Source organism: Trebonia kvetii, assembly GCF_007827045.1.
Taxonomy (GTDB): Bacteria; Actinomycetota; Actinomycetes; order Streptosporangiales; family Streptosporangiaceae; genus Trebonia; species Trebonia kvetii.
Map to the genome: position 1 here is coordinate 1 of NZ_RPFW01000014.1, position 48,372 is coordinate 48,372.

The window sequence follows — 48,372 nt, forward strand, 5'->3', positions numbered from 1 at the left end:
CATCTCTCGCAGAACGGTGCAAACCGGGCGATCCTGGCAGGGGTGGTCCATCAACTGGCAACCGGGGTGGTCCCATCCCCGTGGCAATAACCCTCGGCAGGTGGTCCCATGCTCATGGCAGATGACACACGTTCGGAGCGGTACGCCTTCCCCACTGACGGCGCGGCCTGGACGATGAACGACGCAGTCAGCGCGGTACCGAGCTCGGCGCGGCCGAACACACCGCCTGCCAGGGCAAGCAGAGCCGCCCACCCGGTAATGCCCAGTGCGGCGCGGCGCGGAAGCTCACCCTGGCGGGCGAGCCAGACGGCCAGGATCCCGGCGAGAAGCGTTGCCGATATAGACGGCGCAAGCGCGGTCCATAGTCGGGACAGGGCGAAGTAGGCGGTCCACGCGCCGTTGTTCACGCTGGTCAGCGCGGCCCAGGCACAGGACACCCCGGCGGTGTCCCCGGTGCGCCTGAGCCGGGCCAACTGCGGTAGGAACTGCGGTACCGCGAACAGTGCGGCGATGAGGGGCAGGAGGCTCATGGTCACGAAATTTACTTCCAACAAGCCAAAATATCTTTACCTGTTCTTGCTCACTTTCCGATATCTGTGAAAGAAATATCTGTATGGACTCGATTGATAGGAAGATCCTTGCTGAGCTAGAGCATGACGGACGACTCACGGTCACCGAACTGGGCGACCGCGTGGGGCTGAGCATCGCTCCCTGCCATCGTCGGCTTCGCGAGCTTGAGCGCAGCGGAGTCATCGTCGGGTACCGCGCCGTGGTAAATCCGGCGTCGGTCGGCCTCGGCGTCGAGGTCCTGGCCAACGTGACGATGGATCGGGGTGACTTCGACACGATCGCGGCGTTCGAGGAAGGAATCGCCGCGGTGCCTGAGGTGCGACACGCGGAGCGCCTGTTCGGCGTACCGGACTACCTGCTGCGCGTCGTCGCCCCGAGCCTGGAGGACTACGGGACGCTGCGCGACCAGAAGCTGGCCACCCTGCCCGGGGTCCGGCAGATCACGTCGACCATCGTGATGAAGACGGTTGTCGACAACCGCCCGTTGCCGATTATGGCTAAAGCCGTATCAGGCTAATGTGCCGCTCGAAGCGGGCGAAGTCCGCCAGGTTCATGGTGACGATCGCGCCCACGCCGTGCACGAGCATCGTCGCGACCAGGTTCGCGCCGTGGACCTGCTTGCCCAGGCATTCGACGTCGGCGAGGAGACCGAGCAGGCGGTCGGCGACCCTGGCGTCCTCGGCGAGCAATGTGGTCCGCTCGCGGATGGCGCGCACATTCCCCAGCGCGTCCGGCAGCTTCAGTCCCAGCCCGTTCCTCTCGGCGGGCCGCGTCGCCACAGTCAGGTACTCGCGCAGGACCTGACCGCTGGCGCATAGGCCGGTATTCGCGGCCGCCCAGTCGTTGAGCACTGTTAGCGCGTCGTGGTGCTCTGGCCTGCCCTCGTCGGTCGCCGCGAGGAGCACGTTGGTGTCGAGCATTACCCTGTCGGGAATGGCGGCCAGGTCAGCGACCCTCGTCGCCATAGATTTCCTCCCTGGACCACACCGAAGTCCCTGCCGTGCGCACCGTGGTAAGCCGGATCGGCGGCAGTGGGTCTCTCCCTGGATCGTTCTCGGCCGCGGCAAGGATGACGCGTAGTTCCTGCTGCAGCGAGCGGCCGTTCCGCCTGGCCCGTTCCCGCAAGATCGTCACCAGTTCCTGTGTGTCGTCCGATGGTGCCGCACCTGCGGGCCGGCTCCAGACAATGTCAGGCCTGACCACCACGGCGATCGGGCTGCCATGGCGGGTGATCGTGATCTCCTCGCCAGCTTCGACCCGGGTCAGCACTTCCGGCAGCGCCACCCTAGCTTCGCTGATTGTCATCACTGCCATAGGTGAATTGTACATCGTTGTACAACATGACGATGACAGCCTCGCAGCCTAGTGGAGCGAACAATGACACTGGCTGAACCCTCCGCGCGCAATCCATTAAGTATGGTCGGTGGGCCGTCGCGCTTATCATCGGTCCTGTGGCCATTTCGCAGGGGATTAACGCGAAAGTCCCGCATCCGGCACGCGTTTACGATTGCTGGCTGGGCGGTAAGGACAACTTCGCGGCCGACCGACTGGCCGCGGCTGAAGCCATCGAGATCTTTCCGAAAACGGTCGAGTCCGCCCAGTCGTGCCGGGCCTTCTTGTCCCGGGTCGTTCCCTACCTGACCGAAGGGGCCGGAATCAGGCAGTTCCTGGACATCGGCTCCGGCCTGCCGTCTGCGCAGAACGTGCATGAGGTCGCGCAGGGGATCGCGCCGGAGAGCCGCGTCGTCTACGTAGACAACGATCCCATCGTGATGCTGCATGCCCGGGCGCTGCTTGCGAGTTGCCCCGAGGGAGCAACCGGCTATATTCAGGCTGATATCAGGGACCCGGAAGGGATCCTTGCCAAGGCAGCGGAGACGCTGGACTTCAGCCGGCCCGTCGCGATCATGCTGCTTGCGATGCTGCACTTCGTCTCCGACGCCCAGGACCCGGCCGGGATCATCCGGACGCTCATGGACGCGGTGCCCCGCGGAAGCTACCTGGCGACCGGCCATCACACAGCGGACATCTACCCGGAAATGCTCGAATTCGCCAGGCGGATGTCCGAACTGAACCCGGATTTCACCGCGACGCTCCGCGACAAGAAACAGGTCACGGGGCTGTTCGCGGGCCTTGACCTTGTCACGCCTGGCGTCGTGCAGATCTCGAAGTGGCGGCCCGAGTCCGAGGCGGACGCACTCGCCGCGGCGGCGCTGTGGGGCGGGGTCGCAAGGAAGCTGCGCCAATAAAATCGGCGGCAGAGTCAGCGATCGAGGGACTGAATTGAACAGGATTGGACGCATCCGTCCTGCATAAGAGATCAAAAATAATCAACCGGAACGGATGCGCGCTTCGCCTCTCGGGGGATGGCGGCTGGTTCTAATGTGTGCCCTGCGACGGAATGACCGTTACGCGTCTTTTGGGATCAGAGGGTAGGCATGATGGGCCTGGTATCAATGCCGCGCTGGGTAGTGCGCTTGCTTTCCGCGTCGATTATCGCGGCGTTCGCGGTCGGCGGCGCCGGGATGGCTGGCGGGGCGGCCGCGGCATCGGTCGCAGGGCGGGCGGCCGTTGCGGCGCCGGCGGCGGTTTCCGCGCCAGCGGCGGGGTCCGCTTCGGCTGCTGGCCGTGCGGCGGCGCCGCAGACGACGCCGGCGTTTATCTGGCATACGCTGCCGCTGGTCAACGGGTGGAAGTCGGCTAGCAAGCCCGCCCTGGTGACTGGGACTCCTGCCTGGGCGCTGAGCAAGGGCGTGCTTTACCTGCGCGGCGCCATCATGCAGACGGTCACGGACGGGAATGCCACGTTCGCGCAGCTGCCGCAGGCGGCCTGGCCGGCCAGCAACCTGTACTTCGACGTGTGGACGAACGGGGACGTCGCCGGGATCGTGTACGTGAGCAAGACCGGGCAGATGGAGGCGTATGCCGGCAACTCAGCCGTGATGACCTCACTCGCGGCGGTCTCCTATCCGGCGACGACCATGAAGTCGCACAAGCTCGCGTTGGAGAACGGGTGGGTCTCCTCGCAGTCAGTCTGGGGAACCGGAAACCCTTCGTACGAGGTGAGCGGCGGCGTGGTGTACCTGTCCGGCTCGATGGAAGCCGACGGTCAGCATCTGGCCGCGGTGCTTCCCACGGTGGCCAGGCCCAAGCACGTGCTGTACGTGCAGGTCTACAACTACGGTGGCACCCCGGGCTGGCTGGAGATCTTCCCGAACGGGAACCTTGAGGCGTTCGGCCCGGCCGCCAAGTCCTACACCTCGCTGGCCGGCGTCTCATTCCCGACGGCAACCGCCGCGTGGAAGGCGTTCAAGCTGGAGGACGGCTGGACCTCGGCGGCAGGCAAGTTCCACACTTACGGCCCCGCGTGGACGGTGATCAACGGAATCGTCTACTTCACCGGCTCGATCTACCAGGCCAGCGGCTCCATCGGCCTGTGGACCACGCTGCCTGCTGGGGTGAAGACCACGGCCGACGTGCTCGAGATCGAGACGGACGCGTCCGGCGGCAACCCCGGGATCGTCAGCGTCACCGACAGCCTCGGACTGGTGGGCAGCGCGCCCTACAGCAACGCGCAGGCGTTCACCTCGCTGGCCGGCATCGCCTACCCGCAAAGCTACTAAGCAGGATGCTGCGGACCGATCCGGTCCCGGTCACGCTGACCGGATCGGTCCGCCGCGGGACTTGATCTTGCCTTATGCGCCGGCCCCGCTTACGAGAATGCTTGAGGACATGACACGCGCACTGATCCTCATCGACATCCAGGAATCGTTCCGTCAGCGGCCGAACTGGCAGGTCATCTCCAACCCCCAGGTCGCCGACCGCGCGGCGCAGCTCGTGGACAACGCGCGGGCACACGGCGACCTCGTCGTGTGGGTCCTGCACACCGAGCCAGGCACGGGTGGGGCTTTCGACCCGGCGAACGGGCACGTCCGGTTGATTCCGCCACTCGAACCGCAGGGCGGCGAGCCGGTGCTCACCAAGACCGCGCACAACGCCTTCACCACGACAAGGCTGCAGCAGCTGCTCACCCAGCACGGCATCACCGAGCTGATCGTCTGCGGCATCAGGACCGAGCAGTGCTGCGAGACCACGGCCAGGGTCGCCTTCGACCTGGGCTACCAGGTCACGTTCGTCACTGAGGCGACCGCGACGGGACCGATACCGCACCGCGACGCCCCCGCCGACCAGACCGCCGCCGAGTTGCTCGCCGACCCGCGGACGCTGCCCGCAAGCGCGGTCATCGAGCGGACGGAGTACGCGCTCGCCGGGCGGTTCGCGACGATCGCCACCATCGCCGATGTCATCGCCGCGGGGGCAGGCAGTGTCGCCGCGGAAGTGACCGGCGCCCGGTGACGTTGACCAGATCGTGAGTAAGGTCGTCTTCCTGCTCGTGCCCCGAGTTCACCTGCTCGACCTCGCAGGACCCGCGCAGGCGTTCGGGACCGCCGCCGATATCGGCCGCGGTTACGAGCTGAGCTACGTGGCCGAGCGGGAGGACGTGCCGACGGCGCAGGGCCTGACCGTCCGCGCCTCGACGGACTTGCCCGCGCTCACCGCCGGGGACTTGGTCGTGGTGCCGGGCTGGCGCTCCCCCATGGCCGATGGCACCGCATCGCTGAGCCCGGCCACGCTGTCGTGGCTGGCCGGCCACCACGCCGCGGGCGCTACCGTCGTCAGCGTCTGCGCCGGCGCGGACGCTCTCGGCATGGCCGGGCTGCTCGACGGCCGCCGGTGCACCACCCATCACGACGTGCAAGACGAACTCGCCCGCCGCTACCCGCGGGCGGTGGTCATCCGCGACGTGCTGTATGTCGTGGACGGGCGGATAGCCACCTCGGCGGGCATCGCGAGCGGCATCGACCTGGCGCTGCACCTGATCGCGGTCCGCGACGGGCCAGACGTGGCGGCGCGGGTGGCGCGGGAGATGGTGGTCTACGCCCGCCGCAACGGCGACGAACTGCAGGCAAACGCCATGCTTAGGCATCGCAATCACCTCAGTGACCTGTCACACCGCGCGCAGGACCACATCGAGGCGCGGTTCGCCGGGCCGCTGCCGCTCGCCGACCTCGCGCAGGACTGCGGCGTCAGCGAGCGCACGCTGACCAGGCGGTTCGCGGACGCGACCGGCATGACGCCGCTCCGCTACCAGCAGGTCCTTCGCGTGGAACGCGCCGAGCACCTGATCGGGCACGGCGCGACAGTCGAGGCCGCGGCGCACGCGGTCGGCTTCGCCGACGCCCGGATGCTGCGGCGCCTGCGCAGCCGGGGATGACCCAACTGGGGGCCGGGGATGAGCTGACGGCCAGAGTTCAGCGGGCTGGCGGATGGTCCAGGCAGGCAGCGAGGGAGTTCGCGGCGAGCACGGCGAGGGTGTCGTGGCCGAGGCCGAGTTCCGCGGCGAGGGCCAGGTAGTTGTCCGCGACGTAGCCGCCGAAGTAGGCCGGGTCGTCGGAGTTGACCGTGACGTTCACGCCCGCCTCGAGCAACGTGGCGATCGGGTGGCTGGCGATCGCCTCGACGCAGCGCAGCCGGACGTTGGACAGCGGGCAGACCGTCAGCGGTGTGCGGTCGGCGGCGAGCCGCCACAGCAGCGCCGGGTCCTCGACGCTGCGGATGCCGTGGTCGACGCGCTCCACGCCGAGCACGTCGAGCGCCTCCCACACGTACTCGGGCGGTCCCTCCTCACCGGCATGCGCGACTGTGTGCAGTCCCAGCCCGCGGGCGTCGGAGAAGACCCGGGCGAAGTCGCCCGGCGGATAGCCCACCTCGGCCGAGTCGAGCCCGACGCCGAGCAGGTCGCCGGCGTGCTCCGCCAGCGCGTCAAGTGTCGCGGCCGCGGCGGCGGGACCGAGGTCGCGCAGGAAGCACGCGATCAGCCCGGCCTGCGGTCCGCCGCTTGCCGCGCTGCGGGCGGCGGCGGCACGCAGCCCGCCGATGACCTCGCTCAGCGGCACGCCGCGTGACATATGCATCTGCGGGTCGAAGAACATCTCCACCCTGGTCACCCCGTCGGCGCGGGCGCGGTCCAGGTAGGCGGTGGCCAGGTCGTCGAAGTCCCGCTCGGTGCGCAGCACGGCCATGCACTCGTAGTACAGGGCGAGGAACGAGCTCAGGTCGCTGAACGCGTAGGCGCGGCGCAGCGACTCCGTGTCCGGATAACGCAGCGTGACGCCGTTGCGCGCGGCTAGGGCGAACGCCAGCTCCGGTTCGAGCGTGCCCTCAATGTGCAGGTGCAGCTCGGCCTTGGGCAGCGCGCTGACCTGGGCAAGTGTCACCGGTCCGCCGATTGTCATGGGATTCGTGCCTACTCGCTGCGCTCGTCACGGAAGATCGCCATGAGGCACAGTACCTGCTGGTCGCTGCGTCCCGTGGCCGACGGCCGGCGGTTGCCTTACAGTGTTTGCCATGTCGGATCAGGAACCGGAGAGCACCTCGGTCGTCCCCGCGAACGGGCGCGGGGCGCTGCGTGCGTCAGACGCGGACCGTGAGCAGATCGTGGGGGTGCTCCAGACGGCGGCGGGAGACGGGCGCCTGACGCCGGAAGAGCTGGACGAGCGGCTCGGGCTCGCGCTGACGGCGCGGACCTATGACGAGCTGGCGACCGTCATCACCGACCTGCCCACGGCGCGGGCCGCCGGGCTCGAGGTCACGCCGCCGCCCGCGCCGAAGGACCTGATCAGGATCCAGTGCTCAAGCGGAAGTGCCGAGCGGCACGGCCGCTGGGTGGTGCCCGTCCGGATGGAACTGAAGGTGACCAGCGGCAGCATCAGGCTGGACTTCACCGAGGCGATCATCGGCGGCCATGACCTGCACGTGGACGCCGAGGTACGCAGCGGAAGCATCACGTTCGTCACCAAGCCCGGCATCGTCGTGGACATGGACGACGTGTCCGTGCGCAGCGGCTCCGTCAAGGTCCGCGCACCCTGGTCCCCCGACACCCCGGCGATCTTGCGGATCACCGTCACCGGCCGCTGCGGCAGTGGCAGCATCAAGGCCCGGCCGCCGCGGCGTTCGTTCTGGCAGTGGCTGCGCCGCGCGCCGCGCCCGTACGCCATCGCCGCCTAAGCTTCATCAGACGCCCGGCCTGGGCTCAGGGCAGTTTCAGCACTTCGGCACGGACTCCGGTGAGCTGATCGAAGCCAGCACTGGCATCAGTGGTGAGCAGGATCCGGCTGGTACTGGCAGCGGTGGCAGCGATCATCATGTCATTGGCAGACCTTGCCCGTCCCTTTGCCATGGCTTCCACAGCCAGGCGAGCATGTACCCGAGCAATTCCGACGTTGTAGGGCTCGACCGGAAGGCTGGACAAGATCGCCTCTACCCGGATTGCCCGTGCCTGGCGGTGCGCTTCGTCGGCGCGTTCCACGCCAACCAGAAGGTCCATCGCGGTGATTGCCGCGATGACGGCGTCGTCAACGCCGAGTACGCCATCCACGTCGAGCGTGCCGCGCTCAAAGGCGATGAGGACGCCGGTGTCGAGGATAACTCGCCTGGCCACGCGTGAACCTCATCACCGAACGTGGATCGCAGGTCATCATGCACGCGCTCAAGGTCGTCCGCGAAGCCGACGTCCGCTGGATTATCGCGCAAGGCGGCCTTGAGCAGGTCAGCGGACGTCCGCCGCTCCGGGACGAGCCGACCAACGGGTACCCCGTCACGCGTGATGACGACAGTCTCGCCATGCTCGACCGCATCGAGGATGTTGGCAAAGCTTCGTGCCGCTTGCGTGGCTGTCACCGCAATCATGAATACATACTATCAGATCTAGTTTGTTTATGCGTATGAGTGGCCTGGCGGGCTAGGTGGCGGTCGCGTCGCTGATGGCCTGGCGAAGGGCGGCTCGGAAGGCGCGGATCGCCGGGTGCCCGGCGGCGCCGGCCCGGACGCCGGTGGTGAGCGGCGATGCGGGCGGCCGGGCAGCGGCATGATCCTGGCGGCCGGGCGGGGAACCGCGGCGAGCAGCAGGCCGGGTATTACCGCGGCGGCGTGCCCGGTCTCCGCCAGATGAATCTGGAGCAGCAGGTCTGAGGCCACGTAGCGGACATCGGGCTCGAAGCCCGCCTCACGGCAGGCGTTGCGCGCCCACTGGCCAGGTGCGGTGTCCGTCCGGCGTCGCGAACCGGTCGAGGAACATCCGCGGCGTGCCCGGGTGGTCCGGCGCTGGGCACGGCCAGAACACGCCGTCCTCGGCGGCGATCCGTTCGTAGCTGATCCCCGTTTAGTCGGCGGGGCCGCCCGCGCTCGCCAGGCGCAGTTCGCCGAAGACCCGCTCCGGATCCGGGTCCCACTCCCCCGGCGCGCCGAGCCGACGCGCGAGCGCGGCGATCACTTCCAGGTCGGTTCGCACCCCGGCGGGCGGCGGGGCCGCCCGGCGGCGCAGCAGCACCCGGCCCTCCAGGTTCGTCATCGTCCCCGTTTCCTCCGCCCATTGCGCGACTGGCAGGACCACGTCCGCGAGCGCGGCCGTTTCTGAAAGCAGCGGGTCGCAGACGGCGAGAAAGTCGAGCGCCGCGAGCCGCCCGGCGATGCGGCCCGCGGCAGGGGAGGACACCGCGACGTTGGAACCCGCGACGAGCAGCGCGCGTACCCCGTCGGGCGTGCCGAGCGAGTCGAGCAGCTCGAACGCCGAGCGGCCGGGCCCGGGGATGAGCGCGGGGTCGACACCCCAGACGGCCGCGACGTGCGCGCGGGCCCCCTGATCGTCGATGCGCCGGTAGCCGGGGAGCTGATCGGCCTTCTGCCCGTGCTCACGCCCGCCCTGCCCGTTGCCCTGGCCGGTCAGGCAGCCGTAACCGCTGCCTCGCGTGCCGGGCAGGCCGAGCGCCAAGGCGAGGTTGATGAACGCGGACACCGTGTCGGTGCCCTTGCTGTGCTGCTCCGCGCCGCGGGCGGTCAGCACGACCGCGCGTTCGGCCTCGGCGAGCATGCGTGCCGCCGCCCGCTGCTCCGCCACCGTGACGCCGGTGATCCGTTCCACGCGCTCCGGCCAGTAGGCCGCCGCCAGCTGGCTGGTCTCTTCGAAGCCCGAGGTGCGCGACTCTCTTCGAAGCCCGAGGTGCGCGACGCGATGTAATCCTTGTCGACGAGGCCCTCGGCGATCGCGATGTGCAGCAGGCCGTTGGCCAGCGCCAGGTCGGTCCCCGGCGTCACCTGCAGGTGCAGCGTCGCGCGGCGGGCGGTCGGCGTCCGCCGCGGATCGATGACGATCAGGGCGCCGCCGCCTTCCTGCTGGTCGGACAGCCAGCGGGTGAACGGCGGCATCGTCTCCGCCGCGTTGCCGCCTGCCAGCATGATCACGTCCGCGCCTGCCAGGTCGGGCAGCGGGAACGGCAGCCCGCGGTCGATGCCGAACGCCCGGGCGGACGCCGCCGCGGCCGACGACATGCAGAACCGGCCGTTGTAGTCGATGCTCGCGGTGCGCAGCCCCACCCGGGCGAACTTGCCCAGCCAGTAGGGCTTCTCGTTGGTGAGGCCGCCGCCGCCGAACACCCCGGCGCTGTCCCTGCCGTGCGCCGCCTGCGCCCGGCGGAACTCGGCGGCGACCCGGTCGAGCGCCTCGTCCCAGCCGACGGGGCGCAGCGGCGCGTCACGGCGTTCGCGCATCAGCGGGCTGGTCAACCGCTCGCCCGGGGACAGGAGGTGCGCGGCGGTCCAGCCCTTCTGGCACAGGCCGCCGCGGTTGGTCGGGAAGTCGCGAGTGCCGACCTCCAGCGTGCCGTTAGCCGGGCGCAACGACATGCCGCACTGGAGTGAGCAGTACGGCCCCCGTTACCCAGGGCCTTCGGCCCCGTTACCGCGGCGAAACGGTTACCTCACCGGTGCGGTATGCATGCCGTGATCCTCACGGCAGCCTGCCGAGCATTGTCGTAGCCCCGCTCTACCGTGCTACCTATGGCAAAGGCGGCACGAGTGCTGGCGGCACTGAAACGGGACGGGTGGACCGAGACCAGGCGGTCGGGGTCACACCGGGTGCTCGCCAAGGGCGACCAGCAGCGCATTTGGGCCTACCATGATGGTGTGGACTTCGGCAGCCCGGCGATGGCCAGGATCGCCCGTGACTACGGTTACACCCTTGCTGAACTGCGGGAGCTATAGGAGGGTCTGGTGATGAGTGTGCTGCGGGTTGAGCTGTTTCTCGATGAAGAAGCCGGCAACTGGCACTACCGAGTGCCGGCCCTGCACATCAACGGCGGCGGAACCTCGACTCGTGAGGACGCTGAGCAGGATTGCCTGGCTGCCATCGCGTTCGCCCTAGAGGGTGACCCTCGAGACTACGATTCAGAGGCTGAGACTCTCAACCTCGATGTGAGCGTGCAGCCAGCAGCCTGAAGATCATTACCGAAATGCCCTTGCCATTGCCGGGACCAGGACCCCGGTAATGAAAAAGGCATTTGCGTTGGACCGCGGTTGCGCGGGCGGGCTAGAGGATGCCTAGGGTTGATAGGCGGGCGGCGACGGCAGCGGCTTCCTCGTCGGTCAGGGAGCGCCGGGGCGGGACCAGGGCGCGGCCGGGAACGACGCCCAGGGTGGCCATCGCCGACTTGAGGGCGGCGGGGCTGGTGCCGGCCGTTAGGGCCGACTGGACGGCGCGGAGTTTTGCCTCGTGGCGGAGGGCGTCGTCTACCTTGCCTGCCAGGACGGCCTCGTAGGTCGCGACTACCGTCTCTGGGACCAGGTTCGCGCTCGCGCAAATGGTGCCGCGGGCGCCGGCCAGCAGGTAGGAGACGAGCAGCGTGTCGGTGCCGGTGAGGACGGAGAAGTGGGCCGCCTCGTCGCCGACGGCGGCCAGCGCGTCGAGCAGTGCGGTGGCGTAGTTGAGGTCCCTGCCCGAGTCCTTCAGGCCGGCCACGTTGGGGTGTGCGGCTAGCACGGCGGCGGCCGGCGGGGCGATCTGGATCTTGGTGTAGACGGGGATGTTGTACAGGACCAGGGGCAGCGCGGTCTCGTCGGCCAGCCGGGAGAAGTAGGCCAGCTGCTCGGCCGGCTCAAGCGGGTAGTAGGCCGGGGGTGCGGCTAGCACGGCGGTGGCGCCGTGAGCGGAGTAGGCGGCTATCTCGGCGACGGCCTGTTCGTGGTTGTGGGCGAAGACGCCGGGGATGACCGGCATGCCCGCGGGCACCGAACTGGCGACGGTGTCCGTCACGGCGAGCCGCTGCTCCAGGCCGAGGCTGAACCCCTCGCCCGTCGAGCCGACCGGGCTGATGCCGGTCACGCCCCGCGCGACGAGGCACTCAGTCAGGGCGCGGAGCGCTCCGTGGTCTACCTGGCCGCCGGAGTCGACGGGGGTAAGCAGGGCAACGATGACACCCGCAAGAACTGGCACCGGGTCATATTACTTCTTGGCGGTCTTCGCCCCGCGCCGCGCCCGCTTGGCGGCCGCGGTTTCCGTCTCGGCGCCGGCGGTGCTCAGTACCCCGTCCGCGGACTCCAGGTGAGCACGGACGAACCACTGGAACTGCTCGAGCTGGCCTGTCTGCTCGATCAGCATCTCCTGCGAGATCAGGTCGAGGTTCTCCGTCTCGTCGATCGCGCCGCGGTACGCCTCGATGATCCCGCGGTAGACCAGGTCCAGGGCGCCGAGGTGCGCGATCGCGTCGGCGCGGCCGATGGAGTAGTCATCCCAGTCGCGCTGCTTGACCAGCGCCCCCGGGGTGCCCACGGGCGACCCGCCGAGCGCCGCCATCCGCTCCGCGGTCACGTCGGCCATCGTGCGGACCGCGTCGACCTGCGGGTCGAGCATCGTGTGGACGGCGATGAAGTGCGGCCCCGTCACGTTCCAGTGCACGTGCTTGAGGGTCAGCGCGAGGTCGTTCAGCGAGTTGAGCCGGTCCTGCAGCAGGTCGATCACCCGCTCGGCGGTTTCGGTCTTCAGCCCTGGCACGGTGTACGTCACCATTCGCGATCACCCTTCTCTGTGCGCGTCGTTGTCGATCACCTGCAGCTACCAAGAACCGGCCGGGCTAACCATCTCCCCGGCGGAGACGCGTGAGCGGGCGTGACAAGCTGGGCAGGGACAGAGCAGTAACAGCAGGCAAGTGGCGAGGAGAGTGAGATGACGGCAGGAAACGACGACGAGTTCCCCGCGGAGTTCCACCGGGAGCGCCGCGAGCACGGCGGGGCGTCGCAGCGTCTGAACGACGACCAACTCGCCGAGCTCACCGAGGAGGAGCGGGTCGCGGCCGGCCTTGACGATTACGACCCCGATCAGGTGCCGCCGGCCACCGACACGCCACCCGAGGGCGAGGACATCAGGCAGACGGAGGAATACCAGGAAGAGCGCGCCGAACTCCGCCGGGAGATCGACGACGGCGAAATCCGCGACCCTGGACCCTCCGACCCGTTCCCGCCTACCCGCTACAAGGACTAATGGCAGGCACCGCACTCGCTAAGAATGTACCGCTGGGCCGGAGCCGGCCCAGCGGTACATTCTTGCTGGCAGTGGGCCTGCGGAGCGGTTGCCGGAGGGGCGGCAGAGGCCGTGGGGACTTGCGTGGCTGGTGAGTGGCGGGTCGGGGAGCCGCGACGCAAGGCCACTGTTCCCGTACCCGACCGAGGTCAAGTACGCGGGGCACGGCAGCGTCAAGACGGCATCCAGCTACACGCCGTACACGCCGGGCTCCGCCGTCCACAAGGACGACTACAAGTGGGCGGGTTACCCGTTCACTTCCGGCTACGAACAGTGGTGCACGCTGACGACGACAGCAAGTCGCTCGTCTGCCGCCGCTAACGGCGTGGCCAGCACAATCGCCCTGGCGGGCGCCATTCGGTAGCGCCGCCAGGACCCGCCGGCGACGATGTGACCATGAGGATCATCGTCACCGGCGGCGCGGGGTTCGTCGGGACGCTGCTCGCCAGGCGGCTGCTCGCTGGACCGGTCGCGATCGGCGGCGCGGCGCCCGTCTCGGTCGACGAGCTCTACCTCGTCGATCTTGCCGCGCTGCCGCCCGACGTGGCCGCCGACCCACGGGTCCGCCCGGTCACCGGCGACCTGCCGCTGCTGCTCGGCGATAGCGCCTCCCCCCATCTTCCGGGCGACGCCGACGCCATCTTCCACCTCGCCGCGGTGCCGAGCGCCGGCGCCGAGGCCGACTTCGAGCTGGGGATGCACACCAATCTGCACGGGACGCTCGCGGTGCTTGACCGCGCCAGGCGGCAGGTGCGCACGCCGGTGCTCGTCTTCTCCAGCACGCTCGCCGTGTTCGGCACTGACCCGGCGACTGGCCCGGCGGCCGGGCCGCCGAGTCCCCTCAGCGACGGCACCCTGCCAACGCCGCAGTCCAGCTACGGCAGCCAGAAGTTCGCCGCCGAGCAGTTCGTGGCCGACTACACCCGGCGTGGCTTCGTGCGCGGGCGCTGCGTGCGGCTGATGACGGTGGTGGTGCGCCCGGGCAAGCCCAACGCCGCGGCGTCCAGCTTCATGTCCGGCATCATCCGCGAGCCGCTGGCCGGCGTCAGGGCGGCCTGCCCGGTGCCGGACGACACGCCGATCGCGCTGTCCTCGCCGAGCCGCACCCTGGAGGGGATCCTGCGCGCCGCCGCCGTCGGTGACGGCGACTGGGGCAGCAGGACCGCGATGAACCTGCCCGCGCTGACCACCACGCCCCGCGAGATGGCCGCGGCCATGGACCGGGTGGCGGGAAGGGCCGTCAGCGACCTGATCGACTGGACCGACGACCCCGCGATCGGCGCCATCGTCCGCAGTTGGCCGGCCGTGGTCGACACGCCGCGGGCCAGGACGCTCGGGCTGCTGCCGGTCGAATCGTTCGACGACGTCGTGCGCGAGTACCTGGGCGGCGCAGGCTAGTCCCACGACCGGTTTAGCAAGATCCGCCGATGCCGTCGGGCGTATGCGTTCCGCTGGGGACCCACGACGCTACCTGGCCGCGAACGCCTCCACGCCGCCGGACTTGGTGCCGATGTAGAGGATGCCGCTGGCGATGACCGGGGCGGTTCGCCGCTGCCGCGCCTGTCGCCAGCAACAGGACAGCGCCGACGGCGCCTGCCGCGCGATCCGCCCGTTCAGCGCGACCGCCTCCGATTCTCTGGAGTTCCCAGTGGCCGGTAACGGGATCATCTTGCCGCAGGCCTCATCATTCCCGCCGTTGTTGTAGACGCCCGATCGTCCCGCTTGGAGTACACCCGGAATGGGCGAACGGCGGCACATGAGGGGATCCGGTGGCCGGACCGTAACGGCACGGACCCGTTCGGGATGATGATCTTTAGTCTTTTTCCCGAACGGGTTCGTGGCTTCGTCTTCCGGCTCAGGCTCAGCGCGGCTTGAGGGTGGTCACCGCGAGCGAGGTCGGGTCGATGGCGTCGCTCATGTGCACCGTGCCCGCCTTGATGCCCTCGTTCATGGCCGCGAACACCGCGGCGGGATCGACGCTCGTCTCGTAGATCGCGGCGTAGACCGCCTTGGCAGCGGGATCGGGCGAGACGACCTTGAACCGGCGCCCGCTGATCACCCCGGGCAGCGCGCTGAACTCGGCCAGGTGAACGTCGTCGTACCAGGAGTTGTACTCGTCTTCCCGGCCATCGACCGGGCTCGTGTGAACGATCAGGGTGTACTCGTGGCTCATAGTGACCTCCTCGTCAGCTCGCCAGCAGCACTAGCTCAACCCCGCTAGGGCGCTGGCATCACAGCGCTATCGCTACCCGGAATCCGCGGCCCGCGCAACCCCGCATCCCGGCTTCATGATCGAATGGGTGCGCGCGTTCGGCAACCACCATCCCGGCGGGGACAAGGAGACGAGTACGAGATGACCAACCAGGCGGCAGCGCAGATCGGCGTGACGGGACTTGGTGTGATGGGCCGCAACCTGGCCCGCAACTTCGCCAGGCACGGTTACCCCACGGCGCTGCACAACAGGACGACGGCCAGGACCGACGCGATCATGGCGGAATTCGGCCACGAGGGCACGTTCGTGCCCTCGCACACCGCGCAGGAGTTCGTCGCCAGCCTGGAGCGGCCGCGCCGCCTGGTCATCATGGTCAACGCGGGCGCGGCGACCGACGCGGTGATCGAAGAGTTCGCGCCGCTGCTCGAGCCCGGCGACATGATCATCGACGGCGGCAACGCGCACTTCGCGGACACCAGGCGCCGCGAGGCCGCGCTGCGCGAGTCCGGCCTGCATTTCGTCGGCATGGGCGTGTCGGGCGGCGAGGAGGGCGCGCTGAACGGGCCGTCCATCATGCCCGGCGGCTCCGCGGAGTCCTACGCGGCGCTCGGCCCGATGCTCGAGACGATCTCCGCGAAGGTGGACGGGGTGCCGTGCGCGACGCACGTCGGGCCCGACGGCGCCGGGCATTTCGTGAAGATGGTGCATAACGGCATCGAATACGCCGACATGCAGCTCATCGCCGAGGCCTACGACCTGCTCCGCTACGCCGGCGGGTATTCACCCGCGCAGATCGCAGACATCTTCCGCACCTGGAATTCCGGCAGGCTCGACTCCTACCTGATCGAGATCACCGCCGAGGTGCTCGCGCACACCGACGCGAAGACCGGGCGCCCCTTCGTCGACGTGGTGGCCGACGCGGCCGAGCAGAAGGGCACCGGCCGCTGGACCGTGCAGATCGCGCTCGACCTCGGCACGCCGGTCAGCGGCATTGCGGAGGCCGTGTTCGCCCGGTCGCTGTCCGGGCATGGGGACCTGCGTGCCGCCGCGCGCGACCTCGCCGGGCCGTCGCGTGAGGCGGTGGCCGACCCCGACTCGTTCGCGGACAAGGTCGAGCAGGCGCTGTACGCGTCGAAGATCGTCTCCTACGCCCAGGGCTGGAACATGATCGCCGCGGGCAGCGAGGAATACGGCTGGGACATCGACCTCGGGCAGATGGCGGTCATCTGGCGCGGCGGCTGCATCATTCGCGCCAAGTTCCTCGACCGGATCCGCTCCGCGTACGAGAGCAACCCGCAGCTGCCGACGCTGCTCGCCGACCCGGACTTCGCCGCGGAGGTCACCGCGGCGCAGAACGCGTGGCGGGACGTGGTCGCCACCGCGGTGGGCAGCGGCATTCCCGTGCCCGGGTTCTCCGCGGCGCTCGCCTACTACGACGCGCTGCGCGCGGACCGGCTGCCGGCGGCGCTCATCCAGGGGCTACGCGACTTCTTCGGCGCGCACACATACCGGCGGACCGACGCCGACGGCAGCTACCACACGCTGTGGGCTGAAGACCGCAGCGAAGTCAGTCGCTAGTTGTCGCTAATCCCGGCGGACGGCAGCTCTTACCCGGTAGCGAAACAGGCTGTTCACCCCCGACGGACGAGGAAAAGCGGTCGCCTGGCTGTGCACGATGGGGCAGCGAAGGGAGTTGGCCGACTATGAGCATTGGCGTAAGCGCTTTCCTCATCATCGCGGGCGCGATCTTGCGGTTCGCCGTCACCTGGTCGCCCGATCACGTCGACCTGCAGGTGATCGGGGTGATCCTGATGATCGCCGGCGCCGTGGGACTGATCGCGTCGACCGTGGTCCTGGCGATGCGGCGCCGCAACCAGCGCTCCGCAGAGGTCTACGAGGAGCGGCACTACATCCAGCCTCCGCCCTGAGGGGTGTGCCTGACCTGAGGCTGTGTGCCTGACCTGAGGCTGTGTGCCTGACCTGAGGCTGTATACGGCGCGGACTCAGAAGACTCCGGCCAGGCCGAGCGCGCCGTTGACGACGAGGGCGAGCCCGGCGATCGCCAGGGCGGCGGCGCCCAGCGCCCTGCCCTGCGCGCGCAGCCAGCCGTTGATCGCCTTCAGCCTGCCCGTCGTCGCGTCGGGCGCGACGAGGTAGGCGAGCAGCGGCAGCCAGGCGGCCACGGCGCTCAGCGCGATGACGATCAGGATTCCGGTGAGGGTCACCAGGACGCCGGTGTTAGCCGTCGCTATCACCTGCACCGCGGCGAGGAAGGTCACCGACGGCGCGAAGAGGATGAGGCCGGCCGCGAAGGCGGCGCGCGGTGTTGTCTTCTCGACAAGCCGGCCCACCACGCCGCCGCCTGCTGGCTGGTCCGGTTCCGCAGGCTCCGGTCGGCCCCGGTACCTGACCACGATCGCCGAGGCGAGCGCGAGCACACCGAGGCCGAGCCGCAGCCCGTAGAGCGGGTTGTGATTGATCGAGAGGTTCAGCCCGACCGCCCGCAGGATGAACAGGCTGGCGACGGCCGCCGTGACGGTCATCACGATGGCGCCGACAGTGAAGCTCGTCGCGATGCTGCGCGGGCTTTCCGAGCCGAGGAAGACCGCCATCACCAGGAGCGTTGTCGGGGAGATGGAGGCCAGGAGGGCGAAGCCCGCCGCCTCGGCGATCACCGCGCCGCCGTCCCTGACGCCACCGCCGACCGGCGCGAGCGCCGCCGCCAGCCGGAGCTTAGTCTTCTGACTCGAAGGCCATCCGCAGCCGCTGCTCCTGCTCGGCCGACAGGTTGGTGCTGATCAGCTCGGCGTCGGTGGCGGTGAACTCTTCCTTGACCCGGTCGAAGACCGCGTCCGAGCTGAGCAGGAAGAGTGCCGAGGTGCCCGGGGTCACCTTGTCCCTGACCGAGCGGATGAACGAGTCGCTGATGCCCACGTCGGTCAGCGAGCCCGCCAGCGCCCCGGCCGCGGCGCCGATCGCGAGACCGAGCAGCGGTACGAAGAAGATGAGGCCGAACAGCATGCCCCAGAAGCCGCCGCCCAGCGCGCCGGCGGCCTTGGTGTCGTGCATCTGACGTGTCTTAGGCTTGTTCTTGCCTGCCTCCCAGCTGACCACGGCGGCGTCTTGCACCACGATCAGCTGCTGTTCCTGGAGTGCCTTGAGCCGCTCCAGGGCGTCTTCGGCACCGAAGGGCGTGCCGAACTTCCAGACGGTCAGTGAGGCCATGTCATCTCCGCTCCGTGGGGTCCGGCGCGCGCCGGATCCAGTCTGCATACGACGCCACCATCGGCCGGCACCCCCGCCGCGGGAATCACCCGCGGCGGGTGAATTCAGCGTCGGGCGGGGCGCCGTCGACCATTACGCCAGGCCGTCCCCGGCCGTGGGCAGCTGACGGACGTCGACGAGCTCAAGGCCGAGCGCCTGCACCCTGCCGAGCATCGCGTGCAGGCCGCGCTGGTCCAGGGCGCCGGACAGTACAGTGCTCACCGGCTCCACGTCCATGCCCATGTCGGAGAAGGCCTCCTGCGCGGCGGGACCAATCGAGCCAACCACTCTGATCTCGTAGTGGTGCGTGCTCACCGGGACTCCTTCCGCCGGTCTCGCGAGGGAATCCGGGCGGAACCGTGGATACGCCGGGCCTCGAGCAGGTCAAGCCCGAGCGACCTGATGCGATCGAGCAGACCGTGCAGGGCCGCCTGATCGAACTCGCCTGCGATGATGGTGACCGCACCGCGAGTCGACACGTCGAGCCCGGCAAGCGCCCGGCCGGCCGCCTCATCGAGCCGGCCAGCCACGCAGATCTCATAGCGTGGCGGCACAAGACCGTCCTCCGGATTCGTTCCTTGGCTGTTGCCTTCGATCTTGGCAAGCCGAACGCTCCCCCGCGTCACTCGCAGCGGGTGAAGAACGAATTCAGATGAGCTCGAGTTCGCGTGCCCGCAGCACCGCTTCCCTGCGGCGGCTGGCGGGGAGCTTGCGGTAGATGGCGGCGAGGTGGGTCTTGACCGTGTTCACCGACAGGCACAGCTCGTCGGCGATCTCCACCGTCGACATCGTGGTGGCGAGCAGGCGAAGCACGGTCAGCTCCCGCTGGGTGAGCGGATCCGGCAGCTCGCGCGGTATCCGCTGGGCCGGGACGGCCGCCAGGGCGTCGTCCGCCATGGCGACGGGCCACTGCGCCCCGACGTCGGGATGGCGCGCGAGCAGCGCGGTGAAGGTGTCCCCCGCCTTGAGGAACGGCAGGATGATCTCGCCGCGGCCCACGTCGAGGGCGCGGATCAGGATCTCGAGCGCGCGCCCCTCGTCCCCCGCCAGCTGCGCGATCTGCGCGTCGCAGAGCATCGCGTCGAGCAGGGCGAGGCGTCCGGTCTGGGCGCTCGGCGAGGTCAGCACGCTGCGAACGCAGTCACGGGCGCCGCGGGCGTCGTTCGACGCGAGGCTTGCCCGTGCCGCCGCCGGGGAGGTGAGTACGGCGAACTCGGTGCCACGGTAGGCGTCGAGCCGCGCGAGCGCCGAGCGTGGCCTGCCGCTCGCGGTGTCCAGGTCGGCGAGCAGGATGTCACGGTGCGCGCGCAGCACCGGCGGCAGCACGCGCTCGGCCTGCTGATGCAGGACCGCCCGCGCCTCATCCTCGCGGCGATGCGCGAACAGGCCCCCGGCCAGCACGAGTGCGAATGCCGCCTCCAGGGCGGGATCGGCGCCGACCGCACCGGGCAGCGCGATCCGCTGCGTGGCCGTCTCTCCGCCGCCGAGGTCGCCCGCGACCAAGGCGCGCACCCCGGTCGCGAGGTCGAGCAGCGGCGGTACGCCGAGGCCCCGGCCCTTGCGCAGCGCGTGCGCGGCCTGCACCCCGGTCTCGGCCCGGTTGGTCCGCGCCCAGAAGCTGTCGACAAAGGCCGTCATGCTGAGCACCTCGAGCTCGAGCACGTCGGGGCCGTCCCGGCGAACCTCGGCGAGCGCCTGGTCGAGCAGCGCACCGACGTCCTCGTGCCTGCCGTGCCAGAAATGCGTGGCGGCCTGAGTGAGCAGCACCGCAGCGCGCAGGCCTTGGATGTGCCGCGGCCCGCTCTGCGGGGCGTCGAGTATCCGGGCCGCCGCGGCATCCACGGCAGCGACGTCGCAGGCTTTCTGACCGAGGATGAGTTCCGCCAGGTCGCAGCTGACAAGCAGTTCCTGGTCCGCGACCTGATGCGCGGACCGCCAGGCACGCAGCCGGTCAAGTTCCGCCGCCGCTCCCTCCGGCGGCACCGAGACCGACTCGGCGGCGAAGGCGGCGACGGACGGCTCGGCCGACTCCGACGCCGGGATCAGCTCGCGCAGCCGCAGCCCGGACATGTCCTGCCGGTGCGCGAACGCATAGCCAAGCCCGCCCCTGGCGAACAGGCTGGCCACCCGCGTCCGGTCCCCGGCCTGCACCGCCCAGTAGACGGCCGACCCGAGGTCGCCCTCGGCCTCGAACCAGGCGGCCGCCCGCTCCTTGAGCAGCCGCACGTCGCTCCCCTCGCGGCGCTGCAGCAGGTAGCGGAGGATCTCGCGGAACATCTGGTGGTAGCGGTAGCGGGTCTGCGTCGGGTCGAGCGGGAAGACAAAGGCGTTGTCGCGCGCCAGGCCGGTGAGCATCTCGCCGCAGCCGGCCAGGCCGGTGACGGCGTCCGCGAGCGGCCCGGTCACCTCGTCGAGGAAGCTCGTCTCTATCAGCAGCCGCCGGTGGTCTTCCGGCAGCCGCTGCACCACCTCGTCGACCAGGTACTCGCCGATGCTGCCCGCGTCGAGCGCGAGCTGGACCACGAAGTCGGCGGGGCGCTCGGTGCCCTGCATCCGCATCGCGGACAGGCGCACCCCCGCGGCCCACCCCTCGGTGCGCGCCACCAGCAAGTCGAAATCCGGCTCGGGGATCGCCACCCCGTGCACGGCGAGCACCTTGCCGATCTCCTCATGCGTCATGGCCAGGTCGGCCGCCCGCAGCTCGGCGAGCTGGCCGGCCAGCCGGTAGCGATGCAAGGGCAGTAGCGGGTCGCTGCGCGCCGCGAGCACCAGGCGCAGTCCGGGATTCCAGCCCTTGACGAACCGGTCGAGGCCGTCGAGCACGTCGGGGTGGGTGAGCACGTGAGCATCGTCGATGACCACGACCAGCGGGTCCGTCTCGTCGGTCACCTGGCTGAACAGCATGCGCACCGGGTCGAACGCGGAATCGGCCGCAGGCTCGAACGCCTGGCCACGGTCTTGCTCGTCGCCGGCCGGCAGCGCGGACTCAAGCAGGCGCCAGAAGCGCTCAGGCTCGGCGTCGGCCCGTCGCGGCGTGACCCAGGTGACCCGGCCCTTCAGGTTCTTCACCCACTCGGCGAGCAGCACTGTCTTGCCGGCACCGGGGCCGGCGCACAGCAGCGTGATGGGCGCGTCGGCCGCGCGGTCGAGGGCGGCTAGCAGCCGGGGGCGGGGAACATGCCTCGGCGGGAGAGGCGGCACGGTAGCGAATTGATAACTGACCGTAGTCGTCATTTCGCGCGCTCCCCCTTCCCCGCGCCCCCGCAGCGCACCGGCTGCGTCTTATTAAGTCACTGACCGTCACTGTAACTCTTGCTTCAGGAGAGGCTTAAGTGACCCCGTCCGCCGCCAAACCGGGCCCCCCGAACCGGTGCTCCAGCAGCTTTACTCCCCGTTAGGGTTCCCCGTTTCCCGCCAATCCACGCCGATCACCCCGCCAGGGTGAGGATCGGCGCGAGCGAAGCTGATTACGCTCAGTGTCGACGTAGACCCAATTCGTGGAGGGATACTGCCCATGAGCAGCGCCCAGGATCAACCGCCAAGGGAGGTCAGGGCAGGCGCCCAGGAGGCTTCGCGGCCGCAGGAATCCGCGGGCATGCAGGAGTCGGCACGGGCGTCGGTGCCGCGTCCCGCTCCGCACTACGAGGGCCGGCCGGCACACGCCGCCGAGCCGAGCCCCGCGCAGAAGGGGGTGACGTTCGCCGCTGCCGTGCTCCTGATGGTTGCCGGAGTCTTCAACTTCTTCGAGGGGCTCGCCGCGGTCATCAGGGGCTCGTTCTTCGTCGTGCTGCCCAACTACGCCTACAACATCTCGGTGACCGGCTGGGGATGGTTCCACCTCATCCTCGGCGTGGTCGCTTTCCTCACCGGCTGCTACCTGTTCGTCGACTCGCCGATCGCCCGGGTGGTCGGTGTCATCATCGCCTCGGTCAGCGCGATCGTGAACTTCCTGTACATCCCGTATTACCCGGTCTGGTCGGTCGTCCTCATCGCGATCGACGCGGTGGTCATCTGGGCGCTGGCCAGCCCGCGGCGCGGCTGGAACTGACGAGCCTGGCCGCCCAATCTGGAGCTGCCGACAACCGCTGAGGAGCGAGATGGCGAAGCCATTCAAGGGGACGATCAACATAGACATCCGGGATTCCGACCCGGACTGGACGCCATTCGAGCCACCGGTCGCCCCCTACGGGTCGCCCAACGTGCTGTACATCGTCCTGGACGACGTGGGCTTTTCCGCACTGGACTGCTACGGCGGCCCGATCGAGACGCCGAACATCGACAGGATCGCGAACAGCGGCGTGCGCTACACGCAGTGGCACACCACCGCGCTGTGCTCGCCCACCAGGTCCTGCCTGCTCACCGGCCGCAACCACACCCGCAACAGCATGGCCTGCATCACCGAGGCCGCGATCGGCTTCCCGAACGGCAGCGGCACCATCCCGTCCGAGAACGGCATGCTGTCGGAGATCCTGGTCGAGCGGGGCTGGAACACCTACCTGACCGGCAAGTGGCACCTGTGCCCGGAGGCGGAGATGAACGTCGCCTCGCCGCGGCGTAACTGGCCAAGCGGGCGCGGGTTCGAGCGCTTCTACGGGTTCCTCGGCGCCGAGACCAACCAGTGGTATCCGGACCTGGTCTACGACAACCACCCGGTCGACCAGCCTCGGCTGCCGCAGCAGGGCTACCACCTGACCGACGACCTGACCGACAAGGCGCTCGAGTTCATCAAGGATGCCAAGGTGCTGGCACCGGACAAGCCGTTCTTCCTCTACTACGCGCCCGGCGCCTGCCACGCGCCGCATCAAGCGCCGAAGCAGTGGATCGACAAGTACCGCGGCCGGTTCGACATGGGCTACGAGGCGATGCGGGAGCAGACCCTGGCCCGGCAGAAGGAAATGGGCATCGTGCCGACGGACACCGAGATGCCGCCGGTCAACCCGCTTGGCACGATCGAGTCGCACACCGACCCGGCCAAGCAGATGAACGAGTTCGACACCACCCGGCCCTGGGACACGCTCTCTGATGAGGAAAAACGCCTGTTCAGCCGGATGGCCGAGGTCTACGCCGGGTTCCTGGCACACGCCGACCACCACATCGGGCTGCTGCTGGACTACCTGGAGGAGACCGGGCAGCTCGACAACACCATGATCCTGCTGGTATCGGACAACGGCGCCTCCGGCGAGGGCGGCCCCAACGGCTCGGTCAACGAGAACAAGATGGCCAACGGCATCATGGACGACATCACCGAGAACCTGGCCAAGCTGGACGACCTGGGCGGCACCAGGACCTACAACCACTACCCGACCGGCTGGGCGATGGCGTTCAACACGCCGTTCAAGATGTGGAAGCGCTACGAGTTCAACGGCGGCACCGCCGACCCGTGCATCATCGCCTGGCCCAAGGGCATCAAGGCCCGCGGCCAGATCAGGCACCAGTACCACCACGCCATCGACCTGGTTCCGACCATCCTCGACGTGCTCGACGTGGACATGCCGACCGAGATCAAGGGCTACACGCAGTCGCCCATGGACGGCGTGAGCATGCGCTACAGCTTCGACGACGCCAGCGCCAAGACCACCAGGCGCACTCAGTTCTACTCGATGCTCGGCTCGCGCAGCATCTGGCACGACGGCTGGAAGGCGGTCACCACCCACATCGGCGCGATGGGCTGGGGGGACTACGCCAACGACACCTGGGAGCTGTACAACACCGAGAACGACCGCTCAGAGTGCCGCAACCTGGCCGAGCAGGAGCCCGGGCGGCTCCGCGACCTGGTCAACCTGTGGTACGTGCAGGCGGGGGCGAACAACGCACTGCCGCTTGACGACCGGGGCCCGGTGGAAATCCTCACCACCCCGCGCCCGCAGCTGTCGGCGCCGCGTGACAACTACACCTACTACCCCGGCACTGCCGAGGTGCCCGAGGGGCAGGCGGTCAACGTCCGCAACCGCTCCTACTCGATCGGAGCGCTGGTGGACATCCCAGGCCCGGGGGCGAAGGGAGTGCTGTTCGCGCACGGCTCGCGGTTCGGCGGGCACGCGCTCTACGTCAAGGACGGCCGGCTGCACTACGTCTACAACTTCGTCGGCAGCACCGAGCAGCACGTCACCGCCGACCGGGACATCCCGGCCGGGGACAACCTGATCCTGTCGGCCTCGTTCGACAAGGACGGCGAGGACCCGCCAGGCACTGCCCGGGGAACCCTGTCGCTGTACCACGGCGATGAGAAGGTGGGTGAGGGCCGGATCAAGACCCAGCCGGGAAAGTTCTCCATCGGCGGCGAGGGCCTGTGCGTGGGTCGTGACAGCGGCGAGGCGGTGACCGACGATTACCCGGGCGACGCCTCACCATGGCCGTTCGCCGGCGGCAGCATCCGCAAGGTGATCGTCAACGTCAGCGGCAAGCCGTACGTGGACCTCGAGCGCGAGGCCGTCGCGATGATGTCCAGGGAGTAGCCCGTGGGGGACACGTCAACGCCCTCCGTGCGGCCGGTGCCGGACGGCGGGCGGACGCCTGCGGGGGTACCGCGGCCGAAGAACATGCGCTGGGTGCCCGGCGGCGGGACCTTCCTGATGGGGTCGGCCGACTTCTACCCGGAGGAAAGCCCGGTGCGCACGGTCGCGGTCGACGGCTTCTGGCTCGATGAGCATCCGGTCACCGTCGCGGAGTTTCGCAGGTTCGTGCGGGAGACCGGGTACGTGACCGTCGCGGAACGGCCGCTGGATCCCGCGCAGTACCCGGACGCGGACCGGGCACTGCTCGTCCCCGGATCGCTGGTGTTCTACCCAACCCGCGGGCCTGTCGACCTGCGCGACGTCTCGCGCTGGTGGCGGTACACCCCGGGTGCCAGCTGGCGCCACCCACGCGGGCCAGGAAGCACGCTGCACGGCCTCGACAGGCACCCGGTCACCCACGTGGCAGCGGCGGACGCCGACGCCTATGCGGCCTGGGCGGGCAAGGAACTGCCGACCGAGGCCGAGTGGGAGTTCGCCGCCCGCGGCGGCCTCGAGGGAGCCGTCTTCACCTGGGGCGACGAGATGGTGCCGGCCGGACGGGTGATGGCCAACACCTGGCAGGGTGAGTTCCCGTGGCAGGACCTCAAGCCGCCGCACAAGCGCGGCACGTCGCCGGTGGCGAGCTTCCCGCCGAACGGCTACGGGCTTTACGACATGGCGGGGAACGTGTGGGAGTGGACGAGCGACTACTTCGCAGTACCGTCCAAGCAGGGGCCGGCCGCGCCGCACGGCTGCTGTGCGCCGCCGAACCCCAGGGTCGGCTGCGCCGACGACAGCACGGTGCCGGGCGAGCCAGGCGGCCACATTCCGCGCCGCGTCATCAAGGGCGGCTCGCACCTGTGCGCACCGAACTACTGCCTGCGCTACCGGCCCGCCGCCCGGCAGGGCGAGGCGGTCGACACCTCGACCGCGCACCTGGGGTTCCGCTGCGTGCTGCGCGTACCGCCGGGCTGATCACACGGGCGACCCGCGTCATCGGGCCCTTACCACGACGTGCATCATGGCCTGATGCCGCTTTTCTCCTTCGAGGGGCACGAGCCCGTCGTCAGCCCAGGCGCCTGGATCGCCCCGACCGCCACGCTCGTCGGCGACGTGCGCGTGGAAGAGGAAGCCTCGATCTGGTACGGCGCGGTGATCCGCGCCGACTTCGGGCCGATCATCATCCGGCGGGGTGCCAACATCCAGGACGGCTCCGTGCTGCATGGCGGCGGCCACCCGTCCTGCGAGATCGGCGAGGGCGCGACCATCGGACACCTGTGCGTCGTCCACGGTGCGAGGGTCGGAGCCGAGGCCTTGATCGGGAACGGCTCAACCGTTCTGGATGATGCTGTCATCGGCAGCCGTGCGCTAGTCGCGGCGGGTGCCACGGTGCCGCCTGGCATGCGCATTCCCGACGGCATGCTGGCGGCGGGCGTGCCCGCCCGGGTCGTCGGCGAGCTTACCGCGGGCGCGAGGACGTGGGTGGAGAGCAACCCGAGCATCTACCGCGACCTGGCGAAACGGCACGCGGCTTCGGTCCGTCCGGTGCCGTAGGTTCTTGGTGTCCGCGGGCGCTGGCGTCCGGCTGGGGCGGGTGGGCCAGAATGAGAGCCATGGAATTCGGCGTAGCGATCTTCCCGACGCACGACGCGATCCGGCCCGGCGACGTCGCCCGGCTGACCGAGGACCGGGGTCATGAGTCCCTGTTCTTCCCCGAGCACACACACATCCCCGTGGCGCACACGCCCTATCCGGGCGGAGAGCCGTTGCCGCACCGGTACGTGCACACCTTCGACCTGTTCGTCGCGGTGACCGCGGCGGTGTGCGCGACGTCGCGGCTGCGCGTCGGATCGGGCGTGTGCCTGCTGATCCAGCGCGACCCGATCACCACCGCGAAGGAGGTGGCCAGCGTCGACTACCTGTCGGGCGGCCGCTTCGAGTTCGGCGTCGGCGCGGGGTGGAACCGGGAGGAGATGGCCAACCACGGCACAGACCCGCGCACCCGGATGGCGCTGCTGCGCGAGCGCGTCGAGGCGATGAAGGCCATCTGGACCTCGGACGAGGCGTCCTACTCAGGCGAGTTCGTCCGGTTCGGCCCTCTCTGGTCCTGGCCGAAGCCGGCGCAGCGGCCGCATCCGCCGGTCATCGTCGGCGGCGAGGGGCCGACCGTGCTCGACCGGGTGCTCGCGTTCGGCGACGCGTGGATGCCGAACTACCAGCCTTCCGGGATACTCTCGCGCGCCGCTGAACTGCGTTCACGGGCCGAACGTCGTGTGTCCCTGCAGGTCATGGGGATTCCTGCCGATCCCAAGGCGTTCGAAGAGTACGCGGCGGCGGGGTTCGACCGGGTGGTGCACTGGCTCCCTTCCGCGGGCCGCGGGGTAGTCGAACGGGCCCTTGACGGGTACGAGGCCGCGATCGCGGAGTTCACCGGCGGGTGAGCGGGGTTGCGTTTAGGCTGAGCACATGCCGGCTCCTCTGGCCATTCTGGTCGCCTGGGTAGGGCAACAGCTGCTCTCAGAAGCCGAGGCGGCAGGCTGGAGCCGCATCAAGGCGTTGATTGTCGGCGATCCCCAGGTGAAGGAAATCGCGGAGGCACTCAAGCGGTCAATCGATGAAACCGTGGACATTGTCGCCAAGGACGGGTCAGCTCCTGGTCTTCGCGAAGGGATTTTCAATGCCTTCACGCAATACCAGTTGCATGGCAAGTCCGCAGCCCACGGAACCATCACCCAGCTGGAGTTCCTCGCACCTGGCATCAGCCTTGAGCTTCGATCAGGACAAGGACCGACTCCATGCTCGGGCCACAGCCATTTACGAGACGCTGAAGCTCATCCATAACGACTATCTGCTAGCGTTCGCCGAAGCCACGGGATCGGCAAAGTCGGATAAACGGGCGTCTATAGCGGGATGACGTCGAGGATCAGGTGCGGTCGCGGCTGAATGCCTGGAGGGTGCGGGCGATCTGGGTGATCCCGGCGAGGCGGAGCAGGCTGATGGCGATGTTGCGGAGGGTGGCCATGACCTGGGGTCCGTCTCCGGCGTAGCCGGTGCTGTGGTCCTCGCGGTAGGCGGTGTCGCGGATCCAGTGGACGGCCTCGATCGCCCACTGCCCGCGGGCGAGCGCGGCCAGGCCTCCGGGGTCGCGCGCTTTGCGTCGAGGCTGGTGGCGGCGTGGACGATCTCCTTGGCGATCGTGGCCCCGTCGATGTCGAGGGTGTCGCGTCGGATGCGTATGACCTGGGCTGCGTGCGGGAAGTCGATGCTCTCGCCCGCGGCGGCCCACAGGGAGCGGCGGACGGTGCGGCCGTGCGAGCGGTCAGTGCCGCAGTGGTCCGGGGCGGCGGCATCGCATTCTGCCTGGATCTTGTCGAAGATGGCGCGCTGGAGTCCCGGGGTGTTGCCCTTGACGATTATCTTGAGCTTGTGCGTCAGTCAGGGCTGTGACCTGCGGCGTCCCGTCGTGGACAGTGTCGCCGACGGGACGCTCGCGGCCTGACCACGGCTGTTTCACTCCTCTGGATCGTTACCTGTTCGGGTCCGGGCTGACCGCTGGTCGCCGAGTGCACGGGCGAGCTGGCGGCGGAGCCGTGCGTTCTCGCCGGCGAGTTGCTTATTGCGGTCGAGGGCGGTGGTGAGCCTGGCCCGCAGCGACGCGTCGGTGGCCCGCTGTCCTGCGGGGATGGCGCCGGCGGAGCCGGCGCCATCCGTGCTTTTCCTCAGTCTGCGGATCTGGCCGCTGATGTCGGGCTGGGTATAGAGCCACGACCGCGAGACTCCCGCTACCTACCCTTCCCGCGGGATCGCCGGCACCGTCCCGCGATACCTTTCAGTGGGCCACGGCGCCACCGAGGAAGGACTCGACGAACGCCGGGCTGGCTGCGAGCTCGCCCGGGGTGCCCTCCATCTTGACCTCCCCGCCTGCCAGCACGTAGGTCCGGTCGGAGATCGCCAGGACCGCCCTGGCCCGCTGCTCGACGATCAGCACCGAGGCGCCGCCTTGCGCGAGGCCGCGGACGTGCTCTTCGAGCAGCGTGCGGGCGATGGCCGGCGCGAGGTTCGCGGTCGGCTCGTCCAGCAGGAACACGGCCGGCTCAAGCATCAGCACCCGGCCCATGGCCAGCATCTTCCGCTCGCCGCCACTCAGCTTGCCCGCGTGCCTGGTTAGCATCGCGCCGAGCCGCGGGAAGATCACGACCACCTGCTCGATCCGGTCCCGCACCTCCTTGGGCCGCAGCAGGTAGCCGCCCATCTCCAGGTTTTCCCTGACGGTCAGCGGCCCGAACACGTCATCCACCTGCGGCACGTAGCCGACCCCGGCCCTGGCGATGTCTTCCGGCGGCCGGCCGGTCACGTCGGCCTCGCCGATGGTGACGGTGCCCGCGCTGACGCGCACGACGCCGACCAGGCTCCTGAGCAGGGTGCTCTTTCCCGAGCCGTTGGCGCCGACCAGCGACACCACCTCGCCAGGCTCCGCGCGCACCGTGACTCCGCGGATCACCGGGTCGCCGCCGTAGCCGGCGGTCACCCCGGTCGCCCGCAGCTGCAATCCATGGGACACGCGCTCAGCCGACAAGGTATGCCTCCACGACCTCGGTCCGGCTCCGCAGCTCGGCCATGGTTCCCTCGGCCAGCACAGCGCCCTCCGCCATAACTATCACCGGATCGCAGAAGTCGTCCATGATGGCCAGCTCGTGCTCGACCATGAGCACGGTCAGCCCGTCGGCGCACAGCGCGGCGAGCTCGGTACCGATCCGCCGGGCCAGGTTCGGGTGGACCCCCGCCATCGGCTCGTCGAGCAGCAGCACCCGCGGCTCGGTCATCAGCGCGCGCATGATCTCCACAAGCCTGCGCTGGCCGCCGCTGAGATTCCCGGCGTAGCTGTTGGCTTCCCCGTCGAGGCCGAACCGGGTAAGCAGGGCCTGCGCCCGGGCGATCGCCGCCGCCTCGTCGCCGCGCCAGTACCGGGGCCCGGCCAGCGCGCCGCGGAAGGAGTCACCGCGGTTGCCCGGCACCGCCGACAGCAGGTTCTCCATCACGGTCAGCTGCTTGAACTCGCTGGCGTTCTGGAAGGTGCGGACCAGGCCCAGGCGGGCGCGGCGGTATGCGGGCAGCCGGGTGACGTCCTGGCCCTGGCAGAGGATCCGCCCCGAGGAGACCGGAAGCGTTCCGGCCAGCATTGCCAGGAGGGTCGACTTGCCCGCCCCGTTGGGGCCGATCAGCCCGGTCAGGGTACCGCGCCGGAGCGCGAACGAGACCCCGGTGACGGCCCGGACCCCCCCGAACTCGCGGGCCACGTCGGTGGCCTGCAGCACGATCTCCCGGTCCGCCGCGGGACCGGCCATCCCCGCGGCGGACGGGCTGGCCGCCTGGCGGGCGTCGGACGTGCTGGCCGCCAGGGGGGCGACGGCCGGTCCGGCTCCTGGTAGCCCGCCGGGCGGCCGCGCGGGCTCACCCGGCCACGGGCCGGCGGGCGCGAGCGCCGGGGCCGGGATCACCCGCTTGCGCTCCGGCAGGATCCCCTGCGGCCGGACCCAGAGGAACACCACGATCAGCAGCCCGATGACCACCCACTCCAGCGAGGGGATCAGGTAAGGCGGGAGGCTGCTGGAGGCCGGGATGTACCGGGTGACCTCCCCGAACCCGACCGGCACCAGCACGGCGCCTAGGATCGCGCCGAAGTGGTTGCCGGCCCCGCCGATGATCACCGCGGCGAACAGCACCACGGTCTCGGCGTAGCCCCACGCTGCAGGCGACCAGGTGCTTATGTAAGAGACCAGGATGCCGCCGCTGAGCCCGGCGATGGCCCCGCCGGTCACCAGCATCGCCGTCCGCAGCGAGAGCAGGTTCTTGCCCAGGGAGCCGGCCACTATGTCGTTGTCCCGCATGGCGCGCAGCGAGCGGCCGTACGGGGACTCGGTGATCCGGCGGACGAACAGCCAGACCAGCGCGGTTAGGACGATCGCGCCCGCCGTGAAGGCCCACTGGTAGCCGGACGACTGCGAGCCGACGTCGGCCCGCAGCGGCGCGGGGATCAGCGAGAGCCCGGCGTCCCCGTTCAGCAGCGGGCGATAGTTCGTGACAAGGAGGTTCAGCAGGACCGCGGTGACCAGCAGGCCGACGGCGGCGAAGTCGCCGCGGAGCCTGCGGCCGACCAGGAACGTGAACGGCAGCGCGATCAGCCCGCCGACCACGGCCGCGCCGATCCAAGGGAGCGGGAACGGCAGGTTCCAGCCGCCGATGTAGGACTGGAACCCCCCGTTGGCCGACTGGTCCGGCAGGGACATGATCGCGGCGGCGTAGCCGCCGGCCGCCTGGAAGATGATGAAGCCGAAGTTGCTCACGCCGGCGACGCCGAACTGCTGGTTCAGGCCGAGACACGCCATCGCGTCGACCGCGGCGTAGATGAGCAGGTTGATGAGGTAGTAGGAGCTCATGCGCGGGCCCCAAGCAGTCCGGTCGGGCGCACGCCCATCATCAGGAGCAGCGCCAGGAATGAGATCACGTACTTGTAGTCGGGTGTGAGGTAGGCCGCGCTGATCTCGGTGGCCAGGCCGATGACCACCGCGCCCAGCATGGCGCCGTAGGCCTGGCCTGGTCCGCCGAGGAACACAGCCGCGAGGATCAGGATGAGGAACAGGTCGGTGGCGGTGGCGCCGAAGCTGCCCGCGTCCATCGCGAAGACCACCCCGGCCAGCCCGCACAGCGCCCCGGTGACGGCCCAGGTGACGGTGATCACCCGGGCCGTCCTGATCCCGCAGTTGCGGGCCAGCGTCTTGTTGGCCGCCGTCGCCCGCATCGCCTTGCCGAGCCGGGTGTAGCGCAGCAGCACGTGCGTCCCGGCCATGACAAGCACGCTCAGCCCGATGACGGCCAGCTGCACCGTGGAGAGCACCAGCCCGCCTGCGCTCACGGTCGGCCCACCGCTCATCCTGTAGGAGACGCCGGTCCCGCCGGCGAAGGCCTGCACGCCGAACTCGATGATCAAGCCCATGCCGAGCGAGACGATCACCATCGTGATCGGCGACGTGCCGCGGCGCTGGAACGGCGCGTACACGCCGGCGTTGAGCAGCACCGACCCGGCCGAGCAGGCCGCTACCGCGACAACCAGCCCGATCCAGACGGACAGGCCCAGCTGGTTGATCACGTAGGCGATGAACGCGCCGGCGATCATGACGGCCCCGTAGGCCAGGTTCAGCACGTCTGTGACGCCGAACTGCAGGGTGAACCCGACCGCGGCGATCGCCAGGACGGACGCGGTCACCAGCCCGAAGCCGAGCGAGGCCAGGAAGATAGTCATCCGGACAGCGCTCGCAGCTGCGCGTTCGTCAAGTTGCCGACGACGTTCACCTGGCCGTTCGGGCTGAAGGTGTCCACCTGGAAGAGGCCGGTCGAGTCGTGGAAGCTGTCGAAGCTCGTCGGCCCGCCGGGACCCTCATACTTGATCGCGTGGCCCGCCTTCAGGCTGGCGGTGCAGTCGGCGAACGCGTAGCACACCGTCGCGCCGGGAACGCCGTCCCCGATCTTGATGATGTCCGGCCCGTACACGCTCGGGCTGGTGCTGCCGGACATGACCATCGCGAGGGCGGCCAGGTTGATCCCGTCGTAGAGGTGAACCCCGCCCGGCGCGCTCAGGAAGGCGGTGATGTTGCCCTTGGCGCCGGGGATCTGGTTCTGCTCGGTGAGCAGTATCCGGGAGAACGCCTGGTACGCCGGGCCGCTGGACTCCACGACCAGGTTGTCCGCGTGGAAGTTGGCCGCGAACGTGGACGCCCCCACTGCCGCGGCGGACGACTTGAAGAACGCGGGCGAGATGGCGGCGGACGTGCCGATGACCGGGATCATCTTGCCGCCGTTGAACTGCGAGATCTCCGAGAACAGGGTCGGATCGGCCGTCCCGAACGCCTCGGTCATGATCGCGTCCGGATGGGACTGGATGATCGCCTCGGCCTCGGTGCGGAACGTGTTCGCCTTGAGGTCCAGCGTCTGGACGGTGGTCAGGACGATCCCGGCCTTCTTCAGCGCCGTGATCGCGGGCTGGACGAAGGTCTGCGAGCCGATGTCATTGCCGAACGCTAGGGCGATCCGCTTGTAGTTCAGTTTCTGCGCGATCGCCACCATCGCGTAGGACTCCTCCAGGTCCGGGGGGACCAGGCGGTAGAAGTACGGGAAGGGGACTTTGTCGAACTCGGACTGGCCGGTCATGCAGAACATGGCCATCTTGCGGCCGTTGATGATCGGCACGACTGACGCGGCCTCGTCCGAGGTGCAGCCGATGACCAGCGCCAGGTTGGGGGTCGTGGCGAACATCTGGTTTACCGCGGGCACCGCGTCGGCGGGGTCGCCGCGGGTGTCGGCGCTCTTGCAGGTGAGCTTATGCCCGAGGACGCCGCCCGCACTGTTGATGGCCAGGGTCGCGCCGTCGCAGACGCCGAAAAAGAACGGGCCGAGCACGGCGTCGGGACCGCTGAATGGGGCCACGTCGGCGATGGTGAGCGCTGATCCCGGGGCCGCGCTGCCGGAACTGCTAGCACTTGGGCTCGTGCTGCCCGAGCTGCTGCATCCTGCCAGTGCGGCCACAACGGCGATGACGACGAGGAGAACCCAGGCGTGCCGACGGCGCCCAGCCCGCCTGAACCCGCTCCCGGCATCCGCCGCGGGTCTGTTCCCGGTTCTACTCCCGCCCGCGGCGCCTGCCACGGGTCCGGTCACGAGGGTCGTGAACTTCATTGTCTCTCCGCGCTTCGTTGTGGGGTTGGTTGCGGTGCGTTGTGGAGTTAGCTGCGATGGTGGGGTTGGCTGCAGAGCCGGCCCGGCTGGGAGCCCGCTCTTCGGTGCGCCGGCTGGACGCCATCTCCAGCCGGCGTGGTCGCCCTCCTCGGCGACAACCCGGGTTGCGATCGCGGCGGTGAGGGTACGGCTCATGCGTCCTTCTCTCCGGCGAAGATGGCGGTGACGGTGCCCAGGACGGCGAACGTGGCCGTGACGGTCTGGCCCGCAGTCACGGGGATGGCGGCGGTCACCGATCCGGGCAGGATGACGTCTCCGGCGCGAAGGACAACGCCGCGCTGCGCGACGGTGTTCGCCAGCCACACCAGAGCGCTGAGCGGGTGGCCGTCCTAGTGGCCGCGGGCTACTCGATCGCCGTGAGGGCGGCGGTCGCTTTGACGTGCATGTGTTTTTCAGATGAGTGTGTAAAGGATCATCCGGACTGTCAAGGATTATTCGGTCTAAAATCGATTTCAACAGTGATGCTCGTCGCTGTATATCATGATCGCCAGCCCTCCCGTCCAGGCGAGTGCCGAGCTGGACTAGGGTCTGGGCAAGGGGCTTTCTAGCCGAGGAGATCTGATGCGTGAGCCCGTTGCACCCGCCCGCACCCTGAGCGGGGCCGTTTACGCCGAGATCCGCTCGGACATCCTGGCCGGGCGGTACACCCCGGGCTCAAAGCTGAGCCCCCGGGTGATCGCAACGCAGTCGAAGGTGAGCCTGTCTGTCGTCCGGGAGGCGCTCACCCGGCTCACCGAACAGGGCCTCGTCATCTCTGAGCCGCAGCTCGGGTTCTCCGTGGTCGGCCTGGACATCGACGACGTGCGCGACCTCTCACGGGTCAGGATCCTCATCGAGGGCGCGGCGCTGAAAGACGCGGTCCTCAATGCGGACGTCGAGTACGAAGCTGGCATCGTGGCAAGCCACCACCGGATGGTCAGGAATGCCCCCGCGGTGGACGACGGGACCGAGAGAGTCACCGATGAATGGGCCCGTGCTCACGCCGAGTTCCACCGCGCGCTGATCAGCGCGTGCCCCAGCCCGCGGCTGCGTGATCTCGCCGACAGCATGCGGGAGACCGCCGAGCTGTACCGGCGCTGGTCGGGCTCGTTCCCCACGCAGCAGGCACCGCGCGACGTGTCGGCCGAGCACCGCGGGCTGATGGACGCCGCTTTGGACCGGGACGCCGAGCTCGCCGCCCGGCTGCTCACCGTCCATATGAACAACACCGCCGCCCTCCTTGAGCGCTACGTCGCGGCCGACCGGACCCAGCCGGACATCGGCCTGGTGACCGACGCGGACGGCGCGGCCAGCTAAGCATCGAGCTAGACCACGACCTCGCGAGCGAGCCGCGGCAGCAGCCGGCGCGCGTTGCCGTGCAGCGTCGCTGCCTTCGCCTCGTCGTCTAGGACGTCCGTGGCGGCGATGACCTCGGCCAGTTGGCGCACCTGGGGCGCCGGAGTGAATGGGTAGTCGCTCCCGTAGACCAGCTGACTGGGGCTAGCCAGCCCGAGCAGCGCCGGCAGCGCGCGCGGCAGTGGCGTGCCGGCCAGGTCGTAGTGCAGCCTGCCGAGGGCGGCGATGAGATCCACCGCAGGCGCGGGCGGGCTGATCCATGAGTAGATCCGGTCCACGCGGTCCGCGAGCGCCGGCAGCGCCGCGCCGGTGTGCGGCACCACCCAGCGGATCGCGGGATAGCGGTCGAGCACGCCGGACAGCGCGAGGTTGATGACCGCCCGCGTGGTATCGAACAGGAACTCCACGACCGGGCGCGGCCGCCCGAAGGAAACAGCCTCCCACCCGCAGGGCGACACCGGGTGGATCGTGACCAGCGCGCTCCTGGCGTCCAGGGCCGCCATGAGCGGGTCGAGGCGCTCATCGCCGAGATACACACCGCGGTAGTGCGTGTGCAGGCCGACGCCGTCCGCGTTCAGTTGCCCGAACGCGTAGTCGATCTCAGCCAGCGCCGCGTCCACGTCGGGCAGCGGCAGGCTCGCAAGCAGGCCGAACCGGTCCGGGTAGGCGGCGACGGCCGACGCCCCGTCCTCGTTCACGGCCCGCGCGAGGGCTGCCCGCTCCGCTGGTGACCCGAGGAAGGCGACGCCGGGCGATGAGATGGACAGCGCCGCGGCGGCGATGCCGACATCGTCCATCATCGAGACCGCCGCCGCGGCGCTCCACTCGGGCAGCGCGGGCATGCCGTCGGGATGGGACTGGCCGTGGGCGAGGGCGCTGGCCCGGTAACGCTCAGGCAGGAAGTGGGCGTGCAGATCGATGGCACGGGGCGTCAGCTGGACCATTGGACGAGAATAACACTGGCTCTAAAATCGATTATGCGTTGACAATCGACTTTTGCTCCGAGCAGCATGGGGAGCACCCTCGCGGACCCACCCGTCGAGGTGTGACGCACCCCGGCGGATGGAGTTCACGTGCGCATCGTCAATGTCAGTGGGCGGCTGGTCCTGGTGGACGCTTCTGGCACCGGCCTCGACGTCGAGAAGGCAAGCGACGGCCGCTTCCCCAGCGACCCGCAGGCGATCTTCGCCCAGTGGGACGAGTTCAGGGACTGGGCGGCCGGCGCGGCCGGGCGGGCGGACTTCGCAGTCGACCCGGCCGAGCTCGGCGCCCCGACGCCCGCCCCGCGCCAGGTCTTCGCCATCGGGCTGAACTACGACGATCACATCAGCGAATCAAAAATGGGACGCCCCGACTCGCCGACGGTATTCACCAAGTTCCCCACCTCCATCACCGGGCCGAACTCCCCGGTCGAGCTGCCAAGCGGCAACGTCGACTGGGAGGTCGAGCTCGTCGTCGCGATCGGCCGCCTCGGGCGCAACGTCGGTGAGGCGGACGCCTGGGATCACGTCGCCGGGCTCACGGTCGGGCAGGACCTGTCCGAGCGGGTCGTCCAGCTGGCCGGCCCGGTCCCCCAGTTCTCGCTCGGAAAGTCCTACCCAGGGTTCGCGCCGCTCGGTCCCGCGCTGGTCACCGTCGACGAATTCGACCATCCGGACGACCTCGAGCTCGGCTGCCGGCTCGGCGACGAGGTCCTCCAGCTCGGCCGGACCCGCGACCTGATCTTCAGCGTCCCCGAGCTGATCGCCCGGCTGTCTGCAGTCTGCCCCTTGCTGCCCGGTGACATCATCTTCACCGGCACGCCGTCGGGCGTCGGCAACGCCCGCAACCCGAAGCGGTTCCTGCCGCCGGGCGGCGTCCTCATCAGCCACATCGAGGGCATCGGCGAGCTGCGCAACGAGATGGTCGCGGGCCCCGGCTACGAGGGCCAGCTCTGACATGTCCCTGCACCGGCTCACCACCATCACCATCGGGGTCCCCAACGTCGCCGACACCGCGCAGTACTACGCGGAGTTCGGCCTCGCCCCCGAGCCCACACACGTGCCCGCCGCCGAGGCCGCGCACGACGGCGATCAGGCGGTTAGCTTCAGCACCGGCGACGGCGGCGTCCAACTGCGGCTGCAATCCGCCGCCCGGCGCCGCCTGGTCGAACTGCGCGTCGGCGCCGACGAGCCGGATGACCTAGCCCGCGTCGCAGCCTCCCTCGCGCGGCTCGGCATCGCCGCCGAACAAACCGGCACGGAGATCCGCACCTACGATCCCGGCACCGAGGTCTGCGTCGTGGTGGAGATCGCCGGCCGGATCGTGCAGGCCGATACCCCGGCGCCGCCCTACAACACGCCGGGGCACATCAGCCGCCCCGACACCCGCGCCCCCGGCGTGCTCCGCGAGACGCCGGTGCGGCCGCGCAAGCTCGGGCACGTGGTGCTCGGGTCAACCGACCAGGCCGGCTCGCAGCGGCTGTTCACCGAGGGACTCGGCTTCAAGATCAGCGATACCGTGCCGGGGCTGGCCGCGTTCATGCGCTGCTCCACCGATCATCACAACGTCCTACCGCAAGACACCGAATGGGGCCAGCACGAGGGCGTGCTCGTCGATCCTGACGGGAACGTGATCAGGTTCGGTTCGCCGATGAACGCGGACCCGGGGCAGCGCTAGCTCGTCATTGACTACTCGCTTCTACTCCTGCTAACTTTTCTTTGCATATGCTAAGAAGGAGCGTGGAGCAATGCTGGGAACGTCCGGGCTCGTGTTGTTCGTGCTGTTCGTGGCCGGCGTGGCCGCGATCCTCATCGTCGTCGCGCTGGCCCTCCGGGTGGTCATCACGAGGGGCAGAACGCCGCAGGTAAGTTCCGCCCAGTTCCACGCCCTCACCGAGGAGCACCGGCGGATGAGCGACAGGGCCATCACCGCCAGCGAGCATGTGGACCTGGGGCTCGCCGATCTGAGCGCCCGGGTCGACGAGCTGCGCAGCCAGGTGCAGCGGATCCTGACGGACGTCGAGTAGGCACCGGCTTGCCGAAAGACGCGATGAGCACGGTGAGCATGACCGGCGACGAGTTGCTTCGGGTGCTGGGCACACTGGCGAACCCGCACCGGCTGCGGGTGGTCGCGGCGCTGACGGAAGAACGCAACTACGTGAGCCAACTGGCACGTGAACTAGGCATCAGCCGCGCACTGCTCCAGGTGCACCTGCGAAAGCTGGAGGCGGCCGGCCTGGTGTCTGCGGACATCGAAGTCTCTGCCGACGGGAAAGCGATGAAGTTCTACGAGGTAATGCCATTCGCCATCGTGTTGACCCCAGAAGTGATCGAGACCGCAACGCGCACGCTCACCCACGCTGAGGACGCGCAATCACCCGCGTTATTTTCCTCATCCCGCCCGAAGGGGCGTCCGGGTCAGTGAAATTGGGGGCGGCAGGGCCTAGGTCGACGTCGCTCAGGTCGTCGCCGCCGATGAGCTCGAACTCGCCCTCGTCGGGTTCGCCGGGACCTACGGGATCATCGTCAGCCGGCTGACTGACGGGCCGGTGCGGCCGCACGCCCTCCTTGCGCTCCGGCTGGCGGGCCGGCATGTCGTCGACCTCTTCGTCCGCGGACTTCGCACGCGGGTCGTGCCTTGCTGAGTGCTGGTTCATGACGTCCCTCCGCTGCCGAACATGGGCAGGACCTACAGGGTTACCGCCCGTTCCGACGACGCGTTAACGATGGGAATGTAGCGTGGCGCGCCACCAGCCAGCCGCGGCCGACTTCACCCGCCGCATCAGCCTCACCAGTCCCGGTGTAAGAGAGTGGGCGTAGTTCCAACCACATAGGGCACTCCGCGTTCTCTGGGCTCTACGCGCAGTTCCGGCCGCACGGCTGGCGGCTGAGCGGCTACGGGTAATTGTCTATGAGATACTCAACCTTATGAAAAACCTTATAATCGTAGGTGGTACGATGGGTGTCGGCAAAACCGCGACATGCCGCGAACTACATAAAATACTCCCAAGAAACGTATTCCTTGATGGCGATTGGTGCTGGGATATGCACCCATTTGTTGTGGCAGACGAAACAAAGGCGATGGTAAATGGCAACATCGCCCATCTGCTTAACAGCTTCCTCGCTTGCTCGGAATTTGAGAATGTTATTTTTTGCTGGGTACTACATGAGCAGCATATATTGGATGACCTTATAATTGCACTGAACCTCAATGGCTGTACGACCCATTGTTTTTCACTTGTCAGCACCGAACAGGCCCTAGTCGAGAGACTAAACCGCGACATAGCTGTAGGTAAGCGGGGTGGCGACATTACAGAACGCAGCGTGGCTCGAATATCGCTCTATGATGAGCTTGCCACGGTTAAGATTGACGTAAGCACCATCTCGCCAGCAGACGCGGCGCGGCGCATTACAGAGCACATGGCAGGCGTTCAGGCCAATATTGCAAAGCCGACTCCGGGTAGTGCGGATCGACCCCGCTCGAGGAGTGAGTCAGCCATGAACACCCAGGAAAGCGCCGATACCCGGATCGTCGACCCGGCCCGCCTCCCGTTCGCGTACCAGGACGCGCTCAACGCCGGGGACGCCGACGCCGTCGTGGCACTGTTCCACCAGGACGCGACGATGCACACCTTCACCGGCAAGGTCCTCACCGACCAGGAGGCGCTGCACGCTGAGGCGGTCCAGTCGATCGCGGCTCAGGCGCGTCTGACCAACAAGCCCAGGTCTACCCTGATCGGGGGCGATACGGCCCTGCTCATCGTCGATTGGGACCTTGAGGCTATGTTGCCGGACGGCACCGGGATCTCGCCGACCGGAACGACGACGGCTGTCGCCCGCCGGTCGGCCGACGGGTCGTGGCGGTTCGCCATCCTCGACTGTCAAGGGGCAGTTGGATCTCCCGGGTGGTCGTAGTCGCTTCAGGCGGGGCGATACCACGCCCTGCAGTGGCTTCGGTAAGCCGGTTGCTGTCGCCTTGGGTGACGTCCGGGCGGGCTCACCACGGCTCAGTCATCCCTAGTGGGGCCTGATGTAGACCATCCTCGAGCGGCGACCGGCCGTCATCATCATTGCGTCCGAGTCCATCGACAACCCGCCCGCCGGGAGGGTTGCCGGGTCCACGCCAACGCCGAGCAGCGTGCGGGTAACGCCTTGGGCGGCGTCGAGCAGGTCGTCGAGCGCGCGGGTCAGGTGCGCGCCGGTGACGGCGGGGAGCGCCGGGTCGTCGTGCAGCGCCTCAAGGACGCTGCGCCTGATCAGTTCCTTCAGGAAGGATGCGGTCGTGCCGTCGGTGCGCTCCACGGCTGCCTGGACGTCCGCTTCGGTCAGCGCCAGGGGCACACCTCTGCCGTAGAGGGTGAGCAGCCGTTCCCTGGCCGCAGCGTCCGGCAGGTCGATCTCGACCGCGACGTCGACGCGGCCGGGGCGGGCGGCGAGCGCCGGCTCGAGCAGGTCGGCCCGGTTGGTGGTGAGCAGGAACAGCAGGTCGGCGTCTGCCGCCGCGCCGTCCATCGAGTCAAGCAGGTCGAACAGAACGGGACTCGACCGCGGTCCCATCGTCCGGTCCTCGGCCACCAGGTCGACGTCCTCAAGCACGACCACCGCGGGCTGCAGTGCGCGGGCCAGCTCGGTGACCGGTCCGACGGCGACCAGGGACCGGCCAGTCAGCACCAGGCGGGTGTACCCGGTCATCTGCCCGAGTAGGTAGCGGGTCGTGTGCGTCTTGCCCGTACCTGGCGGTCCGTAGAGCAGCAGGCCGCGCTTGAGGTGCTGGCCGGCGGCCAGCAGCGCGTCGCGGTGCGCCGCCACGCCGAGTGCATGCCGTTCGATCCTGTCGAGGACGAGGCCGGGCAGCACGACGTCGTCGCGAGCGAGCCCGGGCGGTGCGCCGAACCCGAGTACCACGTTGCCCATCGGGCCGATCGACACGTCGAGCATGTGACCGCGGTAGACGTTCAGCTCCGCGCGGAGCGCGTCCAACTCGGCGAGGACGCCCTGGGCTGTCTCGACCGGCAGTCCGGCGACCTCGACCTCGAGGGAGGGATGGTGATCGCCGGGTCCCTGGATGAACAGCACATAGGAGCCAAGTGGGTCGGTGACGAGAAGGATTGCCGATCTGAGGCAGCCCAGGGTCGAGCCGGGGCCGTTGGGCAAGTCTGCCAGTGCGGGCGCGGCCAGCCGGACCGGCGCCATCGACTCGGCCGTGACGAGTTGCTGCAGGTTCGGCGGCGCGTGGTGCGGCGGAACGGTGATGCCGTGGATGTCGACCGTGCGGCCGGGGCGCGCGCACCAGGCGTCGAGCGCCGTCTGCAGGTTGACGTGCTCGAGCGGGGGCAGCTCCCGGGTCACTACCGAGTGCGCCATGCCTTCAGCGCCGAGGAACTCGGCAAGGAGTACGTCGACCTCGTTGCGCTCCTCGTCGCGGGCAGAGTTGCTGATCCAGTCGAGGAACGCACGGAACGCAACGGCGAACTCGCGTACCTCGGCCTCAGGCGCCTTGTCCGACATGCCGTCAGCCTAACAACGCGCCCCGCACCCAACCATTTGTTTTATCCCTGCCGTGAGCCGGTCCGCGGCTCTCCGTTTGGAATCGGGCACTCGGGAAAGTGGTGGGTGCTTAGCAGCGAACCTACAAGGAGGTATGCCATGACGATCGGTGCAGGCATTTTGCTGATCGCGGTGGGAGCAATCCTTAGATTCGGGATCTCGACCGTATCCACGCACGGCTTTGGCATTCACACGATCGGCGACATCTTGATGGTCGTCGGAGCCCTTGGCGTGGTGCTGTGGCTGATTGTGTGGGCCCCCTGGGCTCCGCGCGCCCGTAGTCGCCGCACGGTCTACCGCGAGGAAGTGCCGCCCCGCCGCACGGTCTACCACGACGAAGTCCCGCCCGGCGAAGTTCCCCCGGCCCGCAGGTACACCGTCGACGAGACCTACGACGACGAATATCGCCGCTGAGCAGACGACACGACGCCGCAGCCGCTTACAGTTGACCGGGGGCGCTGGTCCGACGTCGTGTGTGGTGCCTGGAGGCTGATTTCATGTCGGGTGTTGTCCAGCAGCTCCCGGCACTGATCGGTGTCGTGATCGGCGCGCTGGAGCGGTTCGCTCGCGGCGAGCGTACCGACACCGAGCAGTGGGACGCGCTGATGGCGGACGTCATTGCCGACAGGGCGCGGTTTTACGCCGAGGCCCGGCGTGATCTGGGCATCACCAGCGGCCAGCTCCCGTCAAGCGGCCGGTGGGACGCAGACCCCATTTCCGTTACCCCGACCGGCTTGGCAACATAGCCGGCGAGCGCGCACGGGAGCCCGCAGTGCTGCAGATCAGCGAGGTAGACAGGCTCGCCGCGGCGCTCGCCGGCGTACGCCGCAGCACGACGGACGGGCTGGCCCAGTGGCGCTACCACGGCAGGCTGGTCGCCCGCCAGATCGACGGCACCACCCTGGTGATCCGCGCCGACTTCGACTACCGCGACTGGCTGCTGCGCCAGTTCCCCGACACCTTTAGCGTCCCAGCCAGGTACGCCAAGCACATGATGGTCATCGCCGACCTGACGAACGGCGACGCCGGCGCCATTGAGGACGCTCTCGAGGCGGCATGGCAACTGCAGCGCAGTGCCGACTGAGACAAACGTTTCACACTTGCTCGAGTAGCGGCGTGATGGTGGCGATGTCGGTGAGCAGCGCGTCCCCGCTGAACCTGAAGTCGTCGAGCACCCGCTGCATGGCCGTGTGGTCCCGGCCGCCGCAGGCGTCGGTCACCACCACGGGGATGAACCCGAGGTCGACGGCGTGCGAGACGGTCGGCGCGATGCCGATCTCCAAAGCCACGCCGACGATCGCGACGGACCGGACGCCCAGGTCCCGCAGCGCCATTTCCAGTGGGGTCCCGGCGAAGGCGGACATGGCCAGCTTGTCGAACACGGCCTCATCGTCGCGCGGAGCCAGGTCCGCGACGATCTCCGAGCCTGGCGCATCGCGAAGGAACCATGACTGGACCTTCTCCGCGCTGTCCACGTGCTGCCAGGACATCGCGGTGCGCAGCTGCGCCGTGCCCATCAGCCTCACAGGAAGCGACATGTGCCTGGTGAAGAACACCGGATAGCCACCGGCCCGCGCCGCGGTGAGCACCCGTGACACCCGCTCAACCGCCTCGGCCCCGTCGTCAGGCAACTGCCGCAGCACGCCGGCCTGCATGTCGTAGACGATGAGAGCCATCGTCGCCGGATCGCCGGCGTCCTCGATCGTCTCAGGGATGTCCAGGCCGGAATGTCGGCGCATGACTCACCTCCACACGTGCCAGTCAACACCAGGTCACTGTCAGCCTGCCCGCCGACGGCGCCGTCTGGGCGTGCCAGCCGAGCACCGCCTACGCTTCGTGGCATGGCGAGGGCCATCGATAATGACGTGTACGAGCGGCTTGGCGCGTCGTGGTGGGACGAGACGAGCCTGCTTAGCCTGCTGCACGGCAGCTTCACGCCGGCGCGCTTCGGCTATTTCCGTGGCGTCCTCACCCGGCGGTTCGGCGCCGCGGCCGCGGGGCGGCGGGTGCTGGACATCGGCTGCGGCGGCGGGTTCCTCGCCGAGGAGTTCGCCGCGCTTGGCTACCGGGTTACCGGGATCGACCCGTCACCTAAGTCGGTCAGCGCGGCGCGCGCCCACGCGGCGGAACGGGGCCTGCGCATCGGTTACCTGGCGGGGACCGGCGAGGAACTGCCCGTCGGCGGCGCCTCCTTCGGCGTGGCCTGCTGCTGTGACGTGCTTGAACACGTGACCGACGTGGACCGGGTGATCGGTGAGGTGGCGCGGGTGCTCGAGCCCGGCGGCCTGTTCCTGTTCGACACGGTCAACCGCACGCTGAAGAGCCGGCTGCTTGCGGTCAAGGCCGTGCAGGAGTGGCGGCTGACCCGCCTCACCGACGTGGCGCTGCACAACTGGGACATGTTCATCACTCCCGCCGAGCTGACCGCCGTCCTGCGGCGGCACGGGCTGACCCCCGGCGAGATCACCGGCCTAGCGCCGCGCGCGAATCCGCTCGCCGTGCTCCGCGCGTACGGCGGCGCCCGCCGCGGCCGGATCAGCTACGGCGAGCTCAGCCGGCGGCTGGACGTGGGACTGGTAGCCAGCACGGCCCTGTCCTACCTGGGATTCGCCGTCAAGACGCAAGGCTAAGGCTGCCAAGGCACGGCCGAACGCCAGCACGCCCGACCGACACGTCCTCCTTGCGGTATAACGCGACGCGTCATATCGTTCCGATGTATCGCCTCGATATATCGAGCCGATGGTTAACTCTCACACCCCGGCGGACAGGGAGCTGCGATGAAGCGAATCGACTACGACACGGAGCAGTACCAGGACTACGCGCGCGGCCGTGCGCTTACCGAGCAGCAGTTGCAGGCGTGGCTCGGCGCCTTCGCAGCGGTGCTGCCCGAGCGGCGCCCGCTGGCGGGATTGGATGTCGGCTCGGGTACCGGCAGGTTCACGCCCGCGCTAGCGCAAGCGTTCGGGCCGGTCACCGGCGTCGAGCCGTCGGTTCGCATGCGCGAGGTGGCGCAGGCGCAGTCCCGGCATCCCGATGTGCGGTATGTGGCAGGCTCCGCCGAGGAGTTGCCGGTGCCGTCCGGCAGCGCCGACTACATTCTCATGTTCTTGTCCTGGCATCACGTCCAGGACAAGCGCAGGGCGACCCGGGAGCTGGCGCGGGTGCTCAGGCCGGGCGGCCGACTGCTGCTGCGCGCCAACTTCAGCGACCACCATCCCCGGCCGTGGTGGCTAGCGCACTTCCCCCGTGGCTATGAGACGGACGCCGCGCTGTTTCAGCCGCTGCACGAGGCCATCGCGATGTTCACGGCGGACGGCTGGCGCGTCGCCAGCTTCGGCACGGTCACCGAGCCGTCCTATGGCACCCGCGCCGAAATGCTCGGACGGCTGCGCCTACGCACCCTGTCGTTCTTCGCGCAACTCAGTCCCGACGAAGTTGAGACCGGCTTCCGCCGCCTTGAGGAGGCTGTTGCCGCGGATCCCGGTGCGCCGGCGCCCGTGTTTTCCGAGCCGCTGCTCACGCTCGAGCGGTGCTAGCGGCCGCGTCATCGCGTGACGCGGTCGCCGTCCTGGGGAAGGCGCCCGCCTTGAGAACGGCTCGCGTCATGGCCTTGCCGATCCGCACGACTTCCTCGGTGCGCTGCTCGCCCAGGTACTGCCAGGGCGGTGCGGCCAGCAGGTCGGTCTGGTCTTCGATCTGGGCGCGCAGCTCACGTCCGGCCGGTGTCAGCTCGCCCTGGGAGTCGAGCAGGCCGCGGGGAGCGAGGCCGCTGACCGCGCTATCCCACTGATCCTGGCTCCAGCCGCGGGTGGCCCTAGCCAACTCCGGCGTGAATCCCTTCCCGGTCGCGCAATGGGTCACCAGTGCCTCGATGCCGCTGAGTCCCGCACTGGCCAGCGCCCACAGGTGACCGTCACCACGGTGCTCGCGCAGCAGCGACGCGGCGTGCCACATCACCAGGTGCGGCGCGTCGGGCCAGGCCAGGTCCGCGTGTCCGGCGTAGAGCGGCCGCCCCTCGGGGCTGCACGCACCGACCGCCTCGCGGAGGATCGCGGCCAGCTCGATCATGTCAGCAGAACCGATGACGTCCGGGCCGAGCAGCCGGGTCAGCGCGGCGTCGGCGGCGGCGAAGCGGGCGCCGACCACGACATCCGGGCTGGCCAGTTCCCAGGCTGCGGGAACGCACCGGGCTACCAGGCTCGGGTTGAAGTTATAAAAGGTCGCGGCGACCACGCCGCCGCTTACCGCGCCCATCGGCGCCGCGCGGCCCGCGAAATAGCACATCCGACCTGCCCGCAGGCCGACGCCGGTGAGCTCCTGCTCGGTTTCTGGAACGAAGTAGATGAGCGAGTGGAGCAAATTGGTGGCGTCGTGGCCACTTCGGGCAAGAGAAAAGGTCATGCGTGCACCATAACGGCGCTTGTTGGGCTATGCCATCGCTAGCCGGTGCCGATCGCGGCGAGGGCCGCGAACAGGATCGTCGCGATGGCGAAAATGACGTGCGCGGCTATGGTGAGCACGGGCGCGCGCCTGCCCGGGCCGTCCGCGGAGCTTGGCTGGCGCGGAAGGAAGACGAGCGCCATACCCAGTCCTGCGACAAGAGGAAGCAGGCAGGCGGCGCCCCACGCGATGCCGGTCGTGCCCGACGCCAAGTAGACGATCCAGGTCAGCAGGCTCACGGCGGCAAGCCCCAGGTGCGCCCGGTTCAGGGCAGGGAGGCGGAGCCTGGCGGCGGGGCGGCGCAGCCGGGCGGCGCCGCGGCGCGTGCGGTCGCGCGGTATACGCCTGGCCAGCAGGCTCAGGCCGAGGGCAACCGTGACTAGCCATGCGCCGAGGGCGATCAGGCTCAGGGTGGTCCTGCTGACCCAGCGGGTTCCCGTGGTGAGCTGCCGCGGCTCGCTGCGGGGCGCGGGGATGGCGACGTACATGTGCGCCAGATAGGGGCTCGCCCGCACGATGCGCTGCCGTCGCTGCGCCTTTCCGCGCACGCCGCTCGCCGCGGAGCGGAGCGCGGTGCCCACCGCCGAGTCGATCTGGGCGGCCGTCAGGCCCTGGCAGGCAGGGGGGAGCGCGGTGACCGTGACGTGCTGCCTGATGGCCGACATGCCGAACTGAACACACGATTCGACCGAGGCCCCCGAGCTGCCTGGCGGGCCCGAGCACCCGGCGACGCCGAGTGCCGCGAGGACCAGAGCGGTCACCGCGACTGGTGCGGCGGCCCGGTTTCCTCGCGCGGGCAGGGGATGTCTCACGCTGCCAACCTCACCACATCGGTGCGTCGCGGCACAGGGCCCGTGATTACCGGCCGATGATTTCCCGCCCGGCTGCCAGTCTCATCCAGCGCGGACCTTCGCCGGGTCCGCGCTGATCAGCAGGACACCGCCCTTCCTTGACTGGAGAGATGCCAATGTCCGCGCCTGTCACCACCTTCAACGAGCAGTACAGCGACCCGGCCGCGACCGCCACCGGGTGGGAGGAGACCAGGAAGGCCCTTGAGGTGGCCGAGCTCTTCTGGCTCTCCACCGTCCGGGCCGACGGCCCGTCCGCACGTCACACCCGTCGTCGCCGCCTGGGCCGAGGGAGCCATCTGGTTTTCCACCGGCGGCAATGAGGTGAAGTTCGGCAACCTGCGCGCCAACCCGCATGTCGTGCTCACCACCGGATGCAACCGGTGGGACGGCGGCCTGGACGTCGTGGTGGAGGGCGATGCGGTGCAGGTCACCGACGACGCCGTGCTCGGCCGCGTCGCCCGGGCGTTCGCCGCCAAGTGGGACGGACGCTGGCAGTGGATCGCTCGCGACGGCTGCTTCCGCGACGCCGACGGCCGGGGCGAGGCGATGGTATTCGCTGTCACCCCCGCCAAGGTGTTCGCGCACGCCAAGGGCGATCCGTTTGGCGCCACCACGCACCGGTTCTGACCGCCCTGGCTTCCCGGCTTTGACACGCTGCTGGTCACGCGATGGCGGCCTCGATATGCAGCGCCGTGCTGAGCAGCAGCTCTTCGCCGTTCGCCGGGCCGACCAACTGGAGGCTGGCGGGAATGCGCGAGCCTGCCGCTCGCACCGGCTGGGCGGTGCACGGCACTCCGGCGGCGTTGAACAGCCCGTTGTACTTGGTGATCTCGACGATGGTGCCGACCAGTGATTCCGGCGTCAGATCGGCGAGGCGAGGAGGGAACACCGGCATCGTCGGCAGTGCAAGCAGTTCGACCTGACCGAACAGGTCAAGCAGCGACTGCCGCCAGCGCGCGAGCTGGGCTCGGGCGTCGGCGAGCCCGGGACGGAACATGTCGTTCAGGGTCAGTGGCTGCGCGATGTCCTCACCCACGCCGTCGGGGAACTTCTCGGCAAGCGCGTGGTCGGTGTCCCACACCTCGGTGAGGAAGATCGCGGTGAAGATGTCCGTGCCAGTCAAGCGTTACGACCTCCAGCTCGGCGGTCTTCAGTGCCGCGTCGATCGCCTGCTCGATCTCCGGCTGGCCCGAGGTGCGCAGCCGACCGACGGTCCGCGCGGGCGCGTCGGCCGGGGTGAAGCCCGGCTCGAGCAGCCGCATGCCGGCGATGAGCGCGTCGGCGGTCGCCGCCATCGGGCCGACGGTGTCTAGGCTCGGCGCGAGCGGCCAGACCGTTGCGGTTGAGTGCTCGGGGGCGCTCATGCCGCAGCCGCCTGTTGCCGGGCGGCGGTCCCGGTCTTGCCCCCGTGCGGGGGCCGGGTTCCGGGTTCGGCGGGTCGTGCCGCGCTCGGCGCGGTCTTACCGTCCCTCCCCCGGCG

Annotated in this window: 60 protein-coding genes and 3 pseudogenes; 36 read left to right on the plus strand and 27 right to left on the minus strand. The window is 69.1% G+C overall.

Annotated elements, in window-relative coordinates; all coding sequences use genetic code 11:
* Positions 1 to 50: 50 nt before the first annotated feature.
* On the minus strand, positions 51 to 530 hold the full coding sequence (locus EAS64_RS41990) for a hypothetical protein (protein WP_145862308.1): 480 nt from the start codon (positions 528 to 530) through the stop codon (positions 51 to 53).
* 83 nt (positions 531 to 613) lie between these two features.
* On the opposite strand from EAS64_RS41990, the gene EAS64_RS41995 reads away from it, so the two are divergent.
* Positions 614 to 1,087 carry an Lrp/AsnC family transcriptional regulator gene (locus EAS64_RS41995; protein ID WP_145862309.1) on the plus strand — a complete coding sequence of 158 codons (474 nt, stop codon included), beginning with the start codon at positions 614 to 616 and terminating at the stop codon, positions 1,085 to 1,087.
* Here the strand turns inward: EAS64_RS41995 and EAS64_RS42000 are convergent.
* Positions 1,068 to 1,535, minus strand: a complete 468-nt coding sequence (locus EAS64_RS42000; protein WP_145862310.1) for a type II toxin-antitoxin system VapC family toxin — start codon at positions 1,533 to 1,535, stop codon at positions 1,068 to 1,070. The two genes, EAS64_RS41995 and EAS64_RS42000, sit on opposite strands and share 20 nt — an antisense overlap.
* Positions 1,516 to 1,884: a type II toxin-antitoxin system prevent-host-death family antitoxin gene (locus EAS64_RS42005; RefSeq protein ID WP_187366560.1), complete on the minus strand. Its 369-nt coding sequence runs from the start codon at positions 1,882 to 1,884 to the stop codon at positions 1,516 to 1,518. The genes EAS64_RS42000 and EAS64_RS42005 overlap by 20 nt, the downstream gene beginning before the upstream one ends.
* A gap of 137 nt (positions 1,885 to 2,021) precedes the next feature.
* On the opposite strand from EAS64_RS42005, the gene EAS64_RS42010 reads away from it, so the two are divergent.
* From EAS64_RS42010 to EAS64_RS42025, 4 genes are all read left to right on the plus strand, one after another.
* The gene (locus EAS64_RS42010) at positions 2,022 to 2,819 is read left to right on the plus strand and encodes an SAM-dependent methyltransferase (protein ID WP_246116145.1); all 798 of its coding nucleotides are present in this window, start codon (positions 2,022 to 2,024) and stop codon (positions 2,817 to 2,819) included.
* A gap of 207 nt (positions 2,820 to 3,026) precedes the next feature.
* Positions 3,027 to 4,193 (plus strand): hypothetical protein, encoded by a 1,167-nt coding sequence (locus EAS64_RS42015; protein WP_145862313.1) that lies wholly within the window; start codon positions 3,027 to 3,029, stop codon positions 4,191 to 4,193.
* Between the two features lie 109 nt (positions 4,194 to 4,302).
* A complete protein-coding gene (locus EAS64_RS42020; RefSeq protein ID WP_145862314.1) occupies positions 4,303 to 4,926 on the plus strand; it encodes an isochorismatase family protein in 624 nt (207 codons plus the stop codon).
* A gap of 13 nt (positions 4,927 to 4,939) precedes the next feature.
* Positions 4,940 to 5,845 (plus strand): GlxA family transcriptional regulator, encoded by a 906-nt coding sequence (locus EAS64_RS42025; protein ID WP_145862315.1) that lies wholly within the window; start codon positions 4,940 to 4,942, stop codon positions 5,843 to 5,845.
* 37 nt (positions 5,846 to 5,882) lie between these two features.
* On the opposite strand, the gene EAS64_RS42030 is transcribed toward EAS64_RS42025, so the two are convergent.
* Positions 5,883 to 6,866, minus strand: a complete 984-nt coding sequence (locus EAS64_RS42030) for an adenosine deaminase (RefSeq protein ID WP_187366561.1) — start codon at positions 6,864 to 6,866, stop codon at positions 5,883 to 5,885.
* A 112-nt stretch (positions 6,867 to 6,978) separates the two neighbouring features.
* Between EAS64_RS42030 and EAS64_RS42035 the strand changes: the two genes are divergently transcribed.
* Positions 6,979 to 7,638, plus strand: coding sequence for a DUF1707 SHOCT-like domain-containing protein (locus tag EAS64_RS42035; RefSeq protein ID WP_145862316.1), 660 nt, complete (start codon positions 6,979 to 6,981; stop codon positions 7,636 to 7,638).
* A gap of 25 nt (positions 7,639 to 7,663) precedes the next feature.
* Here the strand turns inward: EAS64_RS42035 and EAS64_RS42040 are convergent, their stop codons facing one another.
* On the minus strand, positions 7,664 to 8,071 hold the full coding sequence (locus tag EAS64_RS42040; RefSeq protein WP_145862317.1) for a PIN domain-containing protein: 408 nt from the start codon (positions 8,069 to 8,071) through the stop codon (positions 7,664 to 7,666).
* Positions 8,072 to 8,253: 182 nt separating this feature from the next.
* A pseudogene (locus EAS64_RS47810) lies at positions 8,254 to 8,319 on the minus strand (hypothetical protein); the annotation flags it as partial.
* A gap of 156 nt (positions 8,320 to 8,475) precedes the next feature.
* On the opposite strand from EAS64_RS47810, the gene EAS64_RS47035 reads away from it, so the two are divergent.
* Positions 8,476 to 8,601 (plus strand): hypothetical protein, encoded by a 126-nt coding sequence (locus tag EAS64_RS47035; protein WP_281283399.1) that lies wholly within the window; start codon positions 8,476 to 8,478, stop codon positions 8,599 to 8,601.
* Between the two features lie 52 nt (positions 8,602 to 8,653).
* Here the strand turns inward: EAS64_RS47035 and EAS64_RS48040 are convergent.
* Positions 8,654 to 10,311 (minus strand): annotated as a pseudogene (locus EAS64_RS48040) (molybdopterin oxidoreductase family protein); the annotation flags it as partial.
* Between the two features lie 153 nt (positions 10,312 to 10,464).
* Between EAS64_RS48040 and EAS64_RS42055 the strand changes: the two are divergent.
* Positions 10,465 to 10,668: a type II toxin-antitoxin system HicA family toxin gene (locus tag EAS64_RS42055; protein WP_145862319.1), complete on the plus strand. Its 204-nt coding sequence runs from the start codon at positions 10,465 to 10,467 to the stop codon at positions 10,666 to 10,668.
* Positions 10,669 to 10,677: 9 nt separating this feature from the next.
* Positions 10,678 to 10,902, plus strand: a complete 225-nt coding sequence (locus EAS64_RS42060; RefSeq protein ID WP_145862320.1) for a hypothetical protein — start codon at positions 10,678 to 10,680, stop codon at positions 10,900 to 10,902.
* A 91-nt stretch (positions 10,903 to 10,993) separates the two neighbouring features.
* On the opposite strand, the gene EAS64_RS42065 is transcribed toward EAS64_RS42060, so the two are convergent.
* Complete coding sequence (locus EAS64_RS42065) at positions 10,994 to 11,896, minus strand: dihydrodipicolinate synthase family protein (protein WP_145862321.1); 903 nt, start codon at positions 11,894 to 11,896, stop codon at positions 10,994 to 10,996.
* 9 nt (positions 11,897 to 11,905) lie between these two features.
* Complete coding sequence (locus EAS64_RS42070) at positions 11,906 to 12,469, minus strand: Dps family protein (protein ID WP_145862322.1); 564 nt, start codon at positions 12,467 to 12,469, stop codon at positions 11,906 to 11,908.
* Positions 12,470 to 12,625: 156 nt separating this feature from the next.
* Here EAS64_RS42070 and EAS64_RS42075 point away from each other — a divergent pair, with 156 nt between their 5' ends.
* The 3 genes from EAS64_RS42075 (at position 12,626) to denD (ending at position 14,377) form a co-directional block, all read left to right on the plus strand.
* Positions 12,626 to 12,940 carry a DEAD/DEAH box helicase gene (locus EAS64_RS42075; protein WP_145862323.1) on the plus strand — a complete coding sequence of 105 codons (315 nt, stop codon included), beginning with the start codon at positions 12,626 to 12,628 and terminating at the stop codon, positions 12,938 to 12,940.
* A 130-nt stretch (positions 12,941 to 13,070) separates the two neighbouring features.
* Complete coding sequence (locus EAS64_RS42080; RefSeq protein ID WP_145862324.1) at positions 13,071 to 13,343, plus strand: hypothetical protein; 273 nt, start codon at positions 13,071 to 13,073, stop codon at positions 13,341 to 13,343.
* Between the two features lie 32 nt (positions 13,344 to 13,375).
* On the plus strand, positions 13,376 to 14,377 hold the full coding sequence (gene denD, locus EAS64_RS42085) for a D-erythronate dehydrogenase (protein WP_145862325.1): 1,002 nt from the start codon (positions 13,376 to 13,378) through the stop codon (positions 14,375 to 14,377).
* A 69-nt stretch (positions 14,378 to 14,446) separates the two neighbouring features.
* Here denD and EAS64_RS42090 read toward each other — a convergent pair whose 3' ends face one another.
* Both EAS64_RS42090 and EAS64_RS42095 read right to left on the minus strand, forming a co-directional pair.
* Complete coding sequence (locus EAS64_RS42090) at positions 14,447 to 14,647, minus strand: hypothetical protein (RefSeq protein ID WP_145862326.1); 201 nt, start codon at positions 14,645 to 14,647, stop codon at positions 14,447 to 14,449.
* Positions 14,648 to 14,840: 193 nt separating this feature from the next.
* Positions 14,841 to 15,152 (minus strand): hypothetical protein, encoded by a 312-nt coding sequence (locus EAS64_RS42095; protein ID WP_145862327.1) that lies wholly within the window; start codon positions 15,150 to 15,152, stop codon positions 14,841 to 14,843.
* Between the two features lie 180 nt (positions 15,153 to 15,332).
* Between EAS64_RS42095 and gnd the strand changes: the two genes are divergently transcribed.
* On the plus strand, positions 15,333 to 16,769 hold the full coding sequence (gene gnd, locus EAS64_RS42100) for an NADP-dependent phosphogluconate dehydrogenase (RefSeq protein WP_145862328.1): 1,437 nt from the start codon (positions 15,333 to 15,335) through the stop codon (positions 16,767 to 16,769).
* A gap of 125 nt (positions 16,770 to 16,894) precedes the next feature.
* Positions 16,895 to 17,119 (plus strand): DUF6458 family protein, encoded by a 225-nt coding sequence (locus tag EAS64_RS42105; RefSeq protein WP_145862329.1) that lies wholly within the window; start codon positions 16,895 to 16,897, stop codon positions 17,117 to 17,119.
* Between the two features lie 75 nt (positions 17,120 to 17,194).
* Here the strand turns inward: EAS64_RS42105 and EAS64_RS42110 are convergent, their stop codons facing one another.
* The 5 genes from EAS64_RS42110 to EAS64_RS42130 all read right to left on the minus strand — a co-directional run bounded on the left by EAS64_RS42110 (position 17,195) and on the right by EAS64_RS42130 (position 21,359).
* Positions 17,195 to 17,866: a GAP family protein gene (locus tag EAS64_RS42110; protein ID WP_145862330.1), complete on the minus strand. Its 672-nt coding sequence runs from the start codon at positions 17,864 to 17,866 to the stop codon at positions 17,195 to 17,197.
* A 58-nt stretch (positions 17,867 to 17,924) separates the two neighbouring features.
* Complete coding sequence (locus tag EAS64_RS42115) at positions 17,925 to 18,416, minus strand: DUF1269 domain-containing protein (RefSeq protein WP_145862331.1); 492 nt, start codon at positions 18,414 to 18,416, stop codon at positions 17,925 to 17,927.
* Between the two features lie 132 nt (positions 18,417 to 18,548).
* Positions 18,549 to 18,770, minus strand: a complete 222-nt coding sequence (locus tag EAS64_RS42120) for a DUF8691 family protein (protein ID WP_145862332.1) — start codon at positions 18,768 to 18,770, stop codon at positions 18,549 to 18,551.
* Entirely contained in the window at positions 18,767 to 19,009 is a 243-nt protein-coding gene (locus EAS64_RS42125; RefSeq protein ID WP_145862333.1) for a DUF8691 family protein, read from the minus strand. Before EAS64_RS42125 ends, EAS64_RS42120 begins: the two co-directional genes overlap by 4 nt.
* 94 nt (positions 19,010 to 19,103) lie before the next feature.
* Entirely contained in the window at positions 19,104 to 21,359 is a 2,256-nt protein-coding gene (locus tag EAS64_RS42130) for a winged helix-turn-helix domain-containing protein (protein ID WP_439333645.1), read from the minus strand.
* A 610-nt stretch (positions 21,360 to 21,969) separates the two neighbouring features.
* On the opposite strand from EAS64_RS42130, the gene EAS64_RS42135 reads away from it, so the two are divergent.
* The 7 genes from EAS64_RS42135 (at position 21,970) to EAS64_RS42165 (ending at position 28,396) form a co-directional block, all read left to right on the plus strand.
* Positions 21,970 to 22,503: a DUF7144 family membrane protein gene (locus tag EAS64_RS42135; RefSeq protein ID WP_222850027.1), complete on the plus strand. Its 534-nt coding sequence runs from the start codon at positions 21,970 to 21,972 to the stop codon at positions 22,501 to 22,503.
* 49 nt (positions 22,504 to 22,552) lie between these two features.
* Entirely contained in the window at positions 22,553 to 24,910 is a 2,358-nt protein-coding gene (locus EAS64_RS42140) for an arylsulfatase (RefSeq protein WP_145862335.1), read from the plus strand.
* A 3-nt stretch (positions 24,911 to 24,913) separates the two neighbouring features.
* Positions 24,914 to 25,924 (plus strand): formylglycine-generating enzyme family protein, encoded by a 1,011-nt coding sequence (locus EAS64_RS42145; RefSeq protein WP_246116148.1) that lies wholly within the window; start codon positions 24,914 to 24,916, stop codon positions 25,922 to 25,924.
* Positions 25,925 to 25,978: 54 nt separating this feature from the next.
* Complete coding sequence (locus EAS64_RS42150) at positions 25,979 to 26,503, plus strand: gamma carbonic anhydrase family protein (protein ID WP_145862336.1); 525 nt, start codon at positions 25,979 to 25,981, stop codon at positions 26,501 to 26,503.
* A 59-nt stretch (positions 26,504 to 26,562) separates the two neighbouring features.
* Positions 26,563 to 27,390 (plus strand): LLM class F420-dependent oxidoreductase, encoded by an 828-nt coding sequence (locus EAS64_RS42155; RefSeq protein WP_145862337.1) that lies wholly within the window; start codon positions 26,563 to 26,565, stop codon positions 27,388 to 27,390.
* A gap of 25 nt (positions 27,391 to 27,415) precedes the next feature.
* Positions 27,416 to 27,790, plus strand: coding sequence for a hypothetical protein (locus tag EAS64_RS42160; RefSeq protein WP_145862338.1), 375 nt, complete (start codon positions 27,416 to 27,418; stop codon positions 27,788 to 27,790).
* A gap of 333 nt (positions 27,791 to 28,123) precedes the next feature.
* Positions 28,124 to 28,396: a hypothetical protein gene (locus EAS64_RS42165; protein ID WP_145862339.1), complete on the plus strand. Its 273-nt coding sequence runs from the start codon at positions 28,124 to 28,126 to the stop codon at positions 28,394 to 28,396.
* A 382-nt stretch (positions 28,397 to 28,778) separates the two neighbouring features.
* Here the strand turns inward: EAS64_RS42165 and EAS64_RS42170 are convergent, their stop codons facing one another.
* From EAS64_RS42170 to EAS64_RS42190, 5 genes are all read right to left on the minus strand, one after another.
* The gene (locus EAS64_RS42170; RefSeq protein WP_187366562.1) at positions 28,779 to 29,510 is read right to left on the minus strand and encodes a branched-chain amino acid ABC transporter ATP-binding protein; all 732 of its coding nucleotides are present in this window, start codon (positions 29,508 to 29,510) and stop codon (positions 28,779 to 28,781) included.
* Positions 29,511 to 29,514: 4 nt separating this feature from the next.
* Positions 29,515 to 31,386, minus strand: a complete 1,872-nt coding sequence (locus tag EAS64_RS42175) for a branched-chain amino acid ABC transporter ATP-binding protein/permease (RefSeq protein ID WP_145862341.1) — start codon at positions 31,384 to 31,386, stop codon at positions 29,515 to 29,517.
* A complete protein-coding gene (locus tag EAS64_RS42180; protein ID WP_145862342.1) occupies positions 31,383 to 32,249 on the minus strand; it encodes a branched-chain amino acid ABC transporter permease in 867 nt (288 codons plus the stop codon). The genes EAS64_RS42175 and EAS64_RS42180 overlap by 4 nt, the downstream gene beginning before the upstream one ends.
* On the minus strand, positions 32,246 to 33,430 hold the full coding sequence (locus tag EAS64_RS42185; protein ID WP_187366563.1) for an ABC transporter substrate-binding protein: 1,185 nt from the start codon (positions 33,428 to 33,430) through the stop codon (positions 32,246 to 32,248). Before EAS64_RS42185 ends, EAS64_RS42180 begins: the two co-directional genes overlap by 4 nt.
* Positions 33,431 to 33,870: 440 nt before the next feature.
* Positions 33,871 to 34,044, minus strand: coding sequence for a hypothetical protein (locus EAS64_RS42190; protein ID WP_246116149.1), 174 nt, complete (start codon positions 34,042 to 34,044; stop codon positions 33,871 to 33,873).
* A 256-nt stretch (positions 34,045 to 34,300) separates the two neighbouring features.
* Here EAS64_RS42190 and EAS64_RS42195 point away from each other — a divergent pair, with 256 nt between their 5' ends.
* Entirely contained in the window at positions 34,301 to 35,035 is a 735-nt protein-coding gene (locus EAS64_RS42195; RefSeq protein WP_145862344.1) for a GntR family transcriptional regulator, read from the plus strand.
* 8 nt (positions 35,036 to 35,043) lie between these two features.
* Here EAS64_RS42195 and EAS64_RS42200 read toward each other — a convergent pair whose 3' ends face one another.
* Positions 35,044 to 36,018: an amidohydrolase family protein gene (locus EAS64_RS42200; RefSeq protein WP_145862345.1), complete on the minus strand. Its 975-nt coding sequence runs from the start codon at positions 36,016 to 36,018 to the stop codon at positions 35,044 to 35,046.
* 129 nt (positions 36,019 to 36,147) lie between these two features.
* Here EAS64_RS42200 and EAS64_RS42205 point away from each other — a divergent pair, with 129 nt between their 5' ends.
* The 6 genes and pseudogenes from EAS64_RS42205 (at position 36,148) to EAS64_RS46575 (ending at position 39,969) form a co-directional block, all read left to right on the plus strand.
* Positions 36,148 to 37,011 (plus strand): fumarylacetoacetate hydrolase family protein, encoded by an 864-nt coding sequence (locus EAS64_RS42205; protein ID WP_145862346.1) that lies wholly within the window; start codon positions 36,148 to 36,150, stop codon positions 37,009 to 37,011.
* Position 37,012: 1 nt separating this feature from the next.
* A complete protein-coding gene (locus tag EAS64_RS42210; protein ID WP_145862347.1) occupies positions 37,013 to 37,732 on the plus strand; it encodes a VOC family protein in 720 nt (239 codons plus the stop codon).
* A gap of 70 nt (positions 37,733 to 37,802) precedes the next feature.
* Positions 37,803 to 38,081: a hypothetical protein gene (locus EAS64_RS42215; RefSeq protein ID WP_145862348.1), complete on the plus strand. Its 279-nt coding sequence runs from the start codon at positions 37,803 to 37,805 to the stop codon at positions 38,079 to 38,081.
* Between the two features lie 38 nt (positions 38,082 to 38,119).
* On the plus strand, positions 38,120 to 38,479 hold the full coding sequence (locus EAS64_RS42220) for an ArsR/SmtB family transcription factor (protein WP_246116150.1): 360 nt from the start codon (positions 38,120 to 38,122) through the stop codon (positions 38,477 to 38,479).
* 503 nt (positions 38,480 to 38,982) lie between these two features.
* Positions 38,983 to 39,324: pseudogene (locus tag EAS64_RS47815) on the plus strand (AAA family ATPase); the annotation flags it as partial.
* A 228-nt stretch (positions 39,325 to 39,552) separates the two neighbouring features.
* On the plus strand, positions 39,553 to 39,969 hold the full coding sequence (locus tag EAS64_RS46575) for a YybH family protein (protein WP_246116151.1): 417 nt from the start codon (positions 39,553 to 39,555) through the stop codon (positions 39,967 to 39,969).
* A gap of 102 nt (positions 39,970 to 40,071) precedes the next feature.
* On the opposite strand, the gene EAS64_RS42230 is transcribed toward EAS64_RS46575, so the two are convergent.
* A complete protein-coding gene (locus EAS64_RS42230) occupies positions 40,072 to 41,562 on the minus strand; it encodes an AAA family ATPase (protein ID WP_145862350.1) in 1,491 nt (496 codons plus the stop codon).
* Positions 41,563 to 41,700: 138 nt separating this feature from the next.
* Between EAS64_RS42230 and EAS64_RS42235 the strand changes: the two genes are divergently transcribed.
* From EAS64_RS42235 to EAS64_RS42245, 3 genes are all read left to right on the plus strand, one after another.
* The gene (locus EAS64_RS42235; RefSeq protein WP_145862351.1) at positions 41,701 to 42,015 is read left to right on the plus strand and encodes a hypothetical protein; all 315 of its coding nucleotides are present in this window, start codon (positions 41,701 to 41,703) and stop codon (positions 42,013 to 42,015) included.
* Between the two features lie 83 nt (positions 42,016 to 42,098).
* A complete protein-coding gene (locus EAS64_RS42240) occupies positions 42,099 to 42,347 on the plus strand; it encodes a hypothetical protein (protein ID WP_145862352.1) in 249 nt (82 codons plus the stop codon).
* 26 nt (positions 42,348 to 42,373) lie between these two features.
* The gene (locus EAS64_RS42245; RefSeq protein WP_145862353.1) at positions 42,374 to 42,685 is read left to right on the plus strand and encodes a hypothetical protein; all 312 of its coding nucleotides are present in this window, start codon (positions 42,374 to 42,376) and stop codon (positions 42,683 to 42,685) included.
* 10 nt (positions 42,686 to 42,695) lie between these two features.
* Here EAS64_RS42245 and EAS64_RS42250 read toward each other — a convergent pair whose 3' ends face one another.
* On the minus strand, positions 42,696 to 43,340 hold the full coding sequence (locus tag EAS64_RS42250) for a cysteine hydrolase family protein (RefSeq protein ID WP_145862354.1): 645 nt from the start codon (positions 43,338 to 43,340) through the stop codon (positions 42,696 to 42,698).
* Positions 43,341 to 43,442: 102 nt separating this feature from the next.
* Between EAS64_RS42250 and ubiG the strand changes: the two genes are divergently transcribed.
* Entirely contained in the window at positions 43,443 to 44,231 is a 789-nt protein-coding gene (gene ubiG, locus EAS64_RS42255) for a bifunctional 2-polyprenyl-6-hydroxyphenol methylase/3-demethylubiquinol 3-O-methyltransferase UbiG (protein ID WP_145862355.1), read from the plus strand.
* Between the two features lie 147 nt (positions 44,232 to 44,378).
* A complete protein-coding gene (locus tag EAS64_RS42260; RefSeq protein ID WP_145862356.1) occupies positions 44,379 to 45,137 on the plus strand; it encodes a class I SAM-dependent methyltransferase in 759 nt (252 codons plus the stop codon).
* Here the strand turns inward: EAS64_RS42260 and EAS64_RS42265 are convergent.
* Entirely contained in the window at positions 45,118 to 46,002 is an 885-nt protein-coding gene (locus tag EAS64_RS42265) for an SCO6745 family protein (RefSeq protein WP_145862357.1), read from the minus strand. The two genes, EAS64_RS42260 and EAS64_RS42265, sit on opposite strands and share 20 nt — an antisense overlap.
* Positions 46,003 to 46,040: 38 nt before the next feature.
* Positions 46,041 to 46,853, minus strand: a complete 813-nt coding sequence (locus tag EAS64_RS42270; RefSeq protein ID WP_145862358.1) for a hypothetical protein — start codon at positions 46,851 to 46,853, stop codon at positions 46,041 to 46,043.
* A gap of 155 nt (positions 46,854 to 47,008) precedes the next feature.
* Between EAS64_RS42270 and EAS64_RS46580 the strand changes: the two genes are divergently transcribed.
* The gene (locus tag EAS64_RS46580) at positions 47,009 to 47,212 is read left to right on the plus strand and encodes a hypothetical protein (protein WP_246116153.1); all 204 of its coding nucleotides are present in this window, start codon (positions 47,009 to 47,011) and stop codon (positions 47,210 to 47,212) included.
* Positions 47,187 to 47,519 carry a pyridoxamine 5'-phosphate oxidase family protein gene (locus EAS64_RS42275; protein ID WP_246116152.1) on the plus strand — a complete coding sequence of 111 codons (333 nt, stop codon included), beginning with the start codon at positions 47,187 to 47,189 and terminating at the stop codon, positions 47,517 to 47,519. Before EAS64_RS46580 ends, EAS64_RS42275 begins: the two co-directional genes overlap by 26 nt.
* 34 nt (positions 47,520 to 47,553) lie before the next feature.
* Here the strand turns inward: EAS64_RS42275 and EAS64_RS42280 are convergent, their stop codons facing one another.
* The gene (locus EAS64_RS42280; RefSeq protein WP_145862359.1) at positions 47,554 to 48,015 is read right to left on the minus strand and encodes an amidase family protein; all 462 of its coding nucleotides are present in this window, start codon (positions 48,013 to 48,015) and stop codon (positions 47,554 to 47,556) included.
* Here EAS64_RS42280 and EAS64_RS44295 point away from each other — a divergent pair.
* Positions 47,993 to 48,205 carry a hypothetical protein gene (locus tag EAS64_RS44295; protein WP_187366565.1) on the plus strand — a complete coding sequence of 71 codons (213 nt, stop codon included), beginning with the start codon at positions 47,993 to 47,995 and terminating at the stop codon, positions 48,203 to 48,205. The two genes, EAS64_RS42280 and EAS64_RS44295, sit on opposite strands and share 23 nt — an antisense overlap.
* Positions 48,206 to 48,372 lie beyond the last annotated feature (167 nt).

What these genes read in the sequence shown, in the direction of transcription:
- EAS64_RS42160 (WP_145862338.1), top strand. Translation starts at nt 27,416, where the DNA reads ATGCCGGCTCCTCTGGCCATTCTGGTCGCCTGGGTAGGGCAACAGCTG.
- EAS64_RS42075 (WP_145862323.1), top strand. Translation starts at nt 12,626, where the DNA reads ATGACGGCAGGAAACGACGACGAGTTCCCCGCGGAGTTCCACCGGGAG.
- EAS64_RS42130 (WP_439333645.1), bottom strand. Translation starts at nt 21,359, where the DNA reads ATGCTGTTCAGCCAGGTGACCGACGAGACGGACCCGCTGGTCGTGGTC.
- EAS64_RS42265 (WP_145862357.1), bottom strand. Translation starts at nt 46,002, where the DNA reads ATGACCTTTTCTCTTGCCCGAAGTGGCCACGACGCCACCAATTTGCTC.
- EAS64_RS42090 (WP_145862326.1), bottom strand. Translation starts at nt 14,647, where the DNA reads ATGATCCCGTTACCGGCCACTGGGAACTCCAGAGAATCGGAGGCGGTC.
- EAS64_RS47035 (WP_281283399.1), top strand. Translation starts at nt 8,476, where the DNA reads ATGCGGGCGGCCGGGCAGCGGCATGATCCTGGCGGCCGGGCGGGGAAC.
- EAS64_RS42240 (WP_145862352.1), top strand. Translation starts at nt 42,099, where the DNA reads ATGTCGGGTGTTGTCCAGCAGCTCCCGGCACTGATCGGTGTCGTGATC.
- EAS64_RS42105 (WP_145862329.1), top strand. Translation starts at nt 16,895, where the DNA reads ATGAGCATTGGCGTAAGCGCTTTCCTCATCATCGCGGGCGCGATCTTG.
- ubiG (WP_145862355.1), top strand. Translation starts at nt 43,443, where the DNA reads ATGGCGAGGGCCATCGATAATGACGTGTACGAGCGGCTTGGCGCGTCG.
- EAS64_RS42210 (WP_145862347.1), top strand. Translation starts at nt 37,013, where the DNA reads ATGTCCCTGCACCGGCTCACCACCATCACCATCGGGGTCCCCAACGTC.
- EAS64_RS42035 (WP_145862316.1), top strand. Translation starts at nt 6,979, where the DNA reads ATGTCGGATCAGGAACCGGAGAGCACCTCGGTCGTCCCCGCGAACGGG.
- EAS64_RS46580 (WP_246116153.1), top strand. Translation starts at nt 47,009, where the DNA reads ATGTCCGCGCCTGTCACCACCTTCAACGAGCAGTACAGCGACCCGGCC.
- EAS64_RS42195 (WP_145862344.1), top strand. Translation starts at nt 34,301, where the DNA reads ATGCGTGAGCCCGTTGCACCCGCCCGCACCCTGAGCGGGGCCGTTTAC.
- EAS64_RS42220 (WP_246116150.1), top strand. Translation starts at nt 38,120, where the DNA reads ATGACCGGCGACGAGTTGCTTCGGGTGCTGGGCACACTGGCGAACCCG.
- EAS64_RS42250 (WP_145862354.1), bottom strand. Translation starts at nt 43,340, where the DNA reads ATGCGCCGACATTCCGGCCTGGACATCCCTGAGACGATCGAGGACGCC.
- gnd (WP_145862328.1), top strand. Translation starts at nt 15,333, where the DNA reads ATGACCAACCAGGCGGCAGCGCAGATCGGCGTGACGGGACTTGGTGTG.
- EAS64_RS42260 (WP_145862356.1), top strand. Translation starts at nt 44,379, where the DNA reads ATGAAGCGAATCGACTACGACACGGAGCAGTACCAGGACTACGCGCGC.
- EAS64_RS42235 (WP_145862351.1), top strand. Translation starts at nt 41,701, where the DNA reads ATGACGATCGGTGCAGGCATTTTGCTGATCGCGGTGGGAGCAATCCTT.
- EAS64_RS42150 (WP_145862336.1), top strand. Translation starts at nt 25,979, where the DNA reads ATGCCGCTTTTCTCCTTCGAGGGGCACGAGCCCGTCGTCAGCCCAGGC.
- EAS64_RS42135 (WP_222850027.1), top strand. Translation starts at nt 21,970, where the DNA reads ATGAGCAGCGCCCAGGATCAACCGCCAAGGGAGGTCAGGGCAGGCGCC.
- EAS64_RS42055 (WP_145862319.1), top strand. Translation starts at nt 10,465, where the DNA reads ATGGCAAAGGCGGCACGAGTGCTGGCGGCACTGAAACGGGACGGGTGG.
- EAS64_RS41995 (WP_145862309.1), top strand. Translation starts at nt 614, where the DNA reads ATGGACTCGATTGATAGGAAGATCCTTGCTGAGCTAGAGCATGACGGA.
- EAS64_RS42140 (WP_145862335.1), top strand. Translation starts at nt 22,553, where the DNA reads ATGGCGAAGCCATTCAAGGGGACGATCAACATAGACATCCGGGATTCC.
- EAS64_RS42095 (WP_145862327.1), bottom strand. Translation starts at nt 15,152, where the DNA reads ATGAGCCACGAGTACACCCTGATCGTTCACACGAGCCCGGTCGATGGC.
- EAS64_RS42000 (WP_145862310.1), bottom strand. Translation starts at nt 1,535, where the DNA reads ATGGCGACGAGGGTCGCTGACCTGGCCGCCATTCCCGACAGGGTAATG.
- EAS64_RS42180 (WP_145862342.1), bottom strand. Translation starts at nt 32,249, where the DNA reads ATGACTATCTTCCTGGCCTCGCTCGGCTTCGGGCTGGTGACCGCGTCC.
- EAS64_RS42030 (WP_187366561.1), bottom strand. Translation starts at nt 6,866, where the DNA reads ATGACAATCGGCGGACCGGTGACACTTGCCCAGGTCAGCGCGCTGCCC.
- EAS64_RS42015 (WP_145862313.1), top strand. Translation starts at nt 3,027, where the DNA reads ATGCCGCGCTGGGTAGTGCGCTTGCTTTCCGCGTCGATTATCGCGGCG.
- EAS64_RS42070 (WP_145862322.1), bottom strand. Translation starts at nt 12,469, where the DNA reads ATGGTGACGTACACCGTGCCAGGGCTGAAGACCGAAACCGCCGAGCGG.
- EAS64_RS42230 (WP_145862350.1), bottom strand. Translation starts at nt 41,562, where the DNA reads ATGTCGGACAAGGCGCCTGAGGCCGAGGTACGCGAGTTCGCCGTTGCG.
- EAS64_RS42115 (WP_145862331.1), bottom strand. Translation starts at nt 18,416, where the DNA reads ATGGCCTCACTGACCGTCTGGAAGTTCGGCACGCCCTTCGGTGCCGAA.
- EAS64_RS42155 (WP_145862337.1), top strand. Translation starts at nt 26,563, where the DNA reads ATGGAATTCGGCGTAGCGATCTTCCCGACGCACGACGCGATCCGGCCC.
- EAS64_RS42200 (WP_145862345.1), bottom strand. Translation starts at nt 36,018, where the DNA reads ATGGTCCAGCTGACGCCCCGTGCCATCGATCTGCACGCCCACTTCCTG.
- EAS64_RS42020 (WP_145862314.1), top strand. Translation starts at nt 4,303, where the DNA reads ATGACACGCGCACTGATCCTCATCGACATCCAGGAATCGTTCCGTCAG.
- EAS64_RS41990 (WP_145862308.1), bottom strand. Translation starts at nt 530, where the DNA reads ATGAGCCTCCTGCCCCTCATCGCCGCACTGTTCGCGGTACCGCAGTTC.
- EAS64_RS42175 (WP_145862341.1), bottom strand. Translation starts at nt 31,386, where the DNA reads ATGAGCTCCTACTACCTCATCAACCTGCTCATCTACGCCGCGGTCGAC.
- EAS64_RS42215 (WP_145862348.1), top strand. Translation starts at nt 37,803, where the DNA reads ATGCTGGGAACGTCCGGGCTCGTGTTGTTCGTGCTGTTCGTGGCCGGC.
- denD (WP_145862325.1), top strand. Translation starts at nt 13,376, where the DNA reads ATGAGGATCATCGTCACCGGCGGCGCGGGGTTCGTCGGGACGCTGCTC.
- EAS64_RS42005 (WP_187366560.1), bottom strand. Translation starts at nt 1,884, where the DNA reads ATGGCAGTGATGACAATCAGCGAAGCTAGGGTGGCGCTGCCGGAAGTG.
- EAS64_RS46575 (WP_246116151.1), top strand. Translation starts at nt 39,553, where the DNA reads ATGAACACCCAGGAAAGCGCCGATACCCGGATCGTCGACCCGGCCCGC.